This window comes from Noviherbaspirillum sp., assembly GCF_035254865.1.
In the GTDB taxonomy this organism is placed as follows: domain Bacteria; phylum Pseudomonadota; class Gammaproteobacteria; order Burkholderiales; family Burkholderiaceae_D; genus Noviherbaspirillum.
Window position 1 is genome coordinate 1 of the sequence record NZ_DATFAF010000040.1, and the last position, 56,382, is coordinate 56,382.

Here is a 56,382-nt window from a genome sequence, read left to right on the forward strand (position 1 = left end):
GGGCAGTTCGGGCCGAGCAGCAAGGTCTTGCTACCGGACTTTTTCATGCGGTCCTTCACTTCGAGCATGTCACGAACCGGGATGCCTTCGGTAATGCAAATCGCAAGATCGAGCTCGGCTTCGACCGCTTCCCAGATTGCAGCAGCGGCGCCCGCCGGCGGAACGTAGATGACGGAGACGTTTGCACCGGTCTTTTCCTTGGCTTCCTTGACGTTGGCGAAAATCGGAATGCCTTCGAAATCCTCGCCAGCCTTTTTCGGGTTCACGCCCGCAACGAAGCAGTTCTTGCCGTTGGCGTACTCGCGGCACATGCGGGTGTGAAACTGGCCGGTCTTGCCGGTGATGCCTTGCGTGATGACTTTGGTGTCTTTGTTGATCAGAATCGACATTTGTATTCCCTTAGCGATTATTTACCGTTGGCTGCAGCGACGACCTTCTGCGCTGCTTCTTCCATCGTGTCAGCGGAGATGATCGGCAGGCCGGATTCGGCCAGCATCTTCTTGCCGAGATCTTCGTTGGTACCCTTCATGCGCACGACCAGCGGCACACCGAGCGACACCGCCTTGGAGGCGGCGATCACGCCTTCGGCGATCACGTCGCAGCGCATGATGCCACCGAAAATATTGACCAGGATCGCTTTCAGGTTGGGGTTCTTCAGCATGAGCTTGAAGGCTTCGGTCACTTTCTCGGTCGTGGCTCCGCCGCCGACGTCGAGGAAGTTGGCCGGCTCGCCGCCGAACAGCTTGATGGTGTCCATCGTGGCCATCGCCAGGCCTGCGCCGTTCACGAGGCAGCCGATGTTACCGTCGAGGGAAATGTAAGCGAGGTCGAACTTGGACGCTTCGATTTCGGCCGGATCTTCTTCGTCCAGATCGCGCATTGCGACGATTTCCGGATGACGATACAGAGCGTTGGCATCGAAGTTGAACTTGGCGTCGAGGGCAATCACGCGACCGTCGCCGGTCAGAATCAGGGGGTTGATTTCTGCCAGGGAGCAGTCAGTCTCCCAGTATGCCTTGTACAGTCCCTGCATTTGCTTGCGTGCATCGGGGATGGAGCCCGCCGGTACGCCGATCTTGGCAGCGATCGCGTCGGCATCGGCATCGGTCAGGCCGGTTGCCGGATCGATGACGACTTTGTGGATCAGGTCAGGATGCTTTTCCGCGACTTCTTCAATATCCATGCCGCCTTCGCTCGATGCCATCAGCACTACGCGCTGGCTGACACGGTCGGTGACCATACTGACGTACAGTTCCTTCTTGATGTCGGCACCTTCCTCGATCAGGAGGCGACGCACCTTCTGGCCTTCCGGGCCGGTCTGGTGCGTAACGAGCTGCATACCCATGATGGCGTGCGCATATTCTTTCACCTGGTCGAGCGACTTGGCGACTTTCACGCCGCCGCCCTTGCCGCGGCCGCCGGCATGGATCTGAGCCTTGACGACCCAGACCGGGCCTCCAAGAGTCTCGGCCGCCTTGACCGCTTCATCAACGGAAAAGCACGGGATACCGCGCGGAACCGTCACTCCATACTTACGGAGGATTTCTTTGCCCTGATACTCATGGATTTTCATGCGAGCTTCCCTTCAGACGCTTATTGAAAAAAACAGACTTGATTGAAACTAACTGGATTCGGATTCTGCCAGCGACTTCACCGCCCAGCGCGGATAATATTTGGCGACCGCTTCGCCATCGGTACGCAAGGCGTGACAGCGGTCGAGTTGAAACGGCTTATGGCTTTGCTCATCGGCGCTTGCGCCATCGCGCGTATCGAGCACATCGCCGGCAAACGCCTGGACAACGGCGGTTGGCAGGACTTGTGCGAGTTCTGTCAAGTGAGTGCAGCCCTGCACGCCGGACAAACGATGCCGGACGCCTTCACGGAATCCCTTAAGAAGATTCAGACCCACCAGTTTTTTATAGGCAGAACCAATGGTGTCGCAAAAACCGGGATAAGGAACGGCGTCAGAAACCGCATCGGCGGCGATGATGTTGAACTTCGTATCGACGGTCAGGCGTACCCAAAGATCATGAATCGGCGAGCCGGCGTCTCTGGTGCCGGAAGCAAGTTGGGTAGCGCGAGTTTTAATGTCGGTGATATGGGCGTCGATATCCCACAAGCCATCGTCGCGAGCGAATGCTTCGACCTGGATTGCGCGCGTGTGCTTTAACGCACGACGAGATGTGGGCGATGGTAAGGGCATAAAGGCACAATGCCGTTGGAGCGGCAATAAAAAAGCCGCAATTGCGTGTCGTTGCCGCAGCTTCTACGACAACAGCCGCTCATGCGGCGCTGCAAAAACCTCGAAAGTGTAGCACAGGTCAGGAAGCTTTAACCATCGTGGCAGTTCTGCCACTGCCAGCCTGGCGAAAATTCACGTTGCATCGAACGACGCAACATGCGGAGATATGAATACCGCGTGCGACGAAAAAAGCGACATTAGGCGCAGAGTCCCGCGCGGGTCGATGGTGTTGAATACAAGAAGATACCCCACCCTATCAGTCTTCAGTGTCGCCAGCAGTGCGCATGGCAGCCTGAATCGCACTGTGGGAGAACCCTCGCTGTTGCAGAAAACGCATTTGTTTCGCGCGTTCCGATGCATCGGCGGGAGGATGATCGAATCGTTTTCGCCAGACCTCGCGCGCGCGCGATACCTCGTCCTGCGTCAGGCTCGCCTTGATCTCGTCAAGCGCCTCACCGTCGATGCCGTGCGTCTGCAACTCCGACAGGATACGGTTGTTCCCAAAGCGCGACGCGCGACGATGAACGAGAGATTCGGAAAAGCGGGATTGCGATAGCAGTTTGGCGGCTTCCAGTGCATCGAGCAAGCCTTCGACGTCGTCACCCTCCTGGGCGTAACGAGAAAGCTTGCGCGTCAGTTCCAGCCGGCTGTGTTCACGAGCGGATAAATACTTCAGAGCCCGCGCTTTTAGACTCATTTGCAGCTTTGCCATGGTGTTCCAGCAGCGCGGGCTCCCTCACGTGAAGTATTCTGGGGAAGCGGGATATTCTCCCGCAAGGATGACTTATTCGGCTTCTGCCACGGCGGGCGGAAGCTCAGGCACGCCAAGCGCAGCGCGTACCTTGTTCTCGATTTCACGCGCAAGCTCCGGATGCTCCTTGAGGTAATTGCGCGCATTGTCCTTGCCTTGGCCGATACGTTCGCCGTTGTAGCTGTACCACGCCCCGGATTTCTCGACGATTTTCGCTTCTGAGCCGAGATCAAGGATTTCGCCTTCGCGCGACGTGCCTTCTCCGTAAAGAATATCGAAATGCGCTTCCTTGAACGGCGGCGCAACCTTGTTCTTGACGACCTTGACCTTGGTTTCGTTACCGATCACCTCGTCACCCGACTTGATGGAGCCGGTGCGGCGAATGTCGAGACGGACAGAGGCATAGAACTTCAATGCATTGCCGCCGGTCGTGGTTTCCGGATTGCCGAACATGACACCGATCTTCATGCGAATCTGGTTGATGAAGATTACCAGCGTGTTGGTGCGGTTGATGCTGCCGGTCAGTTTGCGCAACGCTTGCGACATCAAACGGGCTTGCAGGCCGGGCAGCGAGTCCCCCATATCTCCTTCGATTTCCGCGCGCGGCGTCAGCGCGGCTACCGAGTCGATCACCACGAGGTCAACACTGCCGGAGCGCACCAGTGCATCGCAAATTTCCAGAGCCTGCTCACCCGTATCCGGCTGCGAAATCAGCAGGTCCGACAAATTGACGCCCAGCTTTTGCGCGTAGACCACGTCGAGTGCGTGCTCGGCGTCGATGAACGCGCAGGTACCGCCGAGTTTTTGCATTTCGGCGATTGCTTGCAAGGTAAGCGTCGTTTTACCGGAGGATTCAGGTCCGTAAATTTCCACGACGCGACCACGCGGCAAGCCGCCGACCCCCAGTGCAATATCCAATCCGAGCGAGCCGGTTGATACCACTTGCACTTCTTCTGCCACGGCGCCATCGGCCATGCGCATCACGGAGCCCTTGCCGAACTGCTTTTCGATTTGCGCCAACGCCGCTGCGAGCGCCTTTGCCTTATCCGGGTTCTGCGCAGATTTCTTTTCGTCCATATGTATTCTTTCGACGGTTAGGTATGAGTAGATTCCAAATTGATGTTCTGGAGCCTGCTTTTGACGTCACAGACCGTACTGTATAAAAAACCAGTGCTTTATGCAAGCGTAAATTTTCAATCGCGGGAAAGTTTAATACGATAGTGAGAGATAATGGATTTCGCTCTGCCTTGCTGCCATTTGCGAAAAGCAATAGACTACCTTCAACTGATTGCAGAGTGCCAACCATGCGTATTTTGCTTGCCGAAGACGATAGTGTACTAGCCGACGGACTGACCCGATCACTGCGTCAATCCGGCTATGCGACCGACTGCGTCAAAAACGGCCTGGAAGCGGACTCTGCACTGTCCACGCAGGATTTCGATCTTCTCATCCTTGACCTGGGCTTGCCGAAAATGCCCGGACTGGAAGTGCTGCGGCGGCTGCGTGCGCGCAACTCTCGCCTGCCCGTGTTGATCCTGACCGCGGGTGACTCCATCGAACAGCGGGTCAAAGGCCTGGATCTGGGCGCGGACGACTTCATGGCCAAGCCTTTTGCCCTGTCGGAACTGGAAGCGCGCGTACGGGCGCTGACCCGGCGCGGGGCCGGCGGCGGACCGACGGTGATCAAGCACGGGCCTTTGTCGTATGACCAGGTCGGGCGTATCGCTTACATGAACGACCAGATGCTGGACTTGTCGGCACGCGAACTCGGATTGCTGGAAGTGTTGTTGCAACGCACCGGCCGCCTGGTATCAAAGGAACAGCTGGTCGATCATTTGTGCGAATGGGGCGAGGAAGTCAGCAACAATGCTATTGAAGTGTATGTGCATCGCCTGCGGAAGAAGATAGAAGTCGGTGGCGTGCGCATCGCGACGGTACGCGGTCTGGGCTATTGCCTGGAAAAATTCTCCGATTCCGCCCCGCAGGCCACGCCTCCCTCTACCTGATATCTTCCATGAGCGACGCACAACGTTTGGATGCGAGCGCTCGCGCCGCATCCAATTCGCCATCCCACCCGGACCATCCGGAGTCGGTCGCCACAGAGTCCGAAGAACGCATACAGCGATCCTTGTTCGGAGAGATCCTGGACTGGATGCTGGTGCCGCTTCTGCTGCTGTGGCCGATGAGTATTGCCATTACCTACCTGGTTGCGAAATCCATTGCCAATCATCCTTTCGATCGCGCGCTGGATGACAGGGTGACGGTGCTGGCGCAACAGGTCAAGGAAGTCAACGGCAAGCTTGTGGCTCCGCTTTCCAGCTCGGCACGCGATATCCTGCGCGCCGACGATGTGGACAACGTCTATTTTCAGGTCCTCGGCCCGCGCGGCGAATTCGTCGACGGGGATCGCGATCTGCCGCCTCCTCCGGCGGAGGACGACAAAGTACCGACCGGGTCGGTTCAGTTTCACAACAACACCATGCGCGGAACCGAAATCCGTGTTGCCTACGTCTATGTCGACCTGCGCCGTAATCGAATGGGCCGCGCTGCGCTGAAGGAGCCGTATCTGTCCTTGGTGCAGGTGGGCGAGACGCTGGACAAGCGTGCGCATCTCGCCAACGAAATCATCAAGGGCGTAATCCTGCCGCAATTCATCATCCTGCCGATTGCGCTCGCGCTAGTCTGGTTTGCATTGTCGCGCGGGCTTTCGCCGCTGGCCGAGTTGCAGCAACGTATCAGGGCCCGGCGTCCGGACGATCTGAGCCCGATCGAATCGGGGCAAGTCCCCGAAGAAATCTCGCCGCTGGTTCGCTCGCTCAATGACATGCTCGAACGGCTTTCGCAGAGTATCGAGATGCAAAAGCGCTTCATCGCCGACGCGGCGCATCAGATGAAGACGCCGCTCGCGGGGATGCGCATGCAGTCGGAGCTGGCCATGCGCGAGACCAGCCAGGCGGAGATTCGACGTTCGCTGGAGCAGCTTTCCAAGAGTTCGGAGAGCGCCACTCGCCTGGTCAACCAGCTGCTCGCCCTGGCGCGCGCCGAGAATCAGACGCCGGAAGCGAAGCCTTTCGTTCCGCTGGAACTGTCCGAACTGGCACGCAAGGTGGTACATGATTGGGTGCAGCCCTCCTTCACGCGCCGCATCGATCTCGGCTTCGAACAGCCCGGACATCCGATCATGGTGCGCGGCAATCCGGTCATGCTGCGCGAATTGCTGAGCAACCTGATCGACAATGCGCTGCATTACACACCCGAAGGCGGAAGCGTGACCGTGCGTGTGCGTGCCGATGTGGTCGAGGGTCTGGCATTCCTCGAGGTGGAGGACACCGGTCCCGGCATTCCTGCGGCGGAACGCGGGCATGTGTTTGAACGCTTTTATCGCATCCTTGGAAGTAACGCGGAAGGCAGCGGACTGGGGCTAGCGATTGTGCGGGAAATCGCACAGCAGCATGATGCGAATGTCGAAATTCACAATAATCCGCATAGTCACGATCCGAAGTTTCCCGGCTGCCTGGTACGGGTAAGTCTGCATATGGAGCAGCGTCCTGAATTTATCGAGGATATAGGTTGATTCCGCAAAATACTGAAAAGATGCCGCAACTGCGCGATCTGTACTGGGGCAAGGTGCGCCGCTTCACGGTCATGCTGATCGTCGTCTGGTTCGGGACGACCTTTGGCATTATCTTCTTCGCGCGCGAGCTCTCGCAATTCAGCTTGTTCGGATGGCCGCTTCCCTTTTATATGGCGGCACAAGGGCTGACCTTGTTTTATCTCCTCATACTGGCACTGTACGTCAAGCACATGCGGAAACTGGACCAGATCATGAAGGGCGACGGCAAAGATGTCGAATAAATCGTTTCTCAAACGTCTGGTACGTTACTACAGCTGGTACACCCTCGGCTTCGTCGTTTTCCTGCTCGCCCTGGCCGTTCTCGAAAAGGAAGGATTTCCGCGCGCCTGGATCGGCTACATGTTCATGTTTTCGACGATTGTGCTGTATGCCGGCATCGGCGTCATCAGCCGCACGTCGGATGTCTCGGAATATTATGTGGCCGGCCGGCGCGTTCCGGCGCTCTTCAATGGCATCGCAACGGCCGCTGACTGGATGTCGGCCGCCAGCTTCATCAGCCTGGCCGGCGGCTTGTACGTGATGGGTTTCGACGGGCTCGCATACATTCTCGGCTGGACCGGTGGTTACTGCCTGGTCGCCTTCCTGATTGCGCCTTTTCTTAACAAGTTCAGCCAGTACACGATCCCTGATTTTCTCGCAGCGCGTTACGTCAGCCGCACCGGCGGCAACCTGATCAGGATTGTGGCGGTCACCGCGACTATCCTCGTGTCGTTTACCTATGTCGTTGCGCAGATTTACGGCGTCGGCCTGATCACGTCGCGCTTTACCGGCGTGGATTTTTCGGTCGGCATATTTCTCGGACTGGCGAGCATCCTGGTCTGCTCCTTCCTGGGCGGCATGCGCGCCATCACATGGACGCAGGTGGCGCAGTACATCATCATCATCATCGCCTACATGATTCCGGTGGCATGGTTGTCGGTCAAGCATACGAACATTCCGATCCCGCAGATCGCCTATGGCAGTGCGTTGTCGAAGCTGAGCGCGCGTGAAAAACAGCTCAACAACGACCCCAAGGAACAACAAGTGCGCGCCATCTTCCAGCAGCGTGCGGAGGAATACGAAGCCAGGATCAATGCGCTGCCGAAGTCATGGGAAGAAGGCATGGTGGAGCTGCAGCATCAGGTTGATGATCTGAAGCGGAGCAACGCCTCGCTGATCGAAATCAAGGCAGGCGTGCGTGCGCTTGCCGACTATCCCAAGGATGTCGATGAGGCACGGCGCAAATGGACAGAAGCCAAGGCGTTCAATCTGGCACGGGCGGAACCGGTCATCGCGCACACCGCACCCTTCCCCGGCGCGACGAAGGCAATTTCGGACGTCAAGCGCAACAACTTCCTTGCACTAGTCCTGTGCTTGATGATGGGGACGGCCGCCCTGCCGCATATTCTGGTGCGTTTCTATACGACGCCATCGGTGCGGGAAGCGCGGCGCTCGGTATTCTGGACCTTGTTTTTCGTGATGCTCTTGTATGTCACCGTGCCGGCGCTCGCCGTGCTGGTCAAGTACGACATCTACACATCGCTTGTCGGCACGCAGTTTTCGCACATGCCGGCGTGGGTCTCCTACTGGGCGAGCGTCGATAAGATCAATCCGCTCGTGTCGATCACCGACATGAACAAGGATGGCATCGTCCAGCTCGCCGAGATCGTCATGGATGGCGATATCGTCGTGCTTGCAACGCCCGAGATCGCGGGATTGCCATACGTGATTTCCGGACTGGTCGCCGCTGGCGGACTGGCTGCTGCCTTATCGACCGCGGATGGTCTGCTGTTGACGATCTCGAATGCGCTGTCGCACGATGTTTACTACAAGACGGTCGATCCGAAGGCTTCGACGCAAAAGCGCGTGACAATTTCGAAGTTGCTGCTGCTCGTGGTCGCATTGATTGCAGCGTATGCCGCGTCGCTCAAGCCAGGCGACATTCTGTCCATGGTGGGCGCTGCGTTCTCGCTGGCGGCTTCGACCTTGTTCCCGGCGCTGGTGCTGGGCGTTTTCTGGAAGCGCGCCAACCACGAGGGTGCCATTGCCAGCATGGTGACGGGTTTTGCGGTTTGCGTGTATTACATGCTTCGAACTTATCCGACGCTCGGCGGCTCGGTCGCGAATCAATGGTTCGACATCGCCCCGATTTCGGCGGGTGTCTTTGGCGTGCCCGCCAGCTTCCTCGTGTTGATAGTGGTCAGCCTGCTTACGGCCCCGCCCGATCAGCGGACCAAGGCACTGGTCGATCATGTCCGCATGCCTTGAAATGCAATGACAAAGAAAAACGGCCGCATGGGAGTCCCAGCGGCCGTTCTTGTTTCGAGGACATCACTGCAAGGCGCCAAGCGCCCGCTAACCGTCAAACAACGATCGTCTGCGCTTCATTCCCCTGGCGCTCGCGGATTTCGCCGATACGATTAACGGTCTCGCCGGCCGCCTTCAATTGTGCAATCGCGGCATCCGCATTTTCTTTCGCGACGATCACGACCATGCCGATCCCGCAGTTGAAGACACGATGCATTTCCGCGTCCGCCACGCCGCCATGCTGCTGCAGCCAGGCGAACAAGGGCGGCATGGTCCAGGCGTCGCGATGCAGAACAGCGGTCAGGTTGCCGCGCAACACGCGCGGCACATTTTCAACCAGTCCGCCGCCGGTGATATGCGCCATGCCTTTGACTTCGAGCTTTTCCATCAGCGCCAGCAAGGGCTTGACGTAGATGCGCGTCGGCGCCATTAGCACGTCGGCGAGGCGACGGCCGTGGAAGTCGGCATTCAGGTCGGGCTGAGCAACCGAAATGATCTTGCGCACCAGCGAATAGCCATTGGAATGTGCGCCGGAAGAAGCCAGTCCCAGCACAACGTCGCCCGATACGATCTTGCTGCCGTCGATGATCTTCGATTTCTCAACAGCGCCGACCGCGAAACCGGCCAGGTCGTATTCGCCATCCGGGTACATGCTCGGCATTTCGGCGGTTTCGCCACCGATCAATGCGCATCCGGCCTGCTCACACCCCTGGGCAATGCCCTTGATGACGTCCGTCGCCGCCCCTACATTCAGCTTGCCGCAGGCGAAGTAATCGAGGAAAAATAGCGGTTCGGCACCCTGCACCAGAATGTCGTTGACGCTCATTGCCACCAGGTCGATACCGACCGTGTCGTGCCTGTTCAGATGGAACGCCAGCTTCAGCTTCGTGCCAACGCCGTCCGTACCGGACACCAGAACCGGCTCCTTGAACTTCTTGCTGATTTCAAACAGGGCGCCGAAACCGCCAATACCGCCGAGCACGCCCTCGCGCATGGTACGTTTGGCAAACGGCTTGATCGCTTCGACCAGGGCGTCGCCTGCTTCGATGTCAACACCGGCGTCGCGGTAGGAAAGGGAGACGTTGGAAGTGGAACTCATGATGTGAATAGGTGCAGAGGCGGTAAAATAGGCGGTTAAGGCAAAAATGCCGGACCAAACCGCTATTTTAACAAACCGTTCGTCCAACTCGCGATAGATGCCGTTTTCTTTGAATTCCGAACAAAAGCAGACCGCCTTGTGGCTGGCGGTCGGGCTTGTGCTGGCGGCATTATTGGTGAAGCTGGGGCCGGTGCTGGCACCCTTCATTGCAGCAGGCATCCTGGCCTACGCACTCAACCCGACAACGGACTGGTTATCAACCCGACAACTCGGCAAGATTCGCATGCCGCGCGCCCTGGCGACGATCATCGTCATCGTGCTGCTGCTGGCCGCCATACTTGCGCTCGTGCTGATCGTCTTGCCGATCATGCAAAAGCAGATTCCCCTGTTGCAGGAACAAATTCCGCACTTCCTCACGCGCCTGAACGCTTTTCTCGCGCCCAGACTGCAGGAAATCGGCATCAGGGTTCGACTGGACGAAGTCGGGATCAAGCGCATCGTCTCGCAATATTTCACGAGCAGCGGCGATGAAATCTGGAGCGCACTGTTTGCTTCCGCAAAAGTCGGTGGCATCGCGATGCTCGGCTGGCTAGCGACCTTGTCGCTGATTCCGGTCGCGCTGTTTTACCTGCTGCTCGACTGGCATGCCGTCGTCAACAGAGTCGAGACCTTCATTCCGCGCCGCTGGATCGGCAAGGCGTCCGGGTTCGGCCGCGAGGTGGACGGACTCCTTGCGCAATACCTGCGCGGACAACTGGCGGTCATGATGATCCTGGCCATTTATTATTCCGCGGCGCTGGCAATTGCGGGATTCGACGTTGCCGTGCCAGTCGGCGTACTGACAGGCATCCTGGTATTCATTCCCTACCTTGGCTTCGGCCTTGGACTGGTATTGGCGCTGATTGCCGCGGTCCTGCAGTTCGACGGCCTGCATGGCCTGCTGCTGGTCGCCGGCATCTACGGTGCCGGGCAAGTCATCGAAGGCTTTTTTCTGACGCCGCGCCTGGTCGGCGAACGCATCGGCTTGCATCCGCTGGCCGTGATTTTTGCCTTGCTCGCATTCGGCCATCTGTTCGGCTTCGTCGGCGTTTTGCTGGCCCTGCCCGCGTCGGCCATCGTCGCCGTCGCGTTCAGGCACTTGCGTCTCCATTACATCAATAGCAGCTTTTATCGTCAGTCATGAGGCAACTACTGCTCGATTTGGGTGCGGAAAAGCCGCAGACCCTGGATACCTTTGTCGTTGGACAAAATGCGGAGCTGCTGCAATTGCTGCGCCGCTTCGAGAATCCTTCCGAAGCGCCGCCCGGCGAGCGTTTTGTCTATGTGTGGGGAGAGGCTGGCGCTGGCAAGACCCACTTGCTGAGCGCACTGGCGATGAATTCCCGTGCTCGTTATATCCCGGCCGGGGCCAGCGAAAGCGATTATTTGTTTGATACCCATACCAACCTGTATCTGGCAGACGATTGCGATCAATTGTCGCCCGATGCGCAGATCGCGGCGTTCGGTCTGTTCAACCAGGTGCGGGAAAACGGTGGCGTGCTCGTTACCGCGGGCGACAAACCGCCTGCCGGCCTGTCCTTGCGCGAGGACTTGCGCACACGCCTCGGCTGGGGCTTGATTTACCAAGTGCACGGCCTGACCGACGACGAAAAAATCGCTGCGCTGACGCAGGCGGCCGAGTTGCGCGGCATCACTTTGTCCCCCGGCGTGTTACCCTATCTGATCACGCATTTCCGTCGAGATATGCGATCCTTGTCGGCCATGCTGGATGCGCTGGACCAATACTCCCTGGAAACGCAACGACCGATTACGCTGCCGCTCCTGCGCAGCCTGCTGCAACTCGAAGGTGAACCCAAAGCATAATGAATCTCGCTTTATTCGATCTTGACCATACCTTGATACCGATTGACTCCGATTACGAGTGGGGTCAGTTCCTGGTGCGTATCGGTGCGGTGGATGCCGAAGCATTCGCCAAGCGCAACGCCGATTTCTATTCCCAATACGAGGCAGGCACACTCGACCCGGTGGAGTATCTGGAGTTCGCACTCGGCACGCTGGCGCAGTTCCCGCGCAGGCAGCTGGACGAGTGGCATCGGCAATTCATGGAAGAAGTGATCGAGCCCGCCATCCTTCCCGTGGCGCGCGATCTCGTGAAACGGCACCAGGACGCCGACGATCTGGTTGCCATCATTACCGCAACAAATCGCTTTGTCACCGAGCCGATCGCCGGGGCCTTCGGCGTGCGCAACCTGATCGCGGCGGAACCCGATGTCACGGACACTGGCGAGATTACCGGCCGGCTGCGCGGCATTCCCACTTCCGGCCCCGGCAAGGTCGTTCACACCAATGAGTGGCTCGCCTCGCAGGGAAGATCGCTCGACAGCTTTGGCCGCAGCTACTTTTACAGCGATTCGCAGAACGACATTCCACTGCTGTCGGCAGTCACCCACCCGGTTGCAACCAATCCCAACGCCTTGCTGAAAGCCCATGCGCAGGCACAAGGCTGGCCTATCCTGACCTTATTCGATGATTAAAAAGTTTATCAAGCGCATTCTTGGCGTTAAGAACAAAGCGAATAGTCAACAACCGCAAGTGCTCGGACCGAAGGAGCACGGTATTGATCCGACGCTGCTGTCTGCCAACGCGGTGCGCGTGACGCAGACGCTGCAGGAGGCCGGCTTCAAGGCGTTCGTGGTCGGCGGCGCGGTACGCGATTTGCTGCTCGGCGTGAAGCCGAAAGACTTCGACGTGGCGACCAACGCCACACCGGAACAGGTGAAACGCCTGTTCCGCCGCGCCTTCATCATCGGCAAACGCTTCCAGATCGTGCACGTGATGTTCGGCCAGGACCTCATCGAGGTCACCACCTTCCGCGGCGCGTCATCGGAAGGCGCGCCCAAGGACGAGCACGGCCGCGTCCTGCGCGACAACACCTTCGGCGAGCAGCACGAAGACGCCGCGCGGCGTGACTTCACCATCAACGCGATGTACTACGATCCGGCCAGCCAGACCGTGCTCGATTATCACAATGGGATCGCCGACATCCGCAGCCGGACACTGCGCATCATCGGACTGCCGGAAGCACGCTTTCGCGAAGACCCGGTCCGCTTGCTGCGCGTAGTGCGTTTTGCGGCCAAGCTCGGCTTTGTCATCGATCCGGACACGCGCGAGCCGATCCAGGTGATGGCGCCGCTGATCAACAACGTGCCGGCCGCACGCGTGTTCGATGAAATGCTGAAGCTGCTGATGAGCGGGCATGCGCTCGCTTGCCTGCAGCAATTGCGCAAGGAAGGCCTGCATCACGGCCTGCTGCCGCTGCTGGACGTGGTGTTGGAACAACCGCTCGGCGAAAAATTCGTTACGCTGGCTCTGGCCGGCACCGACGAGCGCGTCCGTCAAGGCAAGGGCGTGTCCCCCGGCTTCCTGTTCGCTGCCCTGCTCTGGCACCAGGTACTGGAAAAGTGGAACGCCTACCAGGCCGCCAGCGAGTATCCGATTCCGGCACTGCATCTCGCAGCCGACGATGTGCTGGATGCGCAAACCGAGAAACTCGCGCTGCAGCGCCGCATCGCAACCGACATGCGCGACATCTGGGCCATGCAGCCGCGCTTCGAGCGGCGCACCGGCAAGTCACCCTACAAGCTGCTGGAACACCCGCGCCTGCGCGCCGGCTATGACTTCCTGCTGTTGCGCTGCGAATCCGGCGAAATCGACCCGGAGATCGGCGAGTGGTGGACAGCCTTCATTGCCGCGGATGGCCCCGGCCGCGCTGAACTATTGACCAGAAAACCGAAGGTCGAAGAGGAAAGCCCCGCGCCGAAGAAGCGCCGTCGCCGCGGCGGCCGCAACAAGCAGAAGGCGGCACCGGCCGAAGGCAGCAGTACATGAGTACAGCACAGACCTCATGCCATATCGGGATCGGGTCGAATCTCGGCGATGCACGCGCCAACGTAGAGCGCGCTATTGAACGCCTGAAGCAGCTGCCTCAGTCGACGCTGAGCGCGCAATCCAGCCTGTTCCGGACGGCGCCGATCGATGCGGGTGGCGATGATTACATCAACGCCGTGGTCCGTGTCGATACCGCTTTGCCGCCGGAAGAATTACTGACTGCATTGCGGGCGATCGAGCAGGATTTCGGACGTGAGCGCCCCTATCAGAATGCGCCGCGCACGCTCGATCTGGATCTCCTGCTGTGCGGTCGGCAGACGATCTCGTCACCCTCGCTGACGGTGCCGCATCCGCGCATGACGCAGCGCGCATTCGTGCTGATTCCTCTGCTGCAGATTGATCCGCTGATCAGTATCCCCGGACTCGGACCGGCGCATACCTTCGTTCCGAATGTTGCCGGACAAGCGATTCAAAAAGTCTGAACCATGCAAATTCCTGTCGTCGCCCAAACCGTCGGTCTGCTGACGTTGTCGAATGTATTCATGACGGTCGCCTGGTACGGCCATCTGAAGAACTTCGCGAGCAAGGCGTGGTGGGTCGCCGCACTGGTGAGCTGGTCGATCGCCTTGTTCGAGTATCTGTTGCAGGTGCCGGCCAACCGCATCGGCTACACGGAACTCAGTCTTGCGCAACTCAAGATCATTCAGGAAGCCATCACGCTGACCGTCTTCGTACCGTTCGCGATGATCTACATGAACCAGCCCTTCAAGCTGGACTACATCTGGGCCGGCCTGTGCCTGGTGGGCGCTGTCTACTTTATCTTCCGCACATGAGTCTCGATCGATATAAATATGTGGTGGTCGAAGGACCGATCGGCGTCGGCAAGACGACCTTTACGCGCAAGCTGGCAGAGAGCATGAAGGCGCAGACGCTGCTCGAAATGCCGCAGGAAAATCCGTTTCTCGAAAAGTTCTATCGCGATCCCGCGCGTTATGCTCTCCAGACCCAGATGTTCTTCCTGTTCCAGCGCATGAACCAGTTGCGTGATCTGGCACAGACCGATCTGTTTGATACGCGCGTGGTGTCGGACTTCCTGCTCGACAAGGACCCGCTCTTCGCGCATCTCACGCTGGGCGACGACGAGCTTCATCTTTATCAGCAACTGTATGACCACCTGCGCCCGCAAGCGGCCGTGCCCGATCTCGTGATTTACCTGCAGGCGCAGCCGGAAACGCTGGTCGAACGGGTCAAGAAGCGCGGTATCGCGATGGAAGCAGGGATTTCGGAAGTCTACTTGTACCGGCTCTGTGAAAGTTACAGCCGTTTCTTTTATCATTACGACGCCGCGCCGCTGCTGGTCGTCAATACCGAGCGGCTGAACCCCGTGGACCGCGACGAGGATTTCGCATTGCTGATCAGCCGCATCAGCAACATGCGCGGCAAGCGGGAATTTTTCAATCTTGGGGAATGATTATGTCGGGATATCTGCAAGACGCTGCAAGCACCGTGCGCAAGGCAGTCACCGGACCGTCGCTGCTGGCCATGCGCAATAACGGCGAGAAGATTTCCGTGCTGACTTGCTACGACTCCAGCTTCGCTGCACTGATGGATCGATGCGGCGTGGACGTTTTGCTGGTCGGAGATTCTCTCGGCAATGTCTGCCAAGGTCACAGTTCGACCCTGCCGGTGACATTGGCGGATATTGCCTATCACACCGCATGTGTCGCACGCGGCAACCAGACTGCGTTGCTGGTTGCCGACATGCCTTTCGGGACGTATGCGACGCCGGAATCAGCATTCGACAATGCGGTGAAACTGATGCAGGCCGGTGCACAAATGGTCAAGCTGGAAGGCGGCGCGTGGCTGGTCGATACGGTACGCTTCCTCACCGAGCGTGCCGTTCCGGTGTGCGCACATCTTGGGCTGACACCACAGTCGGTGCATCAGCTTGGCGGGTTCAAGGTGCAGGGCAAAACGACCGAGGGCGCGGACCGCTTGAAAGCCGATGCGCTTGCCTTGCAACAAGCCGGTGCGTCGATTCTCGTGCTGGAAGCAATTCCCGCCCCGCTGGGCCATGAAGTCACGCAACTGCTCGCAATTCCGACCATCGGGATCGGTGCCGGCCCGGAGTGCTCCGGTCAGGTATTGGTAATGCACGACATGCTGGGGGTTTTCCCTGGCCGCAAGGCACGGTTCGTGAAAAACTTCATGGACGGCCAGACCAGCATTGAAGCGGCGGTGCGAGCCTTTGTCGAGGCAGTCAAGGACAAGTCCTTCCCTGCCGCGGAACACTGCTTCTAATCCGGGCTGTCCTCGTAGCGCGCGAAGCACGCCGGCAGCTTCGCCGCCAGCTCCTCGCTACTGCTGACAGTCAGCCCGAGATCGTGCAGCAAACCATCCTGCAAGCCGTAGATCCAGCTATGCACGATCAGGTTCTGGCCGCGGTCCCACGCGTCTTGCACGATCGTGGTCTGACAGACATTGACCACTTGCTCCAGCACATTCAGCTCGCATAGACGATCGTGCTTGACCTTCGCCGGCAGGGCTTCACCCAGATAGCGTTCATGTTTTGAATGCACGTCCTGCACATGACGCAACCAGTTGTCGGCCAAGCCGATACGCCGGCGCGTCAGGGCAGCATGCACGCCCGAGCAGCCATAGTGTCCGCACACGATGACATGCTTGATTCCAAGCACATCGATAGCGAACTGCAGTACCGACAGGCAGTTCAAATCGGTATGCACCACGACATTGGCGATATTGCGATGGACAAACATCTCGCCGGGAAGCAGATTGACGATTTCGTTGGCGGGGACGCGGCTGTCGGCGCAGCCGATCCAAAAGTATTCAGGCGACTGCTGAGCGGCCAGCGTCTTGAAGAAATCGGCGTCCTTGGCCACCATGGACGCCGCCCACTCGCGGTTACTGTGGAACAGTTGTTCCAACATCAAAGTATCCTTGTCTTGTCCTGTCATTGTTCAGATGCTCGGAAAATGGGGATCGGATCCTCGGCATGAAGGAGCGTGCGGGCCGCCGGTGGAACTCGGCGGATATTGGCGTGCTGGGAGGGTCGTCGTTGCCGAGGTTGTACCACCATTATACAGGCGTTGCGGATGTTGCTCGAATGGCAGGAAAAACCGGCGGAGGAGGATTTAGAGCGGCGGTGCCAAGGCGACACCGCCGCAATATTGAAGTGCCTGTCGAAAGGCGTGATTCAGTAGCTGTTTCCGCGCTGCGGCTCCTCGGGCTGCTCGCCGAGCAAGAGAGGCTTGAGCCGGGAATCCACCGGTTTTTCGCCCAGCCAGATTTTCAGGAGCGAGTTGTAGAAGATAACGTCAGGAAGGGGATCCGATACCTTTTTGCCGTTCAGATGCACGACAGTGCCGGTGCCTGGAATCCAGTCGGTGGTGAGTACATCCCCCTTTTTCAGCTCAGGGATGGATGCAAAAATCTCGCCGAACTTTTGCAGTTGCAGCACGATTTTCGACTTCTCCGCCCTGTCGCTGTTTTGATGAATGCCGCTCATAAAGCCGCGGCCCAACTCTTCGTTGCTGATTTCCCGTAGCATGACAATGGTGACGCGCTTGGCGCCGGGAATGGAGAGAACGTCATGCACCGTGCGCTTCTTGTCCGCCAGGTAGAGGCCGGCGACATAAACCTTGAAAATCGCCTTGTAACGTACGCCGGCGCCGTTGAGCTTGAGATCCTGATTCGCCAGACGAATCGTGTCGTCCAGTTTGACGCCTGCGACCTCCGCAGCAAGAACGTCGCTGCCCATCGTCAGCGCGGTGGCCATGCTGACAATACCAAGTGCACGAGAAATACGGACGCGAAAATTCATATTCCCTCTCCTCCCGAAACGCAGCGCGGCCGCGCGAAAATCGCACGAACGTCTTTTTCCATTATCCGGCGAAAAAATAGAGGAGAAGCTCTAATTTCGTGCCTTGGCGCAATATTTTGAGCATAGCAATCGCCGGCGAATGTTTATTTCAGCGCGGACAGGTTCGCTTCACCGATCCCGAAACCCATGGCAGATACCTGCGACAGCTCAACTGGCGCGACGCCATGCATTAGCTCGTAATGCTGAAACGCCTCGCGTATATTCCGACGCAACACCTCGTCGTCCCACGGCTTGAGGAAGAACCGGTAGATCGCGCCGCGATTGATCGCATTCATGATGGTTTGCAGATCGGCGGAATCGGACAGGACGATACGATGGGTTTCCGGATACAGCTCGTTTGCCTTGCTCAGGAATTCGGTACCGCACACCCCTTGAACAATCTGATTGCAGACGATGACATGCACCTGATGACGCGCCAGCAGTTCGAGACCCTCCTCCGCCGACCGCGCGGACAGGATGCAGTAGCCCTCATGCCGCAACAAGCGGTCCAAGGACGCGGCGGATTCGTCATGGTCGTCGACGATCAGCAAGGTTGGCCTTGGCGCGGAATGGTCCTTCGGTTCGACCGACAGCTTCTTGCCCTGCCGCAGCGCGTCTTCGAGGTCCTCCGCTGCAATCGGCCGGCTGAAATAATATCCTTGCATCTGGTCGCAGGCGTGGCGTCGCAGGTAGGCCAGCTGCGCCTCCGTTTCCACACCCTCGGCGATCACATTGATGCGCAAGCTGTGCGCCAATGAAATGATCGACCTGACGATCGCGGCATCGTCGGGATCGATCGTGATGTCTTGCACGAAGGACTTGTCGATCTTGAGCACATCGACCGGAAAGCGCTTCAAATACGCCAGGCTCGAATACCCGGTGCCGAAATCGTCGATCGAGATCTTTACGCCGAGGTTTTTGAGCTCGCCCAGGATCGTCACCGCGCGGTCCACATCCGCCATCACCAGGCTCTCGGTCACTTCAATGTCGAGATAGCGTGCTTCGAGGCCGGTTTCTTCGAGGATTACGGCGATCGATTGCACCAGGTCGGACTGGGCGAACTGCCGCACAGAGAGGTTCACCGCCACGCGTATGTCACCGAGTCCGGCGTCGTGCCAGGCCTTGTTTTGACGGCAGGCGGTTTGCAATACCCAGGCGCCGATCGGCTGGATCAATCCCGTTTCTTCCGCCAGTCCGATGAAGCGCGCTGGCGGCACCATGCCGAACTCGGGATGCCGCCAACGGATCAAGGCTTCGACGCCGACGATGCGGCCGCTGCGCATATCGACTTGCGGCTGGTAATGCAGCAGGAACTCATTCCGTTCCAGTGCATTGCGCAAATCGGTTTCGATGCGCAGCCGTTCCATCGCGCGCTCATTCATGGCGGGGGCATAGAACTGGAAATTATTGCTGCCCACCTCTTTTGCGCGATACATGGCGATATGCGCATGCTTGACGAGGATTTCTGCGTCCACACCGTCTGCCGGAAAGGCCGCCACTCCGATGCTGCATGACGGAAAGATCTCGTGGTCGGCGATGACAAGTGGCTTGGCGATTGCATCCATGATGCGTTGCACTGCCGTTGCCGCGAGCGTTTCGTCGGTGCGCTCCGGAAGTATCAGCACGAACTCGTCGCCGCTTAGTCTGCCGACGGTGTCCGTGTCGCGCACCGTCTGCTTCAAGCGTTCACCGATTTGTTTCAGCACCGTGTCGCCCGCCTCGAAGCCAAGCGTATCGTTGACCAGTTTGAAGCGGTCGAGATTGATGAACACCACCCATACCAGATGCTCGTAGCGCGAGGCATAGGCGATGGCCTGGCTCAGGCGGTCGCGCACCAGGTTGCGATTGGCCAGTCCGGTCAGCGCATCGCGATTGGCCTGGAACTCGAGCTCCGCTTCGTATTTCTTGGTCGCGGTGATGTCATATTTGGCAGCGACGAAATGGGTGACCTCGCCCGCATCGTTCCTGACCGGAGCGATATGCACATCGCTCCAGAACGGAGTGCCGTCCTTGCGGTAGTTGCGCACGATCGCATGGCCCTCGCGCTTCTCGATCACTAAGTTGCGAATTTCTTCGAGCCCGGGCTGCTCGCGCTCGGCCGCATGCAGAAAACGCAGGCTGCGGCCGACGACTTCCGCGGCGCTGTAACCGGTAATGCGCTCGAAGGCTGAATTGACGTATTCGACCGGGTAGTCCGGCGCCTGCGCGCTGGTGATGATGATGGCATTGGCACTGGCTTCGATTGCCCGCTCGCGCAAGTGCGACGATGCCTCGGCCACCCGCCTGCCGCTGCGATGGCGCAGCGCCTGGACAGCAACCGTGACGCTCTGCGCGAGATCGGCCAGCAGCTCGACCGCCTCGTTGTCGAAGGAGTCCGGTTCGCTGGCATACACATTGAGCAGACCGATGGCCCCTTCCTCGTGAAACAAGGGCAGCGCAATCTTGGAATGGAAGCCGCGGCGCAATGCTTGTTCGCGCCAGGGCCGTTGCGCCGCGTCCTGATGGAAGCGATTTGCAACCGATGGACGCCCCGTGCTGATGGCTGCGCCAATCGTGGAGAACTGCTCCAGCTCGCCGGCCTCCAGCATGCCCCGGATATCGTCCAGATACCCGTCGTGCCGGCCGGCCACACCGACCGGCACGATGCGGGTGCCGCCTTTGTCCGGCAGCACGCCGACCCAGGCCATGCGATAGCCGACTTTCACCACCACGTCGCAGATGCCTTGCAGCAAAGCCTTTTCATCGTTGCTTGCCGCGATCACCTCTTCGCATTCATGAAAGGCTCGCAACGCGCGGTTACTTCTCCGCAGGGACTGTTCCAGCCGGCGTTGTTCGGTAATGTCCGTATCGATGCCATTGATCAATCCGCTCCCGGGAATATCGCCGGGTGTGAAGTGCGCCTCGCAGCGCATCCACCTCACTTGCCCATCCGGGCGGACGATACGGTATTCGAAGGTGTCATGCTCCTTGCTGATGATGCGCGGGGCAATGGCAACCAGCTTGCGCCGGTCTTCCGGATGAAGGCATTTCAACCACAGAAAGGGGCGATTGTAGAAAGCTTCTGCGGGATGGCCGCAAACGCGCTCCACCGCGGCGCTCACATACTTGAGCTTGCCCGAGGGCAGCTCGATCGTCCACAGTACCGCATCGATCGCCTCCGTGATGCGCATCAGCTGCCTTTCCTTCGAATGCAAGGCACTCTCGACCTCGCGGGCATGCTTGTCCAGGTGCTGGCGCGAGCGCTCCTGCTTCTGAATGAAGAAAAAAATCAGCAAGCTCAACAGCCCCGTGGCCAGGGTCGCGACCGGTGGCAGCCAGTTCTGGGAACGGTGCAGGAACTCGGGCAGCGCGGTGACCTGGAGGTGCCACTGGCCGCCACCGATGTTGATTTCGTAGCTGCGAAACTCTGGAAATGCGACATTGCCCATGTGCAGCGTCTTGGCATGACGATAGGCGCCGCTGTCAAATACGAGATTGCTCTTGTCATGCGCAGCTGCGCGGCGGGTCGCAGCCTGCATGTCGTAGATCTCGACGTCCAGGTCGCTGAGCAAGGATTGCCCAAACACCTTGCCGAGCATCTCGTCGACCAGAATGACCAGTGAGACCGTGCCAATGAACTGCGCACGCCGCTGCTCCACGCCCGCGGGCGTGACGCCCCCGCGGTACACCGGCAGGAAGAAGATCACGCCGTCGTACGGCACTGGCAATACCGACAGTCGTACGCGTCCGGTGGCGCTCCAGTCGCCGGTATCCCGAGCCCGCATGATGGCCGCTCGCCGTTTCGGCTCACTCCCCTGGTCAAACCAGGCGCCGGCCTGGTTCGTACCCATCGGCTCGGTATACCGGACCACGAATGCTTCCTCCGACGGCATGCGGGGATGAATGACCGGCGGTGGATAGCCAAGGCTATTTGGCTGTAATTCTTCCCGTGCATAGTCTTCAAAGGCCGGCCCGTCGCCCGCCGCTACGCGTTCGGTATAGACGAGTGCCTGAATGCCTGGGAATCGACTCTGAAGGTTCAGGGAATCGGCGATCTGCTTGAAGGCCTGCCGGGAAAGATCGGGATTGACGACGAATTGCGCCTGCAAGCCTCGCAGGACTTCCGCGTAGCTGTTGATTTCGCGCGTGAGGCTGTATTCCGCCTCCCTCGATCGCAGGTCGAGCTCCGAGGACAATTCTCTGTCGACCAGCAGGCGGCTCTGCCAATAGACGATGGCGGCGGCGGACAAGCCAAGCACCAGGAAAACCCAAGGCAGTCCCCATTTGACACGGCGGGCCGAGCGACCGGTAGAAACCCCTGCTTCCATCTGGTCTTCACCTATCCTGGTCATTGGCTTCATACCGCTGTTCGATGTCAAGCGAAGTGGCTCGGCGACATGCTGCTTTAGCAACCGACCAGAATGCCGGCAGATAATAAAGTTTCCACATGATCCGGCGAGCAATCGGAAAAAGAATTGCGTCAGATCAATTCTTTCAGAAATTTTCCCGGAAGGAAATAATGTGTGCGCATTTGGCGAAAAAAAACCGCTGATTTGTTGAAATCAGCGGTTCGTGGCAGATCGTCCCTTGGGCAGACGATGGCAGGAGCTTTTTCCGGATTACTCGAAAAACTCCTTGACCTTGTCTTTCCAGGATTTGCTCTGCGGGCTGTGCTTGGACCCGCCAGCCGTTGTCAATCGCTCAAACTCCTGCAGCAGTTCTTTCTGGCGATCGGTCAATTTCACCGGAGTCTCGACCACGACATGGCAGAACAGGTCGCCGGCATAGCCGGAGCGCACACCCTTGATGCCCTTGCCGCGCAGGCGGAAAGTCTTGCCTGACTGTGTGCCTTCCGGCAGGGTGAATGAAGCCTTGCCGTTCAGGGTCGGGACTTCCACTTCGCCGCCCAGCGCGGCCTTGGCGAACGACACCGGAATTTCACAATGCAGGTCATCGCCGTCGCGCTGGAATACCTGATGCTGCTTGATGCGAATTTCAACATACAGGTCCCCTGGGGGGCCGCCGTTCATGCCCGGTTCGCCGTTGCCGGACGAACGAATGCGCATGCCGTCGTCGATGCCGGCCGGAATCTTCACTTCCAGCGTCTTGTTGCGCTTGATGCGTCCTGCGCCGCTGCAGCTCGGGCAAGGATTCGGAATGATCTTGCCGGTCCCGTGGCACTTCGGACAGGTTTGCTGGATGCTAAAGAAGCCTTGCTGCATGCGGACCTGTCCTTGTCCGCCGCAGGTCGAGCAAGTGGTCGGCGAGGTGCCGGGCTTGGCGCCCGAACCGTGGCAAGTGTCGCACTCGCTCCACGAAGGTACGCGGATGGTGGTGTCGAAGCCGTGCGCCGCCTGCTCCAAAGTAATTTCGAGGTTGTAGCGCAAATCAGCGCCGCGATAGACCTGGGGTCCGGAGCTGCGTCCGCGCGCACCCTGGCCGAAGATATCGCCGAAGATATCGCCGAAGGCGTCTGAAAAGCCGCCGAAACCGGCACCCGCACCGCCGAAACCGCCGCCACCCATGTTCGGATCGACACCGGCATGACCATATTTGTCGTAGGCTTCGCGCTTGCCGGGATCGGACAGCATCTCGTACGCTTCCTTGGCCTCCTTGAATTTCTCTTCCGCGCCTTTGCTATCCGGATTGCGGTCCGGATGATATTTCATGGCGAGCTTGCGATAGGCCTTCTTGATATCTTCATCCGAGGCATCTTTCGCTACGCCCAGTATTTCGTAAAAATCACGCTTTGCCATCTTGTCGGCGTCCTGTTATCTAAGCGAAAACGCCGAGCCGAGGATCGCATGACGATCACTACGGCTCGGCGGGTCAGCGCGGTGTGGGGTTAAGCCCTCTGCCGCGTGACTACAACCTTACTTGTCTTTGACTTCCTTGAAGTCCGCGTCGACGACATCTTCTTCCGCCGGCTTGGCTTCGGAGGCACCTGCGCCCGCAGCGCCTGCTGCACCCGCAGCACCGGCCTGTTGCGCCTGAGCGTCAGCATACATCTTCTCGCCCAGTTTCTGTGCAGCGGTCGACAAGGCAGTCACCTTGGCATCGATCTCGGACTTGTCGTTGCCCTTCAGGACTTCTTCCAGATCCTTGATCGCTGCTTCAATCTTCTCTTTCTCGCCGCCGTCGAGCTTGTCGCCGTACTCGGTCAGCGCCTTGCGTGTCGAGTGCACCAGCGCATCACCCTGATTGCGGGCATCGGCCAGCTCTTTCAGCTTCTTGTCCTCGTCGGCATACAGCTCGGCGTCCTTCACCATCTTCTGGATTTCATCCTCGGTCAAACCGGAGTTGGCCTTGATGGTGATCTTGTTTTCCTTGCCGGAAGCCTTGTCCTTCGCGCCGACATGCAGGATGCCGTTGGCGTCGATGTCGAAGGTCACCTCGATCTGCGGAATGCCGCGCGGTGACGGCGGGATGCCTTCCAGGTTGAATTCACCCAGCAGCTTGTTGCCGCTCGCCATTTCGCGCTCGCCCTGGTACACCTTGATGGTGACCGCCGGCTGATTGTCGTCCGCCGTCGAGAACACCTGGCTGAATTTGGTCGGGATCGTGGTGTTCTTCTGGATCATCTTGGTCATCACGCCGCCCAAGGTCTCGATACCGAGCGACAGCGGGGTCACGTCCAAGAGCAGCAGGTCCTTGCGGTCGCCGGACAGCACCGAACCCTGGATCGCGGCACCGACGGCCACGGCTTCATCCGGGTTGACGTCCTTGCGCGGCTCCTTGCCGAAGAATTCCTTCACCTTTTCCTGCACCTTCGGCATGCGGGTCATGCCGCCGACCAGGATCACGTCCTGGATGTCGGAAACCTTGACGCCGGCATCCTTGATCGCGATGCGGCACGGATCGATGGTGCGGGAAATCAGTTCCTCGACCAGCGATTCCAGCTTGGCGCGGGTGATCTTCATGGTCAAGTGCACCGGCGCGCCGTTGACCATGGCGATGTACGGCTCGTTGATTTCAGTCTGCTGCGAGGACGACAGTTCGATCTTGGCGCGCTCGGCGGACGCCTTGATGCGCTGCAGCGCAATCGCGTCCTTCGACAGGTCAAGGCCGTTGATCTTCTTGAACTCGTCGATGATGTAGTCGATGATGCGCTGGTCGAAATCTTCGCCGCCCAGGAAAGTGTCGCCGTTGGTCGACAGCACTTCGAACTGCATTTCGCCTTCGACGTCGGCGATTTCGATGATCGAGATATCGAAGGTACCGCCGCCCAGGTCATACACCGCGATCTTGCGATCGCCCTTGCCGCTCTTGTCCAAGCCGAAAGCCAGCGCAGCCGCGGTCGGCTCGTTGATGATGCGCTTGACATCCAGGCCGGCGATGCGGCCTGCGTCCTTGGTTGCCTGACGCTGCGCGTCGTTGAAGTAGGCCGGCACGGTGATGACGGCTTCGGTCACTTCTTCGCCGAGATAGTCTTCCGCCGTCTTCTTCATCTTGCGCAGGACTTCTGCGGACACCTGCGGCGGCGCCAGCTTCTTGTCGCGCACCGCCACCCAGGCGTCGCCGTTGTCGGCCTTGACGATCTGGTAGGGCATCAGGTTGATGTCCTTTTGCACTTCCTTCTCGTCGAATTTGCGTCCGATCAGGCGCTTGGCGGCGTACAAGGTGTTCTTCGGATTGGTCACGGCTTGGCGTTTGGCCGGGGCGCCGACCAGGATCTCGCCGTCTTCCTGATAGGCGATCACGGAAGGCGTCGTGCGGGAGCCTTCGGAATTCTCGATAACCTTCGGCTGACCGCCTTCCATGATGGCGACGCAGGAGTTGGTCGTACCCAAGTCAATGCCAATAATCTTGCCCATGATGATGTTCCTTTAAAACGATGGTTTGTTTTCTGATGTGTTGAATATGTGGAACAAAGTGCCGGTTTCAAGCACTTTAAACACGTTTTGTGATCTTTTTATTGTGCTACCGTGACCAAGGCCGGCCGCAACAGACGATCGGCAATCATGTAACCCTTCTGCAGGACGCTCACAATCGTATTGGCATCCTGCTCGGCGGGCACCATGGAAATCGCCTGGTGCTTCATCGGATCGAGCTTTTCGCCCGGCACAGGATTGATTTCCTGCAGACGATTGCGCTCAAACGCGGCAGACAGTTGCTTGAGGGTCATTTCCACCCCCTCCTTCAGGGACTCCACCGAAGGCGAGTCCAGCTTCAGCGCCATTTCGAGGCTGTCCTTGACTGGCACCAAGGCTTCGGCAAAATTCTCGATGGCGAATTTGTGTGCCTTGGCGATATCTTCCTGGGCACGACGACGAATGTTCTCCGAGTCGGCCTTGGCGCGCAGGAAAGCATCCTGCATTTCGCTGATTTTCGCCTCGGCAGCTGCCAGCTTTTCTTCCAGACCGTCGGACGCTTTGTCCATCACGACATTATCTTGGGACTGGGTGGCCTGTTCCGCCGGATCCTGCATCTTTTCCTGGTTTTCCATCACAAAAAATCTCCAACAATCAATGACTTAGTCTCAATTGCGATAGTAAATAGGGGTATTCCGCGGGTTTTCAAGGGGAATTCTTGATTTTATTGCACCCGCTCTAGCCGCTCGTTCGGCTCGGCTGAAAGCGTAAAGCCTTGTTACACACTTTACCGGTTCACAGGCTTCAAATTGCCGGACTACGTACTAGGATGATGTTATCGGCGTTGCAACCGTCTGCCTCCCTGGTTGCAAGGAGAAACACCATGAAATTACCTCTCATTTCGGCGTCCGTCGTCGCTTATACCCTGCTCGCGACCGCGTGGATTTGCCAGACGAACCTGATTCCGCCCTACTTCCACTAAAGAGGGCGGCGATCTCTGCCAGCTCGCTATCGGCATCAAGGAACGCGCTCTACAGGCATCTTTCTATTTGTTCGCGCCCAGGAGCATGGCCTGCTCGCGGGAAACTTGCGCTTCGCGGTTGCGTTCTTCGCGCGCCTGCGGCGTGAGCATTGTGGGCCAGCCGATCATGTGCTGCTCGACGATCTCGGCCAGTCCGGCAATCCACGCCGGAGAATCGTTCAGGCAGGGAATGTAATGAAACTCCTTGCCGCCCGCGGTCAGAAAATCGCGCCGTACTTCCATCGCGATTTCTTCCAGCGTTTCCAGGCAATCGCTCGTAAAACCGGGGCAAACGACGTCCACGCGCCGCACGCCCTCCTTCGCCAGTTTGACCAGCGTCGGCGCCGTGTAAGGCTGCAGCCATTCGGCCTTGCCGAAGCGTGACTGGAACGTGACCAGATACTCGTCCGCGGAAAGCTGCAACTGCGTCGCCAGCAAGCGTGCCGTCTTGTAGCACTCGCAATGGTAGGGATCGCCCAGCAGCAGCGTCCTTTTCGGGACGCCGTGAAAGCTCATCACGAGCTTGTCAGGTCGCCCGTTCAGGTCCCAGTGTGCAAGTATCGACTTGCTCAATGCCTGAATGTAAGCCTCGTAGTCGTGGTAATGCTTGATCAGACGCAATTCCGGGACGTTGCGCACACGGGAATAATGGCTGAACACTGCGTCGAAAATCGATGCCGTTGTGGTGCCGGAGTATTGTGGGTAAGCGGGAAGAACGAGAATGCGGTCGCACCCGTCCGCCTTGAGCTTGTCGAGAACCTCGGACACGGACGGATTACCGTAGCGCATGGCGTAGGCAACTTGCACCTCATGTCCACGCTCGCCAAGAAAACCGCGCAACAGGCTTGCCTGCCTTCCGGTATACACCTTGAGCGGCGAACCCTCCTTGGTCCAGATCGATGCGTATTTGGCAGCTGACTTGCCGGAACGCAGCGGCAGGATGAGGCCATTCAGGATCGGCCACCATGCCAGCTTCGGAATTTCGACCACGCGCGGATCGGACAGGAACTCCCTGAGGTAGCGACGCAATGCTGAGGCGGTCGGCGCATCCGGCGTGCCGAGATTGACCAGCACCACGGCGGTCTTGGCTACCGCGCCGTGCGTGTAAGGAGGTTCCTGATTCTGGGACATGGTGTTCGACTATCCTGTTCTTGCGCGACGCCGCCCGCTTCTAGGAAGCAAGCAGCTCGCGTGCATGTTTGCGTGTGGTCGCGGTGATTTCCAGGCCGCCCAGCATGCGCGCAATTTCCTCGATGCGCGCCTTGGAATCGAGCGCATCGATGCGCGACATGGTCTTGCCATCGGTACTGCGCTTGCTGACCTGGAAATGCTGATTGGCCTGGCTGGCGACTTGCGGCAAATGGGTCACGCACAGCACCTGGCGGTCCTGGCCCAAACGTTTGAGCAAGCGGCCGACCACTTCCGCGACTCCGCCGCCGATACCGCTGTCGACCTCGTCGAAAATCAGCGTCGGCGTTGCTGTCGCGCTCGACGTAATCACCGAAATGGCGAGCGAAATGCGCGCCAGTTCACCACCGGAAGCCACTTTGGCCAGCGGTCTCGGCGAGGTGCCAGCATGTGCCGCGACCATGAATTCAACCTGTTCCAGACCGTAACCGGCGGGCTCGATCGGATTCAGGGCCACTTCGAAACGTCCGCCGGCCATGCTCAGATCCTGCATGGCGGCCGTGACCGCTTCACTTAATGCCTTGGCAGCCTTGGTGCGGGATTTGGACAATGTCTGCGCCACACTCATGTAGGCCGCTTTCAATTTCTCTTCCTGCGCGCGCAAGGCGTCGATGTCGGTGGCATCCGCCAGTTGTCGCAATTGCGCCGAAAGCGTTTCATACTCTTGCGGAAGGTCTTCCGGCGCAACGCGGAATTTGCGTGCCGTGGAATGGATCGCATCCAGCCGGGCCTCGACCTCGTGCAGACGAGCCGGATCAAGTTCGACGCGGCCGAGGTAATCGTTGAGCGCGTAGACCGCTTCCTGCAACTGGATGCGCGCCGGCTCCAGAGCCTCGATAACCGGCTTCAATGCGGCATCGATGTCGGCCAGCTTGCCGAGTTTCAAAGTGAGTGCGGAAAGATGGGACAGGATCGGATTGCTGTCCGATTCCGAGATCGCGTTCAATGCTTCCTGCGCACCTTCGATCAGGCTGGCGGCATGCGACAGCCGACTGTGCTCATTGCTGACTTCGGTCCATTCGCCGGGTTTCACTGCCAGTTTTTCCAGTTCCCCGACCTGCCACTCGAGGCGTTCGCGCTCCAGCAGCACGCTCTTGGCGTTGGCCTCGAATTCCTCGCGCTGTTTGGCGAGGGCACGCCACGCCTTGTACGCGGCGGCAACCGCCTTGCTATCGTCCAGCAAGCCGGCCTGGCTGTCGAGCAGTACGCGCTGCGCGTCGGCTTTCAGCAGTGACTGATGAGCATGCTGACCATGGATATCGACCAGCATTTCGCCGAGCTCGCGCAACTGTGCGGCGGTGGCAGTAATGCCGTTGATGAAGGCCTTGGAGCGTCCCGCGTTGTCGATCACCCGGCGCAGCAGCGCGCCGCCATCGTCGTTGCTGAACTCATGTTCGGCCAGCCAGGCGTCGACCTCGTCGTTCGTGCTGAATTCCGCGGTGATGTCCGTTTTTGCGGAGCCCTCGCGCACGACGCTGGCGTCGCCACGCCCGCCTAGGGCAAGCGCCAGCGCGTCGATCAGGATCGATTTTCCCGCGCCGGTCTCGCCGGTGAACACGGTAAAGCCAGGCGCAAATTCAAGCTCGATCGAATCGACGATCACGAAATCGCGAATGGAGAGTGTGCGAAGCATGTTGGAAATGTAATTCTTGTGGCGGGTCCGCTATTTTAACTGCCCTGCCACGGATGGATATTCGTGCCAGTGCAGCTTTTCGCGCAGCGTATCGTAATAGCTCCACCCTTTCGGATGCAGGAAGGTAATGGTATGCGCCGAGCGCCGGATGATAATGCGATCATGGTGCTGCAGGCTGGCAAGCGATTGCATGTCGAAATTGACGCTGATATCGCGTCCACCCATGATTTCGATGTCGATGGTACAGGAATCGGGCACGACGATCGGACGATTGGACAAGGCATGCGGCGCGATCGGTACCAGGACGATGCCGGACAGGCTCGGGTGCAGCAAAGGGCCGCCGGCCGACAAGGCATAGGCAGTGGAACCTGTCGGCGTGGAAACAATCAGACCATCCGAGCGCTGGTTGTACATGAAATGCCCGTCAACTTCGACCTTCAGTTCCGCCATGCCCGTCGTCGCGCCGCGCGCCACGACAACATCGTTGAAGGCAAGTGCATGAAAAATCGTTTCGCCGCCGCGGATGACCGAACCTTCGAGCAGGCTGCGCTGCTCCGAGTCGAGTTTCCCGCAAAGCATGTCGGCCAGGACCGGCATCATGCCATCCTGCGAAATGTCGGTCATGAAACCCAGACGTCCCTGGTTGATGCCGATCAGCGGAACCTTGTAAGGCGCGAGTTGACGTGCAATACCGAGCATGGTTCCGTCGCCGCCCACCACGATGGCCACGTCGGCGCGCTCGCCGATTTCCGTCGGCGTCATCGTGGCGGCCCCATCCAGCGCAACATTCTGCGCGGTCTCGGTCTCGAACACGACCGTATGCCCGGCCTTGGTCAGGAAGTCGGCGATCTCCGACAAGGAGTGCTCGATACCGGCGGCCATGTACTTGCCGATGATGGCAATCGTCTTGAAGGAAATTGGATTGGAATCTGGCTTGGAAGGCAACATGCAGCAGATTAGACCATAATTTAGTCGTCCTTTACAGGATCGCATCGTTGAAAGAAATCGTTTAGAGCCCATATGTCAATTATTAAAGCCGTCTTGTTCGATCTCGACGACACCCTGTGGCCGATCGTGCCGGTGATCAAGCGCGCCGAGAACGTGCTGTATGATTGGCTGACGGTGCATGCGCCGGCGGTTGCGCAAAGCGTTACCATCGAAAGCATGCGCGAACGTCGGCAAGCCTTGATGGCAAGCGATCCGGTGTACCAGCTGGATCTGCGCCGCCTGCGACATGCCGTGCTGCTGGAAGCCTTTATCGGCGCGGGCCTGGATCCCGCGATGGTGGATCAGGCAATGGATGTGTTTTCGCGAGCGCGCAACGAGGTGACGCCGTTTGAAGATGTCTTGCCGACACTGGGCAGCCTGCGAAACCGGGTGGCCCTTGGCTCGGTGTCAAACGGAGTCGCGGATTTGCAGGCCATTGGCATTGCGCATTTCTTCCAGGTTTCCGTAGCGGCCCATCGCTTTGGCTGCGCGAAACCCGACGCGGCCATTTTCCATGCCGCCTGCGACGCGCTGGGCGTGTTGCCGGAAGAAGCTGCCTATATCGGCGACGACCCTTTGCTGGACGTGGAGGGAGCGCAAAGAGCAGGCTTGCAGGGCGTGTGGATGAACCGCCTGGAATTGAAGCCGGTACGTGTCCTGCCGGACCATGTGCGACCGGATGCTACCTGCACAAGTCTGTATGAGCTGGATCAATGGCTGAACGAGCGGATGGTAAAAATCTGATAACAATCAACCGTTAACACGACCCAGTCCTGCAACACACTATGGCGGCTGCAACAGCGGCTCGTTACAATACCAATATGCAACTCGATACTCGCGCACAGACCTTGCTCAAGGCATTGGTCGAACGATACATCGCCGACGGTCAGCCAGTCGGCTCGCGCGCCCTGTCCAAGATCTCCGGACTGGAATTATCCCCGGCGACCATTCGCAACATCATGGCGGATCTGGAGGATATGGGTTTCGTCGCCAGTCCGCACACTTCGGCTGGCCGAATCCCTACGCCGCGCGGCTATCGGGTATTCGTTGACACCTTGCTCACCGTGCAACAGATCGATGAAACCACGGTCGAGTCCAAGCTCCAGTCGCGCCTGCAGACCAATTCGCCGCAAAAAATCATTTCCAATGCCGCGCAAGTCTTGTCATCGCTGTCGCAATTCGCGGGCGTGGTGCTGACGCCGCGACACGAATCCGTATTCCAGCAAATCGAGTTTCTGCGGCTTTCCGAAAAACGCATCCTGCTGGTGATCGTCGCACCGAACGGCGATGTGCAGAATCGACTGCTGCTGACCGATGTCGACTACACGCCGTCGCAACTGGTGCAGGCCGCAAACTATATCAACCAGCATTACGCCGGCCTGAGCTTCGATGACGTGCGCGTGCGCCTGCAGAGCGAATTGCGCCAGTTGCGCGACGACATGACGCGCCTGATGCAGGCGGCGGTGGAAGCCGGCAGCGACGCGATGGCTGAAAACGAAGACGAGGTCGTGATTTCCGGCGAACGCAACTTGCTCAGCGTCAGCGATCTGGCTTCCAACATGAGTTCGCTGCGCAAACTGTTCGACCTGTTCGAGCAAAAGACAAGCCTGATGCAACTGCTCGACGTCTCCAGCAAGGCGACCGGTGTGCAGATTTTTATCGGCGGCGAGTCGCAACTGGTGCCGGTGGATGAAATGAGCGTGGTGACTGCGCCCTATGAGGTCAACGGCAAGATCGTCGGCACGCTCGGGGTGATTGGCCCGACACGCATGGCTTATGAACGGGTGATACCGATCGTGGATATCACGGCGAAACTTTTGTCGAACGCCCTCAGCCATTCCTGAGATCGGGCTCGTACGCGAACGCGGCACGACGATGCCGCGCTTTTCTTTGGCGCGCCAGATCAGAGCATGAGTTCGGCCAGCGTCTTGTTGTTCGCAGCATCCAGATGGACGAACTGCAAGCCGACGCGAAAGCCGTCGGTGCCGCTGAGAATGCAGTAAATCGCCTTCGCGGTCGCACTCACCTTGACCATATTGCCGTTCAGCGGCGCTTCGAAGATCACATTGCAGCTCACGCCGAGCGCAAGCTGATCAGTCAGCTGCAGGGATACGCCGCCCAGCGACAAATCCTTCGTACGTCCGCGCAAGACCGCACCGTTCTGCAAGATGACCGCGGCATGGCCATGAACCACCTTGCGCGTGAAGTTTCTTGTTTCCGTCTTCATTACGTTATTGGATGACATCTTTGCGCGCCGGCTCCGCGATGGGAGCATGCGGATGCCCGGCCCGGAATTGAAAATTGCAGAGATGGGATTAGTATTGTTGCATGCGCGCCTTGCGCGGGATCTGCGCGGCGCAAGGTCTTATCGCGGCCGGTGCGGGCAATCCTTCTTGGTGCAATGGCCGTACAGCGCCAACGCGTGCTCGGCGATATCGAATCCATGCTCTCTTGCCACGCCTTGCTGACGTTTCTCGATTTCCTCATCGTAGAACTCTTCCACCCGCCCGCAATCGAGGCAGACCAGGTGGTCGTGATGCGATCCCTCATTCAGCTCAAAAACCGCTTTTCCGGTTTCGAAATGGTTGCGATGCAACAGGCCGGCCTGTTCGAACTGGGTAAGCACACGGTAGACCGTTGCCAGACCGACATCCATGTTTTCGGTCAGAAGGATTTTGTAAACATCCTCGGCGCTCAGATGGCGCACCTGGCTGTTCTGGAAAATATCGAGGATCTTCAAGCGCGGCAAGGTTGCTTTCAGGCCGCTGGCTTTCAACTCGGAAGGATTGCTAGGCATGTTATTGGTCGGATTACGGTTATCTGCTTTATCATATAGCGTTTTGGCCCAATTGCTCAATGAATTGAATCCCTTTATGCGAATGTCACCCTGCCGCACCAATCGTACACCCGCCTTGGCCGGTACGCTGATTCTGGCCCTTGCAGCCTGCCTGACAGGGTGCGCATCCAGGAACCCCCTGATGGAAGAGCCCGCGCCGTCTGCGGCCGCGAGCGCAACAAAACCGGCGGAACCGGTCGCACAAAACGCAGCATCTGCGCCAGCAGCGACCCCGGTTCCCGGCGCAAGCGGCGTCACGACCACCAAACCCACCGGCGTACAGCGTTTCCTCGGCATCTTCACTCCATACCGGATCGATGTGCAGCAGGGGAATTTCGTTTCGCGCGAAATGGTCAACCAGCTCAAGGAAGGCATGCAGCGCAAGGAAGCGATCACGCCAGAGCAAGTGCGCTTCGTCCTTGGCACCCCGCTGCTGACCGATATATTCCACGCCAATCGCTGGGATTACGTATTCCGCCTCAAGAAAGGCAGCGGCGAGGTCATTTCCAGCCGCGTCACCGCCTACTTCAAGGACAACCGCCTGGTTGGCATTGACAGCGGCGTGCTGCCGACCGAGCAGGAATATCTTGCATTCATCGCTGGCGCCGCCCCCGGGTCGGCACCGAACAAGTAACAATACCGAGCATCGTCATGAATCAAATGAAAATCGCCGTTGCAGGCGCATCCGGCCGCATGGGCCATATGTTGATTGAAACCATCCAGGGGGCGGACGACGCCGCGCTGACCGGCGCGCTCGATGTCGCCGGCTCGCCGGCGATCGGCACTGACGCCGCTGCCTTCCTTGGCAAGCCGGCCGGGGTGCTGATCGAATCCGACCTCGCGAAAGGCCTCGCCAATGCCCAGTTCCTGATCGATTTCACCCGCCCGGAAGGAACGCTGAAGCATCTCGAATATTGCGCCGCGCACGGCATCAAGATGATCATCGGGACGACCGGTTTCGACGAGGCCGGCAAGGCAGCCATCGCTGCTGCTGCCGAGAAGACCGCCATCGTGTTCGCGCCCAACATGAGTGTCGGCGTCAATGTGACCATGAAATTGCTGGAAATGGCGGCCAAGAGTTTCTCGCACGGCTATGACATTGAGATCATCGAAGCACACCACCGCCACAAGGTCGATGCCCCGTCGGGCACCGCAATCAAGATGGGCGAAGTCATCGCCGATGCGCTCGGACGCAATCTGAAGGATGTCGCGGTCTACGCGCGCGAAGGCGTCACTGGCGAGCGCGATCCCTCGTCCATCGGATTCGCGACGATCCGCGGCGGCGACATCGTGGGCGACCACACGGTCTTGTTCGCCGGCATCGGCGAACGCATCGAGATTTCGCACAAATCGTCCAGCCGTGTCAGCTACGCGCACGGCAGCCTGCGCGCGGCCCGCTTCCTGGCCGACAAGACAAACGGCCTGTTCGACATGCGGGATGTGCTAGGTCTGCACTGATGCCCGAGATGTCCCGGTCGTGAAATTCGCGCCGCAATCCCTTGCCATCGCGGCCACCCTGTTGTTGCATGTTGCAGTGGCCGCGATACTGGCAGTCGGCCTGTTTAATGATCAGGAACAAGCAACGCCCTCCAAGCCGGTCGAAATCCGCCTGATGCCGTCGCAACCGCAGGCCGCACCGATGGTGCAAGCGGCACCGCCCCCTCAAGCGCCGGCACAACCCAAAGTCCGGCATCAAGCAAAGCCGAAACACCGCCCGCAGACGAAGGCTGCCATCGCCGAACCGCGTGAAGCTCCGCGCACGGCGCCGACCGAGGCCAGTACGGAATCAAAGGCAGCTTCCGCCAGCCCGTCCGCAACCATCTCTGCGCCAGTGACCGCTCCGGCCGCGGTCCCCGGCCCACCCGTAAAGACATCCGCATCCGATGCGGCCTATGCCTCGAGCAATCGTGTGCCGCCTTATCCGCGTCTGTCGCGCATGAACGACGAGCAAGGGACTGTCTTGCTGCGTGTCCTTGTCAGGGCCGACGGTACGGCCGGTATGGTGGAAATCAAGAAGTCCAGCGGTTATCCGCTACTCGATGAATCGGCGCGAAGCACCGTGCAGACCTGGCGCTTCAAGCCGGCGACGCTTGACGGCAAACCAGTCTCCGAGTGGTATCAAGTTGCCATTCCGTTTACACTTCAGAACAATTAATTCTTCATCGCACACCATGAACCAAACACTGGGATTTGCTCATTACTGGGCACAAGGCGACGCGATTACCCATTCGGTCGCCTATTTGCTGCTCTTGATGTCCGTGGTCAGCTGGTACTATATTTTTTCCAAGGCGTGGAGTTCATGGCGCATTCGCAGAAGCGCCGGTGCGCTGGACGGGTTCTGGAAGGCGCCGACCCTCAATGACGCGATTTCCATCGTGAAGAATGCCGACAGCGAAAACGTTTATGCACCGCTTGCGGCGCAGAGCGCGCAGGCCGCCAATGTCGGCTCGCAAACCGGCTCCCTGAATGCCAATGTCGATCCCAGCGAATTGATCACGCGTACCTTGCGCCAGGAAATCAACCGCGTCTCCGCGCGCCTGGAAAGCGGCCTGACGCTGCTGGCCTCGGTCGGTTCGACCGCGCCATTCGTGGGCCTCTTCGGCACCGTCTGGGGCATTTACCATGCGCTGGTGGCCGTCTCGACCGCAGGCACCGTGCAAATCGACAAGGTCGCCGGCCCGGTCGGCGAAGCCTTGATCATGACTGCGCTCGGACTGGTGGTGGCGATTCCGGCAGTGCTGGCCTATAACGCGTTCACCCGGGTCAACCGCGTGACGCTGGCCGAACTGGATGGCTTTGCGCACGACCTGCATGCCTACCTGACCACCGGCGCCCGCGTCGGCAAGCAATAGCAGAGGCAATCATGGCATTCGGCGGATTCAACGACGACAAGCACCAGACCCCGATCGCGGACATCAACGTCACTCCGATGGTGGATGTGATGCTGGTACTGCTCGTGATTTTCATCATCACCGCGCCACTGTTCACGCATGCGATCAAGCTCGATTTGCCGAGCGCGCAATCGGCCGCCGCGCCGGAAAAACCCGAGACGATCTCCCTGTCGATCAATGCCGACGGCAAAATCTTCTGGAACAACGACGCGATCGAACAAAAGGATCTCGGTCCGAAGTTCGCCGAAGCGGCGCAGAAGAATCCGCAGCCCGAGCTGCAGCTGCGCGCCGACAAGTCCACGCGCTATGAAATCATCGCGCAGGTGATGTCGGCGGCGCAAACCAGCGGAATGACCAAGATGGGTTTTGTCACTGAGACAAAGGAAGCGAACCAGTAATGCCCTCCGTTCACCTGGACGGCCGGAAAATCACGGACTGGCGCGCCTTTCACGCGCAATGCAAGACCGCGTTCGGCTTTCCGGATTTCTACGGGCAAAACATGGACGCGTGGATCGATTGCCTGAGCGGCCTTCGCGATGATGACGGCATGTCAAGTATCCGGCTTGGACCGGACGAGGTCCTTGAAATCTCCGTCCTGCATTCAAACAGCCTGCGCCAGGCGGCGCCCGCGATTCTCGCCGCGCTGGAGGATTGCGTCGCCGAGGTCAACCAGCGTTACGCCGAACAGGGCGAAAAGCCGGCCCTGGCCCTGCTACTGCGCTGATTTTTCGGCCAAATTAGCGCCCTCGGGCGGCGCTATGGACGGTGCTGAACCAGTATAATGGCTGGTTTACATCCACTTCCAGCTCCATTCGTCATGCAAGAAAAATATCTCCCCGCCGATGTCGAAAAGGCGGCGCAAGACCATTGGCACGCGATCGACGCGTACAAGACCGTCGAACATGCGAAAGACAAGAACGGCAAGGACAAGAAGAAGTTCTACGCCTGCTCGATGCTGCCCTACCCCTCGGGCAAGCTGCACATGGGCCATGTGCGCAACTACACCATCAACGACATGCTGGCGCGCCATCTGCGCATGAACGGCCACAATGTGCTGATGCCGATGGGCTGGGATGCGTTCGGCCTGCCGGCGGAAAATGCGGCGCTCAAGAACGGCGTGCCGCCTGCGAAATGGACCTACGAGAACATCGCCTACATGAAGAAGCAGATGCAGGCGATGGGACTGGCGATCGACTGGTCGCGCGAAGTGGCGACCTGCGATCCGAGCTATTACAAGTGGAACCAGTGGCTGTTCCTCAAGATGCTGGAAAAAGGCATCGCCTACCGCAAGACCCAGGTCGTGAACTGGGACCCGGTCGACCAGACGGTGCTGGCCAACGAGCAGGTGATCGACGGCCGCGGCTGGCGTACCGGCGCGCTGGTCGAGAAGCGCGAAATCCCCGGTTACTACCTGAAGATCACCGATTACGCCGAGGAATTGCTGGACCATGTGCTGCACAAGCTGCCCGGCTGGCCGGAGCGCGTGCGCATCATGCAGGAAAACTGGATCGGCAAGAGCGAAGGCGTACGCTTCGCCTTCCCGCATGAGATCCGCGATGCGCAGGGCAAGCTGATCCAGGACGGCAAGCTGTATGTGTTCACCACCCGCGCCGATACCATCATGGGCGTGACCTTCTGCGCGGTGGCGCCGGAACATCCGCTGGCAACGCATGCGGCCGCATCCGATACCAAGCTGGCTGCGTTCATCGATGAGTGCAAGCGCGGCGGCACCACCGAAGCCGAGCTGGCGCTGAAGGAAAAGGAAGGCCTGCCCACCGGCTTGTTCGTTACCCATCCGCTGACCGGCAAGCAAGTCGAGGTGTGGGTCGGCAACTATGTGCTGATGAGCTACGGCGACGGCGCCGTGATGGGCGTACCTGCACACGACGAGCGCGACTTTGCCTTCGCGAAGAAATATTCACTGCCGATCCAACAGGTGATCGCCGTCGAAGGCGAGACCTACTCCACCGACGCCTGGCAGGAATGGTATGCCGAAAAGCAGCGCGGTGTGACTGTGAACTCCGGCGCCTATGACGGCCTGAGCTACAAGGCGGCCGTCGACAAAGTCGCAGCCGATTTGATTGCCAAAGGCATCGGCGAGAAGAAGACCACTTGGCGTCTGCGCGACTGGGGCATCAGCCGCCAGCGCTACTGGGGCACACCGATTCCGATCATCCACTGCGAAAGCTGCGGATCGGTACCCGTTCCGGAGAAGGATTTGCCGGTCGTGCTGCCGCAGGATTGCGTGCCGGACGGCACCGGCAATCCGCTCAACAAGCGCGAGGACTTCCTGCATGTCGACTGCCCGCAGTGCGGCAAGCCGGCGCGTCGCGAGACCGACACCATGGATACCTTCGTCGATTCGTCCTGGTACTTCATGCGCTATTGCGATCCGAAGAACGACGACAAGATGGTGGCCGAAGGCGCGGATTACTGGATGCCGATGGACCAGTACATCGGCGGTATCGAGCATGCCATCCTGCACCTTCTGTATGCGCGCTTCTGGACCAAGGTCATGCGCGATCTCGGCCTGGTGAAGGTCGACGAGCCCTTCGTCAACCTGCTGACGCAAGGCATGGTGCTGAACCACATCTACTCGCGCCGCACGCCGCAGGGCGGCATCGAATACTTCTGGCCGCAGGATGTCGAGAACGTGTACGACGACGGCGGCCGCATCATCGGCGCCAAGCTCAAGAGCGACGGTTCGGCCGTGAGTTACGAGGGCGTGGGTACGATGTCGAAGTCGAAGAACAACGGCGTCGATCCGCAGGAGCTGATCAATCAGTTCGGCGCCGACACCGCACGCCTGTTTGTCATGTTTGCCTCGCCGCCGGAGCAGACGCTGGAGTGGAACGACGCCGGCGTCGAAGGCGCGAACCGCTTCCTGCGCCGGGTCTGGGCCTACGCGCATGCACAGTCGGATCGCGTGAAGGCGTCGTCGGAAATCGACTTCAGCGCCCTGCCCGAGACGCACAAGACGTTGCGCCGTGAAATCCACAAGATCCTGCAGCAAGCCGATCATGACTTCCACCGCCTGCAGTACAACACCGTGGTGTCCGCCTGCATGAAGATGCTGAACACGCTGGAAGGCGCCAAGCTGGAAGACTCGGCGCAGACCAATGGCGTGATCGCGGAAGGACTCTCGATCTTCCTGCGCGTGCTGTACCCGGTCGCGCCGCACATCACGCACGTGCTGTGGCAGGAACTCGGCTTCGCGACGGCGTTTGGCGATCTCCTCGATGCACCGTGGCCGCAAGTCGATCCGGCTGCCTTGGAGCAGGCTGAAATCGAGCTGGTGGTGCAGGTCAACGGCAAGCTGCGCGGCAGCGTGAAGGTGCCGAAGGATGCCGACAAGGCTGCGATCGAAGCGGCCGCGCTGGCCAACGAGAACGTGAAGAAGTTTGTCGAAGGCACGCCGAAGAAGGTCATCGTGGTGCCCGGCAAGCTGGTCAATATCGTCGCTTAACAGTTTTCACCGGAGCCTGCATGAAACGCCGAGCCGTCCTTGCCATGACATCTGCACTTGCCCTGTCCGCATGCGGTTTTCAGCTGCGCGGTGCGAACGGCCAGGCCAACCTGCCCTTCAAGACGATCTACATCGGCGTTCCGGAAACATCGCAGCTCGGCGCGGAGCTGCGCCGGAATATCCGCGCCAGCGGCGAAACGACCGTCGTGAGCGATCCGAAAGCGGCGCAGGCCATTGTGGAAGTGCTGTCGGAGACGCGCGACATGGCGATCCTGTTGAATGCGCAGGGCCGGCCGCGCGAACACACGCTGTACTACAAGCTGCGTTTTCGCGTGACGAACCCCAAGGGCGCGGAATTGCTTGCGCCGACGGAAATCACGCTCAAGCGCGACCTCAGCTTCAATGAAGCGCAGGCAATCGCCAAGGAGAAGGAAGAGGAAATGCTGTACCGCGACATGCAGACCGACCTGGTGCAGCAGATCATGCGCCGGCTGGCCGTCCTCAAGCCTGTTTGACGAGGATTATCCATGCAATTGCGGCTCGACGGCCTTGAAACGCATCTGGCGAAATCGCTCGCGCCGCTCTACGTGATTACCAGCGACGAGCATTTGCTGGCGCTGGAAGCGGCCGACAGGATACGCAAGACGGCACGCGCACAAGGCTTCACCGAACGCGAAGTGCTGGTGGTCGAGCGCAGTTTCAAATGGGGCGCGCTGCTTGCCGCCAACCAGTCGCAGTCGCTGTTCGGCGAGCGCAAGCTGATTGAACTGCGCATCCCGACCGGCAAACCCGGCAAGGATGGCGGACAGGCATTGCAGGAATACGTTGGATCGCTCAATCCTGACAACGTGACCCTGATTGCCCTTCCCAAGCTCGACTGGCAGACGCAAAAGAGCGCATGGGTGACCGCCTTGCAGCAGGCCGCGGCGTACATCGACATTCCGCTGGTAGAGCGCGCCGCGCTGCCGTCCTGGATCGGCGCCCGGCTCGCCGCACAACGCCAGAGCGCCGATCGGCAGAGCATCGACTTCATCGCCGACCGCGTCGAAGGCAACCTGCTTGCCGCGCATCAGGAAATCCAGAAGCTCGCGCTGCTGCATCCCGAGGGCAAGCTGAGTTTCGAGCAAGTGCAGGATGCGGTGCTGAACGTTGCCCGCTACGACGTATTCAAGCTGAACGAAGCGATGCTGTCCGGTGATGCGGCGCGACTGGTGCGCATGATCGAAGGGCTGAAAGGCGAAGGCGAAGCCTTGCCACTCGTCTTGTGGGCGATGGCCGAGGAAATCCGCACGCTGCTGAAGATCAAGGCCGGCGCAGCACAGGGCAAGGCGATCGGCATGCTGATGAAGGAATACCGCATCTGGGGTCCGCGCGAAAAGCTGATGGAACCGGCGCTGCGCCGCATGAAGCTGTCGACTCTGGAAGGCGCGCTGCAGGAGGCGGCGCAAATCGATAAGATGGTCAAGGGCTTGCGCGCCAGGATGTTTGCCGGCGATGCCTGGGACGCCTTGTTGCAGCTTGGGTTGAAGGTCGCGCGCGGTTGATTCCCGCGCAGAATGCAGAAAATTTCAAGCAGGATTTTGCAAAAATGGATATCAAGCATTACATGAACGAAGTCGGCCAGCGTGCCCGCAAGGCGTCGCGCGCGATGGCCAAGGCCGATACCCGCGCCAAGAATCAGGCGCTGTCCCTGATCGCGGCTGCAATTCGCCGCGATTCGGCAGCGCTGCGCGCCGCTAACCAGAAGGACCTGGATGCCGCCCGCGCCAACGGCCTGGCCGAAGCCATGCTTGACCGCCTGACGCTGTCAGACAAGGCGATCGCAACGATGGCCGAAGGTTTGGAACAGATCGTCGCCCTGCCCGATCCGATCGGCGAAATCTCGAACATGAAGTATCGCCCGACCGGTATCCAGGTCGGCCAGATGCGCGTGCCGCTGGGCGTGATCGGCATCATCTACGAAGCACGTCCGAACGTGACGGTGGACGCGGCCGGTCTCTGCATCAAGAGCGGCAATTCCACCATCCTGCGTGGCGGCTCGGAAGCCATCCACTGCAACCAGGCGCTGGCGAAGCTGGTGAAGGAAGGTCTGGCGGGTGCGGGATTGCCGGAAGATGCGGTGCAGATCGTCGAGACCACCGACCGTGCCGCGGTGGGAGAAATGATCACCATGCCGCAGTATGTCGACGTCATCGTGCCGCGCGGCGGCAAGGGTTTGATCGAACGCCTGATGAAGGAATCGAAGGTTCCGATGATCAAGCACCTGGACGGCATCTGCCATGTGTACATCGACGACAAGGCCGATATCGAGAAAGCGCTGAAGATTTCCTTCAATGCCAAGTGCCACCGCTACGGCACCTGCAATACGATGGAAACGCTGCTGGTGGCGCGCGGCATCGCGCCGCAGGTCTTGCCAAAGCTAGCCGAACTGTACGGCACCAAGGACGTGGAACTGCGGGCGGACGACGAAGCGCGCAAGATTCTCGCCGGCTATCCGCATCTTTCCACTGCGACCGAGGAAGACTGGCGCACGGAATACCTGGCAGCGATTCTAGCGGTGAAGATCGTGGATGATGTCGGCCAGGCGATCGAGCATATCAATACCTACTCGTCGCAGCATACCGATGCGATCGTGACCGAGGATTACAGCCGCGCGATGCGCTTCCTGCGCGAAGTCGATTCGGCATCGGTGATGGTCAACGCTTCGACGCGCTTTGCGGACGGCTTCGAGTACGGCCTCGGTGCGGAGATCGGCATCTCGAACGACAAACTGCATGCGCGCGGGCCGGTCGGACTGGAAGGACTGACCTCGCTGAAGTACGTCGTCTTCGGCCACGGCGAAACACGAGAATAATTCACAAAAAAGGGAAACGCATGCTGATGCTCTGGGTGAAGGCTCTGCACATCTTCTTCGTCGCGTCCTGGTTCGCGGGGCTGTTTTACCTGCCGCGCATTTTCGTGAACCTGGCGATGGAAACCGATCCGACCGCTACGACGCGCCTGCTGATGATGGCGCGCAAGCTGTATCGCTTCATGGGCTTGCTGGCTGTGCCGGCGCTGGCGCTCGGTCTGGTACTGTGGCTCTATTACGGCATCGGCAAGATGGGGCCGGGTAACGGCTGGATGCATGCGAAGCTCGCCATCGTTGTGCTGCTGGTGATCTACCATCACTGGTGCGGCAGGCTTCTGAAAGCCTTTGAAAACGGCGCCAACAAGCGCAGCCACGTCTGGTTTCGCTGGTTCAATGAAGCACCGACCATCGGCTTGCTGCTCGCCGTGATCTTTGTCGTGGTCAAACCTTTCTAAACCCGATACAGGAGGCTGCGATGGCCAAGTCGTGCGAATACTTCTTTGCCCCGCAGTCGCCGTGGGCGTATCTCGGACACGAGCGATTCGTCGCGCTGGCAAAACAATATGGCGTGCAGATCGACATCAAGCCATGCGACCTGGGCAAGGTATTCAATGTGTCCGGCGGCCTGCCGCTGGCAAAACGCCCCGCGCAAAGGCAGGCTTACCGCCTCGTGGAATTGAAGCGCTGGAGCGAGTTCCTGCAAATCCCGCTCAATCTGCATCCGAAATTCTTCCCGGTTCCGGCTGACGCTGCGGCCAAACTGATCATCGCAACCAGGCTCGCGCATGGGACCGACGCCGCGCTCAATGTCGCCGGCGCCGTGATGCGCGCGGTATGGGCGGAAGAAAGAAACATTGCCGACCCCGATACGCTGGCCGCGATCGCGCAGGAATGCGGCCACGACGGCAAGTCCTTGCTGAAATCGTCCGAGACCACCAGTGTGCAGAGCGAGTATGACCGTTTCACGGATGAAGCGATCGCGGCCAACGTCTTTGGTTCGCCATGGTATGTCGTCGATGGCGAAGGGTTCTGGGGACAGGACAGGCTGGACTTTGTCGAGCGGGCGTTTGCGAAGCTGGCTTGACGCGCGCCGACTGATTTTTTACCGAAGGCATTTGTCCACGGAATGCACGGAAAACACGGAAATTTTCAATCTGATTCGGCGCGCTGGTTGCCGACATGAGTTTGTTTTCCGTGCCTTCCGTGTATTCCGTGGACAATGCTTTTGAATTTGCATCTCACTACGGATAAAGAGTTCCCCATGTCATATTCATTTTTCTGTCCCTGCCCACGCGGGCTGGAGGCTGCACTCGCCGAGGAGATCGGCGAAATCGCGCAGCAAAGCCGTACACTGAAAGTCCATAACCAGGTGCCGGGCGGCGTGCATTGTTCCGGTTCGCTGACGGACGGCTACCGCATCAACCTGCATTCGCGCATCGCTTCGCGCGTGCTGCTGCGCATTGCCAACGGCAGCTATGCCAACGAGAACGACATTTACGATCTGACGCTGGCGCAGGCATGGGAAGAATGGTTCGACGTCGATCATACGATTCGCGTCGACCTCACTGCGATCAAATCGCCGCTCAAGAGCCTGGAATTCACGACGCTGAAGATCAAGGATGCAGTATGCGATCGCTTCCGGGATTTGTATGCCAAGCGTCCGTCGGTCAACACGAAAACGCCCGACATGCGCATCGTTGGTTTTCTCGACGCGCACACCTACACGGTGTATCTCGATACTTCCGGCGAAGCCTTGTTCAAGCGCGGCTGGCGGCAGGAAACCGGCGACGCGCCTTTACGTGAAAATCTCGCAGCCGGCTTGCTGCGCGTGACTGGCTGGAAGCCGGGCACCGTATTGTTCGATCCGATGTGCGGTTCCGGCACCATTGTGGTTGAAGCGGCGCAAATCCTCGCCGGCATTCCGCCGGGTGCGCGCCGCAGCTTTGCGTTTGAAAAATTTCTCGGCTTTGACAGTGCCGAATGGCTGGCCATCAAGGGCGACTTCAAGCCCAATCCGCTGCCGACCGCGCCGACCATTTTCGGCAGTGACATATCCGGCGACATGATCGTGATGGCGCGCAACAACCTGCGCAATGCCGGCATCCAGTTCGAAGTGCCGCTCAAGCAGATCGAAGCGCAGGAAGTGAAGCCGCCGAGCGAAACGCCCGGCATCATCCTGACCAATCCGCCGTATGGCGAGCGGATCGGCGTGCGCGGCGACCGCACGCAGGAGCCGGATGAAATGGCGGCCGCTTTCTACCGGGAGTTCAGCGGCACCTTGAAGCAGCGCTTTGCCGGCTGGCAGGTATTCCTGTTCACGGCCGATCTCAGCCTGCCGAAAATGCTGCGCCTGAAAGAATCGCGCAAGACACCGTTCTTCAACGGCGCGCTGGAATGCCGCTTGTTCCGCTTCGACATGGTGGCCGGTTTCAACCGGCGCGAAGAAGCGAAGCCGAAGCAAGACTGAACAGGTCCCTGATTTCCTGACTGGGCCTCCTGACACAATGCTGTCAGGAGCCCTCCTACATGATGCGTTCATGCCATGTGGCATATCACGCAATGGAGAGCGACATCATGCAAACAAAAATCAATTGGTTCGAAATTCCTTCCACCGACTTTTCCCGCGCCGTCGCATTCTACGAAACGATCTTCGACAGCAAGTTGAAGGTCGAACAGTTCGGCGAATTCCCGATGGGCATCTTCGGCGGACGGGATGGCGACAGCGTCGGATGCATCATCCACGGCGAGCATTTCGCGCCGAATCCGAACGGCCCGGTGCTCTACATGGATGCTTCTTCCGGCCTCGACGCCGTGCTGTCGCGCATCGAAGCGGCGGGCGGCCAGATCGTTATGGAGAAGATGGAATTGTCGCAGGATCTGGGCTACATCGCGCACTTCATCGACACCGAGGGCAACCGGCTCGCCTTGCACGCGATGCACTGATCAACTGGACGCCGCGGCATCTCTTTGACAGAATGCCATCATGAATGCCCTACGCGTGTTCCATCGACGCACGCCGGGAGTAGCCGCCTGGTGCGAACTGCGCCAGGATTTTCGTTCATTCCGTCTCGACTGCGTGCGCATGCTGGAGATGCGCGACAACTATCCCAGCCAGGAAGGACGACGCCTGGCGGATTTCGTGCGCATCATGCAGGGCCGAAAGCGCTCCCGCTGAGCACGCAAGCAAGGCGGCAACGATTGGGTTATGCTTGATTTTTTGCCCACTTCGTACGGAGACGAGTCATGCAACAACAGGCCAAAGGAATACCTCAACTCAATGACGCCGCTCTGCTTCGCAATCAAGCGTACCTGAACGGCATGTGGATCGGCGCGGAGTCGACATTCCCGGTCACCAATCCGGCGGACGGGAAAATCATTGCATCGGTTCCCAACATGGGCGCGCAACAGGCCCGCGATGCGATCGATGCGGCCAATGCCGCCTTCCCCTCTTGGTCGTCACGGACCGCCAAGGAGCGCGCGGCGGTCATGCGCAAATGGTTCGACCTGCTGCTTCTGCATGCCAACGATCTGGCAGCCTTGATGACTGCCGAGCAAGGCAAGCCGCTGGCGGAAGCAAAAGGCGAAGTGATGTACGGCGCCAGCTTCGTCGAATGGTTCGCGGAGGAAGCCAAGCGCGTATGCGGCGATGTGCTCGCATCGACCTGGAGCGACAAGCGCATGGTGGTGCTGAAGCAAGCGGTCGGCGTGTGCGCGGCGATCACGCCATGGAACTTCCCGATTGCGATGATCACCCGCAAGGTTGCGCCTGCGATTGCGGCCGGCTGCACCATCGTCATCAAGCCGGCGGAACAGACACCGCTGTCCGCGCTGGCGATGGCGGAACTGGCGCATCGCGCCGGCCTGCCGCCCGGCGTCATGAACATCGTCACCGCCGATGCAGAACGTTCGATTGAAGTCGGCAAGGTCTTGTGCGACAGCCCGATCGTGCGGCATCTCTCCTTCACCGGATCGACGCCCGTCGGCCGCATCCTGATGCAGCAATGCGCGCCGACCGTGAAGAAGCTGGCACTGGAACTCGGCGGCCATGCGCCGTTCATCGTGTTCGACGATGCCGATCTGGACGCCGCGGTGGAAGGTGCACTGGTATCGAAATACCGCAATGCAGGCCAGACCTGCGTCTGCACCAATCGCATCTACGCGCATGAATCGATTTACGATGCCTTCGTCGAGAAACTCGCAGCCGGCGCAGCCAAAATCAAGGTCGGCAGCGGCTTTGATGCAGGCGTCGCGCAGGGGCCGCTGATCGACGACCAGGCCGTTGCAAAGGTCGAAGAGCATGTCGCCGACGCGGTGGCCAAGGGTGCGAAGGTGCTCACCGGCGGCAAGCTGCACGCGCTCGGCGGGCATTTCTATGAACCGACGGTGCTGTCGAACATCAGCAGCGACATGAAGATCATGCGCGAAGAAACCTTCGGCCCGGTAGCCGCGGTAGCCAAGTTCAAGACCGAGGAAGAAGCGATCGCCGCAGCCAACAATACGGAGTTCGGCCTGGCGAGCTACTTCTATTCGCGCGACATCGGACGCGTCTGGCGCGTGGCGGAAAAACTGGAATACGGCATGGTCGGCATCAACACCGGCATCATTTCCAACGAGGTGGGCCCGTTCGGCGGCGTCAAGCAGTCCGGCCTCGGCCGTGAAGGTTCTAAATACGGCATCGAGGAATACCTGGAAATGAAGTACCTGTGCATGGGCGGGATCTGATCGCCCGGACATGATCGATGGCTGACGGCACCCGCCGTCGGTCGTCGGTCGTCATGCTGGCAACGGTTATTAATGCTTTGTCATGACGCCATAAAATCTTTCCAAGTGACAAGGCTGTGGGATATGGTTATATTTCGACAAGGAGGGATGAACCTTGTCGGAACTCGATCCTCGCTCACTGGTCTTCGTGGCAAGCTTGCTGGGCCTCATGTGCTCGGTGATCCTGTTCATGCTGCGCCGCAGTTTTCCTCCGACCATCGGCGGCCTCGTGCACTGGAGCCGTGGCCTGTTCGGCATGGTAATCGCCAGCACGCTGTTCGGCCTGACCGGCCTCGTTCCCGTCTTCTTTTCCGTCATTCTCGGCAATGTCATGCTGGTCGCGGGCATCATGTCGTTTTATGCAGGATTCCGCCATTTCGCCGGCATGCCGCCGCAAACCCGCTTGCTGTTCGTGGTGCTGGCGCTGCTGACCAGTTATGTCGCGTGGTTCACCTATGTCGACAATCGATACCAGGCGCGCGCATTGCTGGTGACCTTCACCGACACGGTCCTGTTTTTCGAATGCATGCGACTGGTGTACGCGACGAGCGGCAAGACTTTCGCCGGTCGTTTTACCTGCATCGTCTTCGCCACCATCGGCGCACTTTCCGCGGTTCGCGCCATCATGTTGCTGTTCCATGTGGATTCCGCTACCGATTTGCTGGAACCCACGATGGCGCAGAAAGCGTACCTGGCAGCAATGGCGTTTTCCGTCCTGGCGATCAGCCTGGGCGCCATGATGATGGCCAACGAACGACTGCGCAGCACGCTCGAATTCATCGCATCACACGATCAGCTGACCGGCGCTTTCGCGCGCAGTGCCTTCCTCGAATTGCTGACCAAGGAGCTGGCCCGCGCGCGCCGCACCGGGCGACTGCCGGCCTTGCTGATGTTTGATCTGGACAACTTCAAGTCGATCAATGATCGCTTCGGCCATGTCGTTGGCGATCATGTGATCATCGATTTTGCCCATCGCGCCCGCGAACTGCTGCGCGGCCCGGATTCGCTCGGCCGCTACGGCGGCGAGGAGTTTATTGCGCTGCTGCCCGAGACCACGCTGGAGGAAGCCAAAGCTGTCGCCGAGCGGATCTGCGGCAGGATTGCAGCGGCCAGTTCGCCCGACTTGCCGTCCTACACCGTGAGCGTCGGCGTCGGTGCCGTCAGCGCCGGCAGCACGGATGTGGACAGCTTGCTGTCGAAGGCCGACCAGGCGCTGTACCGCGCGAAGGCCAACGGCCGCAACCGCGTTGAAGTGACGGAATTGGAGCTGCCGACAGACATGCGCTTGTTCTCGTGAGCCACAGCCGGGCAAAGCGCATTTGCATACCGGCTTCAATCCCGCGTAAAATGCGGGTTCCGCGGGTGTAGCTCAATGGTAGAGCAGAAGCTTCCCAAGCTTACGACGAGGGTTCGATTCCCTTCACCCGCTCCAGGTCAATCGGGCACCGAGCGGTGCCTTTTTTATTGACAAATTCACCCTTCATCGAGCATGTCCGACAACCACTCCGACGACGCCAACCGGCAGATGCTGTACGACCCGACGGAACGCCGCATTCGCAGCTTCGTGACGCGCGCCGGACGCCTTTCCACCGCGCAGGCGAAAGCGCTGGAGACGCTGGGTCCGCAATTTTGCATTCCCTATGTCAAGGCGCCATTCGACTTCGAGCAGGCGTTCGGGCGCTCCGCGCCGACCATCCTGGAAATCGGCTTCGGCATGGGCGACACCACGGCAAAGATTGCTGCCGGCATGCCGGACAAGAATTTCATCGGCGTGGAAGTCCATACGCCGGGCGTAGGCAGCCTGCTCAAGCTGATCGGCGAACATCAACTCGCCAACCTCCGCATCATCCAGCACGATGCCTTCGAGGTGATCACGCACATGATTGCAACAGAGTCGCTCGACGGCGTGCACATCTTCTTTCCCGATCCCTGGCACAAGGCGCGGCACAACAAGCGACGCCTGATCCAGGCGCCTTTCGTACAGCTGCTGGTGTCGCGCCTCAAGCCCGGTGCCTATATCCATTGCGCGACCGACTGGCAGGAGTACGCGGAACAGATGCTGCAGGTACTGGGCGAAGAACCGGCCTTGCAGAACACAGCCGAGGGTTACGCGCCGCGTCCTGCATATAGACCCGTGACGAAGTTCGAGAATCGCGGGCTTCGACTTGGACATGGCGTGTGGGACCTGGTGTTCGTGAAGCGCTGAACTGCTCGCGTGACCGGGCAGCAAGTACATCGCCATATCATTTTTCTGCGTGGCAAGCGCCAGGCTACGCGGCAGCACGGATGTGCGCATGGTTCTCGGTTGGGATTTGCGGGGAATCCACCGAGCGGTATTCGTTTCGGACGAGGACGCTTCAAAACTGGCGCGGGATACGCCGCACTCACCCGGCGGAAGATAAGGATGCGTCGATCGCGGCCGCGTACCGCGATCAGTCCATCTCCGCGATCAGCGAAATGATTTCTTCGCCATAGGTTTCGAGCTTCTTCTCGCCCACGCCGGAAATGTTGCGCAGGTCGCCGATCGATGCCGGCTTCGCCTTGGCGATTTCGCGCATCGTCGCATCGTGGAAGATCACATAGGCCGGCACATTGTGCTTGCGTGCGGTTTCGACGCGCCACCAGCGCAGCTTCTCGAAAATCGCCTGTTCCGCCGAGGACAGATCGCTTTCCACGTAGTTTTTCGTCCGGGAAGTTTCGCGCTTCTTCTTCGCCGGTTTTTGATATTGCCGCAGTTGCACGGTGCGTTCGCCGCGAAGGACCGGCCGCGCCTCGTCGGTCAGCTTCAGCGAGCCGTAGGCATCGTGGTCGACCACAACGAACCCCAGCGCAATCGCCTGGCGCAGAATCGCGCGCCATTCCGCTTCGCTGGTTTCGCTGCCGATGCCGAAGGTAGACAGTTTTTCGTGCCGCCACTGCTTGATCTTTTCCGAATCGGCGCCGCGCAGTACATCGATCACATGCCCGGCGCCGAAGCGCTGATCAACGCGATAAATCGTGGACAGGAGCTTTTGCATCTGCACCGTGCCGTCGAACGATACCGGCGGCGAAAGGCAGATGTCGCAGTTGCCGCACGGCCCGGAAGCTTGCCCGAAATAATCGAGCAAGCGCACGCGCCGGCAGTTCAGCGTCTCGCACAAGCCGAGCATGGCGTCGAGCTTGGCCGTCTGTACGCGCTTGAAGTTCTCGTCGGCTTCCGACTCGTCGATCATGCGGCGCTGCTGCACAACGTCCTGCAGTCCGTACGCCATCCACGCGTCCGCCGGACCGCCGTCGCGGCCTGCGCGTCCTGTTTCCTGGTAATAGCCCTCGATGCTCTTCGGCAGGTCGAGATGCGCGACGAAGCGCACGTCCGGCTTGTCGATGCCCATGCCGAAGGCAATCGTCGCCACCATCACGATCGCATCCTCGCGCAGGAAGCGCGCCTGATTCGCGGTGCGCGTCTTCATGTCCATGCCCGCGTGATAAGGCAAGGCGGTCACGCCATGCGCATTCAGGAACTCCGCGGTTTCCTCGACTTTCTTGCGCGAGAGGCAATAGACAATGCCGGCTTCACCGGAATGCTCTTCCTTGATGAAATCCAGCACTTGCTTGCGGCCATTGGATTTCTCGACGATCTGATAACGGATATTGGGACGATCGAACGAAGACACGAATTGCATCGCGTCGTCGAGTTGCAATCGATGCGCAATCTCGGCGCGCGTCTGCGGGTCGGCGGTCGCGGTGAGCGCAATGCGCGGCACCTGCGGGAAGCGTTCGTGCAGTATCGACAGCTTGATGTATTCCGGTCGGAAGTCGTGGCCCCATTGCGAGACGCAGTGCGCCTCGTCGATGGCAAACAAGGCAATCTTCGAGGCTTCCAGCAATTCGAGGCAGCGTGGCGTCATCAGCCGCTCGGGAGCGACATACACCAGATCGAGCTCGCCGTTGCGCACCTTGCGTTCGGTGCGCATTGCCTCGTCGAAGCTTTGCGTCGAGTTGAGAAACGCCGCACGCACGCCCACTTCGGCCAGCGCATCGACCTGATCCTGCATTAGCGCAATTAGCGGCGAGACGACCACGCCGACGCCATCACGCAGCATCGCAGGAATCTGATAACAGAGGGATTTGCCGCCGCCGGTCGGCATCAGCACCAGCGCGTCGCCGCCGCTGGCGACGTGGTTCACGATCTCGGCTTGCTGGCCGCGAAACGAGGGATAGCCGAAGACGCTTTGCAGTATGTGCAAGGCACGATTGTTCTCAACCTGCATGTGCGTATTCTAATCCACCCATGCCACCATGCCGCTGTATGCCGTCGCGATGATGACAAAGCCAAACACGATCCGATACCAGGCAAAGGCGCTGAAGTCGTGCGAGCTGATGTAGCGCAGCAGCCAGCGCACGCACAGGAAGGCCGAAATAAAGGCGGAAATCGTGCCGATGCCAAACCACGGCAGGTCGGCCGCGGACAGCAGTGCGCGTTCCTTGTACACGGAATAAATCGTCGCCGCGAACAAGGTCGGGATCGCCAGGAAGAAAGAGAATTCGGTGGCTGCCTTGCGCGACAGGCCGAGCAGCATGCCGCCGATAATGGTCGCGCCGGAACGGCTGGTGCCGGGAATCAGTGCAAACGCCTGCGCACATCCGACCTTGAAGGCATCGAGTACCGTCATGTCGTCAACCGACTGCACGCGACTCTCGACGGGCTTGATCCGGTGCCTGCGTTCCACCCACAGGATGATCAGGCCGCCGACGACAAAGGCGAGTGCCACTGGCACCGGCGAAAACAACACCGCCTTGATCTTTTTGTTGAACAGAAGACCCAGCGCGGCGGCGGGCAGAAATGCAACGATCAGGTTGAGGGCAAAACGCTGCGCCTTGGCATCGCTGAACAAGCCGGTCAGAACGTTCGCAATCCGTACTCGATATTCCCAGCAGACCGACAGCATGGCGCCGGCCTGGATGGCGATCTCGAATACCTTGACCTTTTCGCCAGTGAAGTTGAGCAGGCTGCCGGCCAGGATCAGGTGTCCGGTGGACGAAATGGGAAGGAACTCCGTCAAGCCTTCGACGATGCCCATGATGAGCGCTTTGAGCGCGAGTGCGAAATCCATGTTTGCGTGGTGGTCGATTCAATAAAAAACCCGCCGGAACCAAGGCCGGGCGGGTCGCGGCTGAACGCTCGATGCGAGCGCCGAGCGCTTATCTGGCGGGCTCAAAGGTTACCACGAGCGCGTTTGCTTTGGTCGTGATTTTTGTCGGAATCATGCTCGTGCCGGCGTAGTGCAAATCGCCCGGACGCAATGTATAAAGCGGTATATCTTTCAACAACTCCTCGGCAAGCAGGCGACCGACTTTCGCGATCTGGTTCGCGTACAAGGGATCCAGCCCGCTCACATTGAAGGTTTCCACGCGCGGATCCCCGAGCACGAGCGCATTGCGCGAGGGATCGAATTTCAACTGGCCCGACACCGCGAAATTGCCGGTCCACGACCGGTTGGTCAGCGGTGGCGCAATCGCCGCGTCCATGCTGGTCAGGATGCGGTTGGAATCTGGCTGCAAGGCGACGTGCGGATTGGTCAGATGAATGTCCAGCAATTCCAGATAGCGGTTATTGAACGGGAAGCGGCTGGCAACCGCCTCCTGCAGGCGCGCCAGCGGGATTTCCACGTCGCGCGGGCCGAGCAGCGACGCACAGGACGCCAAAAATGCCGTGACAAGCATTGCAAACCAGACAGCGCGCAATTTCATCGCTTTTCCTTCAGGCTATGAGGTCAGTTTGTCGAGCAGCGACAGGTATTGCAACGCATACTCGCGCGTGTCGCCGCACATCTCCAATGATGGCTGTAGACTTTCGCACACCGCGGGGCGTTCCGGTTTGCCGAAAATCATGCACTGGTTCAGCGCATTGAGCTGGGCGCATCGAACCCCGGCCGGTTTGCCGTTCGGCATTCCTGGTATGGGCGAAGATATCGAGGGAGCTATACAGCAGGCGCCGCATCCGCTGCGGCATGAGAATTTGTTCATAAGGTTGAGCATGGATTGGCAACGGCAAGCTGCCGATTCTACCGGCTGTGCGGACGTGTTTCTTGCCGTTTTGTAACAGAGCTTCGCGGCATATTTTTGCTGAATGGGATGGTCGCGCCGCTTGACGGTGCAGGCATAGGCGCTTATATTACTGACTCGTTAGTAAGTTATTTGGTTCCAGCCATCCGCCATGAACTGTCCTTTCAAGAAACGCTGGGAACGGCGTAAAGAAGCACGTCCGCAAGAATTGCTCGCTGCGGCGCTCGACCTATTTGTAGAGCGCGGTTATTCCGCGACCCGCCTGGATGATGTGGCGGCGCGCGCCGGTGTTTCCAAGGGAACTCTGTACCTGTACTTTGCCAACAAGGAAGAGCTTTTCAAGGCTGTTGTGCGCGAAAACATGGTGCCGGTGCTGGGAGAAGCGGAAGACACGGTCGAGAATTTTGAAGGATCGACCGCCGATCTGTTCCGCGAAATCATTCTCGGATGGTGGGAGCGCATCGGCAGCACCAAGCTGTCCGGCATCGCCAAGTTGATGATGGCCGAGTCCAGCAATTTCCCGGAAGTTGCGCAGTTCTACTTCGAAGAAGTCATCTCGCGCGGCAACGCGATGATTGTGAGCATGCTGGAGCGCGGCATCAAGCGCGGCGAATTTCGCTCCATCGACGTGAACCAGGCGATGAACGTGGTCTGCGCGCCGATGCTGATGCTGATGATGTGGAAACACTCGTTCAATGCCTGCCGTGTCGATCCGCTGCAGCCCGAAGCCTATTTGAACAGTTTTATCGACTTGCTCCTGAACGGATTGCTGAGCGACCGTTCGGCAATTCCGCAATGAATGGATCTGCCATGCTAAAACGCCGTTCCTTCTGGATCATTCTCGTTGCCTGCCTGTTGGTGGCGGGCGTCGCCGCAGCCATGCTGAAGAAGCAGAACAAGGCGCCGATAGTTCCGGTCTCGGAGCCCGCGGTGACGTTCATGGAATTCCTGCCCTCCGACGTCACCCAGGTCGACGAGCGCGAGCTGCGGCAACTGTTGCCGCTGTCCGGCTCGCTGCGCGCGGTCAATCAGGCCAGCGTCAAGGCCAAGGTGCCGGGCGAAGTGCGCGAGGTGCTGGTGCGCGAAGGCGAAGCCGTCAAGACCGGGCAAGTGCTGATCAAGATGGACGTGAGCGACTACCAGGCACGCGTGGACCAGGCCAGGGGCGCACTGCAAGCCGCGCGAGGCCAACTCGAAATCGCCACCAAGACACGCGACAACAACAAGGCCTTGCTCGACAAGGGCTTTATTTCCAAGACGGCATTTGACAATGCGGAAAGCCAGTACGACATCGCACGCGCGAATGTGAAATCGGCCAAAGGCGCGCTCGATGTGGCGCAAAAAGCGCTGGCCGATACCGTCATCCGCGCGCCCATTTCGGGACTGGTCAGCAGCCGCACGGTACAACCGGGAGAGAAAGTCTCCGCCGACAACCGCCTGCTCGACGTGGTCGATCTGAATCAGATGGAAATGGAAGCGGCCGTGCCCGCTGGCGACATCATGCATGTGGCTCTCGGACAAGACGTCCAGATGCGGGTGGAAGGCATGCCCAAGCCGATTGCCGGCAAGGTCGTGCGCATCAATCCCGCAACCCAGGCAGGCTCGCGTTCCATCATGGTCTACGTTCAGATCGACAATCAGCAAGGCGCCTTGCGCGTTGGCATGTTCGGCGAAGCGCAATTGACGATCGCAAAGAAATCCGGCGTGCTGAGCGTGCCGCAATCGGCGATCCAGACCGAAGCCGGCAATACCTTCGTGTATGCCATCGAGAACAGCAAGCTGGTGCGCAAACCGGTGACGCTGGGCATGCGCGGCGATGACGGCGACGGCGCGGCCGTCGAAATCGTCAACGGCCTGGCGCGCGGCGCACAGATCGTGAAAACGAATCTCGGCAGTTTGCGCGTCGGCACCACCGTCAAGTTCGCGCAGGCCGGCAATCCCGCCGCAACGAACAGCAGCAAGGCTGCGGCCCAGTAGACATGCGGCCGCAAGCAATCCCGAATGCGCTCCCTGCCCGCATGACGAATCCGTCAATCAAGGCACGCGTCGCAACGCAAAGGAAACCCTAAGCATGTGGTTCACCCGCATCAGTATCGGCAACCCGGTCCTCGCAACCATGATGATGGCGGCGTTCATCGTGCTGGGTTTGTTTTCGTACCAGCGACTGCGCGTCGACCAATTCCCGGACGTGACCTTCCCGGTGGTCGTGGTGCAAACCGACTATCCCGGCGCATCGCCCGAGACCGTCGAGTCCGACATCACCCGCAAGGTGGAAGAGTCGGTCAATACCATCAACGGCATCAAGAACCTGTTCTCCCGCTCGTATGAGGGCAGCTCGGTCGTCATCATCGAATTCGACCTGACCATCGACCCCGCGATGGCTGCGCAGGATGTGCGCGAGAAGGTTGCGATGGTGAAAACCGTGTTCCGCAAGGAGGTCAAGGAGCCGCGCGTGATGCGCTATGACCCGGCCGACCGGCCGATCATTGCCATCTCGGTGACCAATGATGACAAGATCAAGCAACGCGACCTGCGCGACCTGACCACGATCGCCGATCAGGTCGTCAAGAAACGTCTTGAGAACGTGCGTGGCGTCGGCTCAGTCGCCCTGGTGGGCGGCGTCGCACGCGAAATCCAGATCTATGTGAAACCGAGTGAAATGGAAGCGCTCGGCGTCGGCATCGACCAGGTGATGAATGCCCTGCGCAGTGAAAACCAGGAGCTGCCAGCCGGCGCCATCCGTTCGACAGCCGATGAAAAAGTGGTGCAAATCCAAGGCAAGATCAAGAACCCGCAAGACTTCGGCCGCATCATCGTGGCGCGCCGCGGTGGCCAGCCAGTCACGCTGTCGCAGATCGCAACCGTGGTCGATGGCCAGGAAGAGCAGGAAAATCTGGCGCTGTACAATGGCCAGCGCACCCTGGCGCTGACCGTGCTGAAAGCGCAAGGCGAAAACACCATCGATGTGGTGGACGGCATCAAGACCGCGCTCAAGGAGCTGGAACCGCGTCTGAACGCGCTCTATCCCGGCGTCAAGATCGACGTCATCCAGGACAGTTCGCGCCAGATCCGCGTCGGCGTCGACAACGTGCGCCGCACCATGATCGAAGGCGCGGGACTGACCATCCTGATC

At 59.4% G+C, this 56,382-nt stretch carries 55 protein-coding genes, 1 tRNA gene and 1 pseudogene (1 of these 57 only partly in view); 36 read left to right on the forward strand and 21 right to left on the reverse strand.

From position 1 onward, the window contains the following. The 5 genes and pseudogenes from VJ651_RS10265 to recA form a co-directional block, all read right to left on the reverse strand. Positions 1-389 (reverse strand): annotated as a pseudogene (locus tag VJ651_RS10265) (succinate--CoA ligase subunit alpha); the annotation flags it as partial. Between the two features lie 17 nt (positions 390-406). Continuing rightward, a complete protein-coding gene (gene sucC / locus VJ651_RS10270) occupies positions 407-1,573 on the reverse strand; it encodes an ADP-forming succinate--CoA ligase subunit beta (RefSeq protein WP_136419782.1) in 1,167 nt (388 codons plus the stop codon). A 48-nt stretch (positions 1,574-1,621) separates the two neighbouring features. Next, positions 1,622-2,203: a DUF2889 domain-containing protein gene (locus tag VJ651_RS10275; RefSeq protein WP_324107366.1), complete on the reverse strand. Its 582-nt coding sequence runs from the start codon at positions 2,201-2,203 to the stop codon at positions 1,622-1,624. Between the two features lie 295 nt (positions 2,204-2,498). Then, the gene (gene recX, locus VJ651_RS10280; protein ID WP_324107367.1) at positions 2,499-2,954 is read right to left on the reverse strand and encodes a recombination regulator RecX; all 456 of its coding nucleotides are present in this window, start codon (positions 2,952-2,954) and stop codon (positions 2,499-2,501) included. A gap of 72 nt (positions 2,955-3,026) precedes the next feature. Beyond that, positions 3,027-4,070 carry a recombinase RecA gene (gene recA, locus VJ651_RS10285; protein WP_136419784.1) on the reverse strand — a complete coding sequence of 348 codons (1,044 nt, stop codon included), beginning with the start codon at positions 4,068-4,070 and terminating at the stop codon, positions 3,027-3,029. Positions 4,071-4,297: 227 nt separating this feature from the next. Between recA and VJ651_RS10290 the strand changes: the two genes are divergently transcribed. The 4 genes from VJ651_RS10290 to VJ651_RS10305 are packed head-to-tail and all read left to right on the forward strand — an operon-like array spanning position 4,298 to position 8,874. Further along, the gene (locus VJ651_RS10290) at positions 4,298-4,999 is read left to right on the forward strand and encodes a response regulator transcription factor (protein ID WP_324107368.1); all 702 of its coding nucleotides are present in this window, start codon (positions 4,298-4,300) and stop codon (positions 4,997-4,999) included. 8 nt (positions 5,000-5,007) lie between these two features. Then, on the forward strand, positions 5,008-6,567 hold the full coding sequence (locus VJ651_RS10295) for a sensor histidine kinase (protein WP_324107369.1): 1,560 nt from the start codon (positions 5,008-5,010) through the stop codon (positions 6,565-6,567). Next, positions 6,564-6,848 (forward strand): DUF4212 domain-containing protein, encoded by a 285-nt coding sequence (locus VJ651_RS10300; protein WP_324107370.1) that lies wholly within the window; start codon positions 6,564-6,566, stop codon positions 6,846-6,848. Before VJ651_RS10295 ends, VJ651_RS10300 begins: the two co-directional genes overlap by 4 nt. Then, a complete protein-coding gene (locus VJ651_RS10305; protein ID WP_324107371.1) occupies positions 6,838-8,874 on the forward strand; it encodes a sodium:solute symporter family protein in 2,037 nt (678 codons plus the stop codon). Before VJ651_RS10300 ends, VJ651_RS10305 begins: the two co-directional genes overlap by 11 nt. A 94-nt stretch (positions 8,875-8,968) precedes the next feature. Here VJ651_RS10305 and purM read toward each other — a convergent pair whose 3' ends face one another. Then, positions 8,969-10,012 (reverse strand): phosphoribosylformylglycinamidine cyclo-ligase, encoded by a 1,044-nt coding sequence (gene purM, locus VJ651_RS10310; protein ID WP_324107372.1) that lies wholly within the window; start codon positions 10,010-10,012, stop codon positions 8,969-8,971. Between the two features lie 97 nt (positions 10,013-10,109). Here purM and VJ651_RS10315 point away from each other — a divergent pair, with 97 nt between their 5' ends. Genes VJ651_RS10315 through panB form a run of 8 tightly spaced genes read left to right on the forward strand, consistent with a single transcriptional unit; the run spans position 10,110 to position 16,201 of the window. Further along, entirely contained in the window at positions 10,110-11,195 is a 1,086-nt protein-coding gene (locus VJ651_RS10315; protein ID WP_324107373.1) for an AI-2E family transporter, read from the forward strand. Then, entirely contained in the window at positions 11,192-11,875 is a 684-nt protein-coding gene (gene hda / locus VJ651_RS10320) for a DnaA regulatory inactivator Hda (RefSeq protein WP_324107374.1), read from the forward strand. Before VJ651_RS10315 ends, hda begins: the two co-directional genes overlap by 4 nt. Further along, positions 11,875-12,546 (forward strand): HAD family hydrolase, encoded by a 672-nt coding sequence (locus tag VJ651_RS10325; RefSeq protein ID WP_324107375.1) that lies wholly within the window; start codon positions 11,875-11,877, stop codon positions 12,544-12,546. Before hda ends, VJ651_RS10325 begins: the two co-directional genes overlap by 1 nt. Beyond that, positions 12,539-13,900 (forward strand): polynucleotide adenylyltransferase PcnB, encoded by a 1,362-nt coding sequence (gene pcnB / locus VJ651_RS10330; RefSeq protein WP_324107376.1) that lies wholly within the window; start codon positions 12,539-12,541, stop codon positions 13,898-13,900. Before VJ651_RS10325 ends, pcnB begins: the two co-directional genes overlap by 8 nt. Next, the gene (folK, locus tag VJ651_RS10335) at positions 13,897-14,382 is read left to right on the forward strand and encodes a 2-amino-4-hydroxy-6-hydroxymethyldihydropteridine diphosphokinase (RefSeq protein WP_324107377.1); all 486 of its coding nucleotides are present in this window, start codon (positions 13,897-13,899) and stop codon (positions 14,380-14,382) included. Before pcnB ends, folK begins: the two co-directional genes overlap by 4 nt. Before the next feature lie 3 nt (positions 14,383-14,385). Then, positions 14,386-14,733: a DMT family protein gene (locus tag VJ651_RS10340; RefSeq protein ID WP_324107378.1), complete on the forward strand. Its 348-nt coding sequence runs from the start codon at positions 14,386-14,388 to the stop codon at positions 14,731-14,733. Beyond that, positions 14,730-15,371: a deoxynucleoside kinase gene (locus tag VJ651_RS10345; RefSeq protein ID WP_324107379.1), complete on the forward strand. Its 642-nt coding sequence runs from the start codon at positions 14,730-14,732 to the stop codon at positions 15,369-15,371. The genes VJ651_RS10340 and VJ651_RS10345 overlap by 4 nt, the downstream gene beginning before the upstream one ends. 2 nt (positions 15,372-15,373) lie before the next feature. After that, positions 15,374-16,201, forward strand: a complete 828-nt coding sequence (gene panB, locus VJ651_RS10350; protein WP_324107380.1) for a 3-methyl-2-oxobutanoate hydroxymethyltransferase — start codon at positions 15,374-15,376, stop codon at positions 16,199-16,201. On the opposite strand, the gene can is transcribed toward panB, so the two are convergent. The 9 genes from can to VJ651_RS10395 form a co-directional block, all read right to left on the reverse strand. Then, the gene (gene can / locus VJ651_RS10355; RefSeq protein WP_324107381.1) at positions 16,198-16,875 is read right to left on the reverse strand and encodes a carbonate dehydratase; all 678 of its coding nucleotides are present in this window, start codon (positions 16,873-16,875) and stop codon (positions 16,198-16,200) included. The two genes, panB and can, sit on opposite strands and share 4 nt — an antisense overlap. A gap of 239 nt (positions 16,876-17,114) precedes the next feature. Further along, positions 17,115-17,696, reverse strand: a complete 582-nt coding sequence (locus VJ651_RS10360; protein ID WP_324107382.1) for a chalcone isomerase family protein — start codon at positions 17,694-17,696, stop codon at positions 17,115-17,117. 188 nt (positions 17,697-17,884) lie between these two features. Beyond that, on the reverse strand, positions 17,885-22,120 hold the full coding sequence (locus tag VJ651_RS10365) for an EAL domain-containing protein (protein WP_324107383.1): 4,236 nt from the start codon (positions 22,118-22,120) through the stop codon (positions 17,885-17,887). 258 nt (positions 22,121-22,378) lie between these two features. Next, entirely contained in the window at positions 22,379-23,515 is a 1,137-nt protein-coding gene (gene dnaJ, locus VJ651_RS10370) for a molecular chaperone DnaJ (RefSeq protein WP_324107384.1), read from the reverse strand. Positions 23,516-23,632: 117 nt separating this feature from the next. Beyond that, positions 23,633-25,573, reverse strand: coding sequence for a molecular chaperone DnaK (dnaK, locus tag VJ651_RS10375; RefSeq protein ID WP_324107385.1), 1,941 nt, complete (start codon positions 25,571-25,573; stop codon positions 23,633-23,635). Positions 25,574-25,671: 98 nt separating this feature from the next. Then, entirely contained in the window at positions 25,672-26,205 is a 534-nt protein-coding gene (gene grpE, locus VJ651_RS10380) for a nucleotide exchange factor GrpE (RefSeq protein ID WP_324107386.1), read from the reverse strand. Between the two features lie 410 nt (positions 26,206-26,615). Further along, a complete protein-coding gene (hemH, locus tag VJ651_RS10385; protein ID WP_324107387.1) occupies positions 26,616-27,722 on the reverse strand; it encodes a ferrochelatase in 1,107 nt (368 codons plus the stop codon). A gap of 40 nt (positions 27,723-27,762) precedes the next feature. Then, positions 27,763-29,412: a DNA repair protein RecN gene (gene recN, locus VJ651_RS10390; RefSeq protein WP_324107388.1), complete on the reverse strand. Its 1,650-nt coding sequence runs from the start codon at positions 29,410-29,412 to the stop codon at positions 27,763-27,765. Between the two features lie 30 nt (positions 29,413-29,442). Next, positions 29,443-30,360: an NAD kinase gene (locus VJ651_RS10395; protein ID WP_324107389.1), complete on the reverse strand. Its 918-nt coding sequence runs from the start codon at positions 30,358-30,360 to the stop codon at positions 29,443-29,445. Between the two features lie 72 nt (positions 30,361-30,432). On the opposite strand from VJ651_RS10395, the gene VJ651_RS10400 reads away from it, so the two are divergent. After that, positions 30,433-31,143, forward strand: a complete 711-nt coding sequence (locus tag VJ651_RS10400; protein WP_324107390.1) for an HAD family hydrolase — start codon at positions 30,433-30,435, stop codon at positions 31,141-31,143. A gap of 77 nt (positions 31,144-31,220) precedes the next feature. Continuing rightward, the gene (gene hrcA, locus VJ651_RS10405) at positions 31,221-32,243 is read left to right on the forward strand and encodes a heat-inducible transcriptional repressor HrcA (protein ID WP_292935657.1); all 1,023 of its coding nucleotides are present in this window, start codon (positions 31,221-31,223) and stop codon (positions 32,241-32,243) included. A gap of 59 nt (positions 32,244-32,302) precedes the next feature. Here the strand turns inward: hrcA and VJ651_RS10410 are convergent, their stop codons facing one another. Continuing rightward, entirely contained in the window at positions 32,303-32,644 is a 342-nt protein-coding gene (locus VJ651_RS10410; protein WP_324107391.1) for a PilZ domain-containing protein, read from the reverse strand. Between the two features lie 120 nt (positions 32,645-32,764). Then, positions 32,765-33,196: a ferric iron uptake transcriptional regulator gene (fur, locus tag VJ651_RS10415; protein ID WP_136419807.1), complete on the reverse strand. Its 432-nt coding sequence runs from the start codon at positions 33,194-33,196 to the stop codon at positions 32,765-32,767. Positions 33,197-33,377: 181 nt separating this feature from the next. Here fur and VJ651_RS10420 point away from each other — a divergent pair, with 181 nt between their 5' ends. From VJ651_RS10420 to trmB, 19 genes are all read left to right on the forward strand, one after another. Continuing rightward, positions 33,378-33,869 (forward strand): outer membrane protein assembly factor BamE, encoded by a 492-nt coding sequence (locus VJ651_RS10420; RefSeq protein WP_324107392.1) that lies wholly within the window; start codon positions 33,378-33,380, stop codon positions 33,867-33,869. A gap of 17 nt (positions 33,870-33,886) precedes the next feature. Then, on the forward strand, positions 33,887-34,693 hold the full coding sequence (dapB, locus tag VJ651_RS10425) for a 4-hydroxy-tetrahydrodipicolinate reductase (protein WP_324107393.1): 807 nt from the start codon (positions 33,887-33,889) through the stop codon (positions 34,691-34,693). 19 nt (positions 34,694-34,712) lie between these two features. Continuing rightward, a complete protein-coding gene (locus VJ651_RS10430) occupies positions 34,713-35,390 on the forward strand; it encodes a TonB family protein (RefSeq protein ID WP_324107394.1) in 678 nt (225 codons plus the stop codon). A 16-nt stretch (positions 35,391-35,406) separates the two neighbouring features. Continuing rightward, on the forward strand, positions 35,407-36,087 hold the full coding sequence (locus VJ651_RS10435) for a MotA/TolQ/ExbB proton channel family protein (RefSeq protein WP_324107395.1): 681 nt from the start codon (positions 35,407-35,409) through the stop codon (positions 36,085-36,087). 11 nt (positions 36,088-36,098) lie between these two features. Beyond that, positions 36,099-36,524, forward strand: coding sequence for a biopolymer transporter ExbD (locus tag VJ651_RS10440; protein WP_324107396.1), 426 nt, complete (start codon positions 36,099-36,101; stop codon positions 36,522-36,524). Continuing rightward, positions 36,524-36,850 (forward strand): barstar family protein, encoded by a 327-nt coding sequence (locus VJ651_RS10445; RefSeq protein WP_324107397.1) that lies wholly within the window; start codon positions 36,524-36,526, stop codon positions 36,848-36,850. Before VJ651_RS10440 ends, VJ651_RS10445 begins: the two co-directional genes overlap by 1 nt. A gap of 93 nt (positions 36,851-36,943) precedes the next feature. After that, complete coding sequence (leuS, locus tag VJ651_RS10450; RefSeq protein WP_324107398.1) at positions 36,944-39,592, forward strand: leucine--tRNA ligase; 2,649 nt, start codon at positions 36,944-36,946, stop codon at positions 39,590-39,592. A 20-nt stretch (positions 39,593-39,612) separates the two neighbouring features. Continuing rightward, positions 39,613-40,107: an LPS assembly lipoprotein LptE gene (gene lptE / locus VJ651_RS10455; RefSeq protein ID WP_324107399.1), complete on the forward strand. Its 495-nt coding sequence runs from the start codon at positions 39,613-39,615 to the stop codon at positions 40,105-40,107. A 12-nt stretch (positions 40,108-40,119) separates the two neighbouring features. Beyond that, positions 40,120-41,136, forward strand: a complete 1,017-nt coding sequence (gene holA, locus VJ651_RS10460) for a DNA polymerase III subunit delta (RefSeq protein WP_324107400.1) — start codon at positions 40,120-40,122, stop codon at positions 41,134-41,136. Between the two features lie 44 nt (positions 41,137-41,180). Beyond that, entirely contained in the window at positions 41,181-42,446 is a 1,266-nt protein-coding gene (locus tag VJ651_RS10465; protein WP_324107401.1) for a glutamate-5-semialdehyde dehydrogenase, read from the forward strand. Positions 42,447-42,472: 26 nt separating this feature from the next. Then, positions 42,473-42,898, forward strand: a complete 426-nt coding sequence (locus tag VJ651_RS10470; protein WP_324107427.1) for a CopD family protein — start codon at positions 42,473-42,475, stop codon at positions 42,896-42,898. Positions 42,899-42,918: 20 nt separating this feature from the next. Continuing rightward, positions 42,919-43,527, forward strand: coding sequence for a 2-hydroxychromene-2-carboxylate isomerase (locus VJ651_RS10475; protein ID WP_324107402.1), 609 nt, complete (start codon positions 42,919-42,921; stop codon positions 43,525-43,527). A gap of 177 nt (positions 43,528-43,704) precedes the next feature. Further along, positions 43,705-44,910 carry a THUMP domain-containing class I SAM-dependent RNA methyltransferase gene (locus VJ651_RS10480; RefSeq protein WP_324107403.1) on the forward strand — a complete coding sequence of 402 codons (1,206 nt, stop codon included), beginning with the start codon at positions 43,705-43,707 and terminating at the stop codon, positions 44,908-44,910. A 107-nt stretch (positions 44,911-45,017) separates the two neighbouring features. After that, positions 45,018-45,386, forward strand: coding sequence for a VOC family protein (locus VJ651_RS10485; protein WP_324107404.1), 369 nt, complete (start codon positions 45,018-45,020; stop codon positions 45,384-45,386). Between the two features lie 40 nt (positions 45,387-45,426). Continuing rightward, positions 45,427-45,618: a WYL domain-containing protein gene (locus VJ651_RS10490; RefSeq protein WP_324107405.1), complete on the forward strand. Its 192-nt coding sequence runs from the start codon at positions 45,427-45,429 to the stop codon at positions 45,616-45,618. Positions 45,619-45,686: 68 nt separating this feature from the next. Next, positions 45,687-47,165, forward strand: a complete 1,479-nt coding sequence (locus VJ651_RS10495) for an NAD-dependent succinate-semialdehyde dehydrogenase (RefSeq protein ID WP_324107406.1) — start codon at positions 45,687-45,689, stop codon at positions 47,163-47,165. A 154-nt stretch (positions 47,166-47,319) separates the two neighbouring features. Then, positions 47,320-48,501: a GGDEF domain-containing protein gene (locus VJ651_RS10500; protein WP_324107407.1), complete on the forward strand. Its 1,182-nt coding sequence runs from the start codon at positions 47,320-47,322 to the stop codon at positions 48,499-48,501. A gap of 61 nt (positions 48,502-48,562) precedes the next feature. After that, positions 48,563-48,636 (forward strand) — tRNA-Gly (locus VJ651_RS10505). Positions 48,637-48,693: 57 nt separating this feature from the next. Beyond that, positions 48,694-49,410, forward strand: a complete 717-nt coding sequence (gene trmB, locus VJ651_RS10510) for a tRNA (guanosine(46)-N7)-methyltransferase TrmB (protein WP_324107408.1) — start codon at positions 48,694-48,696, stop codon at positions 49,408-49,410. Positions 49,411-49,636: 226 nt separating this feature from the next. On the opposite strand, the gene recQ is transcribed toward trmB, so the two are convergent. The 4 genes from recQ to VJ651_RS10530 all read right to left on the reverse strand — a co-directional run bounded on the left by recQ (position 49,637) and on the right by VJ651_RS10530 (position 53,210). After that, positions 49,637-51,454: a DNA helicase RecQ gene (gene recQ, locus VJ651_RS10515; RefSeq protein WP_324107409.1), complete on the reverse strand. Its 1,818-nt coding sequence runs from the start codon at positions 51,452-51,454 to the stop codon at positions 49,637-49,639. A 9-nt stretch (positions 51,455-51,463) separates the two neighbouring features. Then, positions 51,464-52,297, reverse strand: a complete 834-nt coding sequence (locus tag VJ651_RS10520; protein ID WP_324107410.1) for an undecaprenyl-diphosphate phosphatase — start codon at positions 52,295-52,297, stop codon at positions 51,464-51,466. Between the two features lie 88 nt (positions 52,298-52,385). Further along, a complete protein-coding gene (locus VJ651_RS10525) occupies positions 52,386-52,934 on the reverse strand; it encodes a DUF1439 domain-containing protein (protein ID WP_324107411.1) in 549 nt (182 codons plus the stop codon). 15 nt (positions 52,935-52,949) lie between these two features. Further along, positions 52,950-53,210: a YkgJ family cysteine cluster protein gene (locus VJ651_RS10530; RefSeq protein WP_324107412.1), complete on the reverse strand. Its 261-nt coding sequence runs from the start codon at positions 53,208-53,210 to the stop codon at positions 52,950-52,952. Positions 53,211-53,400: 190 nt separating this feature from the next. On the opposite strand from VJ651_RS10530, the gene VJ651_RS10535 reads away from it, so the two are divergent. The 3 genes from VJ651_RS10535 to VJ651_RS10545 form a co-directional block, all read left to right on the forward strand. Continuing rightward, positions 53,401-54,048: a TetR/AcrR family transcriptional regulator gene (locus VJ651_RS10535; RefSeq protein WP_324107413.1), complete on the forward strand. Its 648-nt coding sequence runs from the start codon at positions 53,401-53,403 to the stop codon at positions 54,046-54,048. An 11-nt stretch (positions 54,049-54,059) separates the two neighbouring features. Beyond that, positions 54,060-55,226: an efflux RND transporter periplasmic adaptor subunit gene (locus tag VJ651_RS10540; protein WP_324107414.1), complete on the forward strand. Its 1,167-nt coding sequence runs from the start codon at positions 54,060-54,062 to the stop codon at positions 55,224-55,226. Between the two features lie 94 nt (positions 55,227-55,320). Continuing rightward, positions 55,321-56,382, forward strand: the 5' end (the start) of a protein-coding gene (locus tag VJ651_RS10545; RefSeq protein WP_324107415.1) for an efflux RND transporter permease subunit. It continues 2,163 nt past the right edge of the window; 1,062 of the gene's 3,225 nt are visible here — the first part of the coding sequence; its start codon is at positions 55,321-55,323; its stop codon lies beyond the right edge, outside the window.

What these genes read in the sequence shown, in the direction of transcription:
- sucC (WP_136419782.1), bottom strand. Translation starts at nt 1,573, where the DNA reads ATGAAAATCCATGAGTATCAGGGCAAAGAAATCCTCCGTAAGTATGGA.
- VJ651_RS10275 (WP_324107366.1), bottom strand. Translation starts at nt 2,203, where the DNA reads ATGCCCTTACCATCGCCCACATCTCGTCGTGCGTTAAAGCACACGCGC.
- recX (WP_324107367.1), bottom strand. Translation starts at nt 2,954, where the DNA reads ATGGCAAAGCTGCAAATGAGTCTAAAAGCGCGGGCTCTGAAGTATTTA.
- recA (WP_136419784.1), bottom strand. Translation starts at nt 4,070, where the DNA reads ATGGACGAAAAGAAATCTGCGCAGAACCCGGATAAGGCAAAGGCGCTC.
- VJ651_RS10290 (WP_324107368.1), top strand. Translation starts at nt 4,298, where the DNA reads ATGCGTATTTTGCTTGCCGAAGACGATAGTGTACTAGCCGACGGACTG.
- VJ651_RS10295 (WP_324107369.1), top strand. Translation starts at nt 5,008, where the DNA reads ATGAGCGACGCACAACGTTTGGATGCGAGCGCTCGCGCCGCATCCAAT.
- VJ651_RS10305 (WP_324107371.1), top strand. Translation starts at nt 6,838, where the DNA reads ATGTCGAATAAATCGTTTCTCAAACGTCTGGTACGTTACTACAGCTGG.
- purM (WP_324107372.1), bottom strand. Translation starts at nt 10,012, where the DNA reads ATGAGTTCCACTTCCAACGTCTCCCTTTCCTACCGCGACGCCGGTGTT.
- VJ651_RS10315 (WP_324107373.1), top strand. Translation starts at nt 10,110, where the DNA reads ATGCCGTTTTCTTTGAATTCCGAACAAAAGCAGACCGCCTTGTGGCTG.
- hda (WP_324107374.1), top strand. Translation starts at nt 11,192, where the DNA reads ATGAGGCAACTACTGCTCGATTTGGGTGCGGAAAAGCCGCAGACCCTG.
- VJ651_RS10325 (WP_324107375.1), top strand. Translation starts at nt 11,875, where the DNA reads ATGAATCTCGCTTTATTCGATCTTGACCATACCTTGATACCGATTGAC.
- pcnB (WP_324107376.1), top strand. Translation starts at nt 12,539, where the DNA reads ATGATTAAAAAGTTTATCAAGCGCATTCTTGGCGTTAAGAACAAAGCG.
- folK (WP_324107377.1), top strand. Translation starts at nt 13,897, where the DNA reads ATGAGTACAGCACAGACCTCATGCCATATCGGGATCGGGTCGAATCTC.
- VJ651_RS10340 (WP_324107378.1), top strand. Translation starts at nt 14,386, where the DNA reads ATGCAAATTCCTGTCGTCGCCCAAACCGTCGGTCTGCTGACGTTGTCG.
- VJ651_RS10345 (WP_324107379.1), top strand. Translation starts at nt 14,730, where the DNA reads ATGAGTCTCGATCGATATAAATATGTGGTGGTCGAAGGACCGATCGGC.
- panB (WP_324107380.1), top strand. Translation starts at nt 15,374, where the DNA reads ATGTCGGGATATCTGCAAGACGCTGCAAGCACCGTGCGCAAGGCAGTC.
- can (WP_324107381.1), bottom strand. Translation starts at nt 16,875, where the DNA reads ATGACAGGACAAGACAAGGATACTTTGATGTTGGAACAACTGTTCCAC.
- VJ651_RS10360 (WP_324107382.1), bottom strand. Translation starts at nt 17,696, where the DNA reads ATGGCCACCGCGCTGACGATGGGCAGCGACGTTCTTGCTGCGGAGGTC.
- VJ651_RS10365 (WP_324107383.1), bottom strand. Translation starts at nt 22,120, where the DNA reads ATGAAGCCAATGACCAGGATAGGTGAAGACCAGATGGAAGCAGGGGTT.
- dnaJ (WP_324107384.1), bottom strand. Translation starts at nt 23,515, where the DNA reads ATGGCAAAGCGTGATTTTTACGAAATACTGGGCGTAGCGAAAGATGCC.
- dnaK (WP_324107385.1), bottom strand. Translation starts at nt 25,573, where the DNA reads ATGGGCAAGATTATTGGCATTGACTTGGGTACGACCAACTCCTGCGTC.
- grpE (WP_324107386.1), bottom strand. Translation starts at nt 26,205, where the DNA reads ATGGAAAACCAGGAAAAGATGCAGGATCCGGCGGAACAGGCCACCCAG.
- hemH (WP_324107387.1), bottom strand. Translation starts at nt 27,722, where the DNA reads ATGTCCCAGAATCAGGAACCTCCTTACACGCACGGCGCGGTAGCCAAG.
- recN (WP_324107388.1), bottom strand. Translation starts at nt 29,412, where the DNA reads ATGCTTCGCACACTCTCCATTCGCGATTTCGTGATCGTCGATTCGATC.
- VJ651_RS10395 (WP_324107389.1), bottom strand. Translation starts at nt 30,360, where the DNA reads ATGTTGCCTTCCAAGCCAGATTCCAATCCAATTTCCTTCAAGACGATT.
- VJ651_RS10400 (WP_324107390.1), top strand. Translation starts at nt 30,433, where the DNA reads ATGTCAATTATTAAAGCCGTCTTGTTCGATCTCGACGACACCCTGTGG.
- hrcA (WP_292935657.1), top strand. Translation starts at nt 31,221, where the DNA reads ATGCAACTCGATACTCGCGCACAGACCTTGCTCAAGGCATTGGTCGAA.
- VJ651_RS10410 (WP_324107391.1), bottom strand. Translation starts at nt 32,644, where the DNA reads ATGTCATCCAATAACGTAATGAAGACGGAAACAAGAAACTTCACGCGC.
- fur (WP_136419807.1), bottom strand. Translation starts at nt 33,196, where the DNA reads ATGCCTAGCAATCCTTCCGAGTTGAAAGCCAGCGGCCTGAAAGCAACC.
- VJ651_RS10420 (WP_324107392.1), top strand. Translation starts at nt 33,378, where the DNA reads ATGGAAGAGCCCGCGCCGTCTGCGGCCGCGAGCGCAACAAAACCGGCG.
- dapB (WP_324107393.1), top strand. Translation starts at nt 33,887, where the DNA reads ATGAATCAAATGAAAATCGCCGTTGCAGGCGCATCCGGCCGCATGGGC.
- VJ651_RS10435 (WP_324107395.1), top strand. Translation starts at nt 35,407, where the DNA reads ATGAACCAAACACTGGGATTTGCTCATTACTGGGCACAAGGCGACGCG.
- VJ651_RS10440 (WP_324107396.1), top strand. Translation starts at nt 36,099, where the DNA reads ATGGCATTCGGCGGATTCAACGACGACAAGCACCAGACCCCGATCGCG.
- VJ651_RS10445 (WP_324107397.1), top strand. Translation starts at nt 36,524, where the DNA reads ATGCCCTCCGTTCACCTGGACGGCCGGAAAATCACGGACTGGCGCGCC.
- leuS (WP_324107398.1), top strand. Translation starts at nt 36,944, where the DNA reads ATGCAAGAAAAATATCTCCCCGCCGATGTCGAAAAGGCGGCGCAAGAC.
- lptE (WP_324107399.1), top strand. Translation starts at nt 39,613, where the DNA reads ATGAAACGCCGAGCCGTCCTTGCCATGACATCTGCACTTGCCCTGTCC.
- holA (WP_324107400.1), top strand. Translation starts at nt 40,120, where the DNA reads ATGCAATTGCGGCTCGACGGCCTTGAAACGCATCTGGCGAAATCGCTC.
- VJ651_RS10465 (WP_324107401.1), top strand. Translation starts at nt 41,181, where the DNA reads ATGGATATCAAGCATTACATGAACGAAGTCGGCCAGCGTGCCCGCAAG.
- VJ651_RS10470 (WP_324107427.1), top strand. Translation starts at nt 42,473, where the DNA reads ATGCTCTGGGTGAAGGCTCTGCACATCTTCTTCGTCGCGTCCTGGTTC.
- VJ651_RS10475 (WP_324107402.1), top strand. Translation starts at nt 42,919, where the DNA reads ATGGCCAAGTCGTGCGAATACTTCTTTGCCCCGCAGTCGCCGTGGGCG.
- VJ651_RS10480 (WP_324107403.1), top strand. Translation starts at nt 43,705, where the DNA reads ATGTCATATTCATTTTTCTGTCCCTGCCCACGCGGGCTGGAGGCTGCA.
- VJ651_RS10485 (WP_324107404.1), top strand. Translation starts at nt 45,018, where the DNA reads ATGCAAACAAAAATCAATTGGTTCGAAATTCCTTCCACCGACTTTTCC.
- VJ651_RS10490 (WP_324107405.1), top strand. Translation starts at nt 45,427, where the DNA reads ATGAATGCCCTACGCGTGTTCCATCGACGCACGCCGGGAGTAGCCGCC.
- VJ651_RS10495 (WP_324107406.1), top strand. Translation starts at nt 45,687, where the DNA reads ATGCAACAACAGGCCAAAGGAATACCTCAACTCAATGACGCCGCTCTG.
- trmB (WP_324107408.1), top strand. Translation starts at nt 48,694, where the DNA reads ATGTCCGACAACCACTCCGACGACGCCAACCGGCAGATGCTGTACGAC.
- recQ (WP_324107409.1), bottom strand. Translation starts at nt 51,454, where the DNA reads ATGCAGGTTGAGAACAATCGTGCCTTGCACATACTGCAAAGCGTCTTC.
- VJ651_RS10520 (WP_324107410.1), bottom strand. Translation starts at nt 52,297, where the DNA reads ATGGATTTCGCACTCGCGCTCAAAGCGCTCATCATGGGCATCGTCGAA.
- VJ651_RS10525 (WP_324107411.1), bottom strand. Translation starts at nt 52,934, where the DNA reads ATGAAATTGCGCGCTGTCTGGTTTGCAATGCTTGTCACGGCATTTTTG.
- VJ651_RS10530 (WP_324107412.1), bottom strand. Translation starts at nt 53,210, where the DNA reads ATGAACAAATTCTCATGCCGCAGCGGATGCGGCGCCTGCTGTATAGCT.
- VJ651_RS10535 (WP_324107413.1), top strand. Translation starts at nt 53,401, where the DNA reads ATGAACTGTCCTTTCAAGAAACGCTGGGAACGGCGTAAAGAAGCACGT.
- VJ651_RS10540 (WP_324107414.1), top strand. Translation starts at nt 54,060, where the DNA reads ATGCTAAAACGCCGTTCCTTCTGGATCATTCTCGTTGCCTGCCTGTTG.